At 40.1% G+C, this 54,831-nt stretch carries 69 protein-coding genes, 1 pseudogene and 2 riboswitches (1 of these 72 cut by a window edge); of the genes and pseudogenes, 24 read left to right on the top strand and 46 right to left on the bottom strand.

Going from position 1 to position 54,831, the window contains the following annotated elements; translation table 11 throughout:
- Positions 1 to 18: 18 nt before the first annotated feature.
- Together SCI76_RS22930 and SCI76_RS22925 are read left to right on the top strand one after the other, a co-directional pair.
- Positions 19 to 321, top strand: a complete 303-nt coding sequence (locus tag SCI76_RS22930; protein ID WP_048019436.1) for a hypothetical protein — start codon at positions 19 to 21, stop codon at positions 319 to 321.
- A 23-nt stretch (positions 322 to 344) separates the two neighbouring features.
- Positions 345 to 695 (top strand): hypothetical protein, encoded by a 351-nt coding sequence (locus SCI76_RS22925; RefSeq protein ID WP_407544438.1) that lies wholly within the window; start codon positions 345 to 347, stop codon positions 693 to 695.
- Between the two features lie 145 nt (positions 696 to 840).
- Here the strand turns inward: SCI76_RS22925 and SCI76_RS22920 are convergent, their stop codons facing one another.
- Positions 841 to 1,782 (bottom strand): magnesium transporter CorA family protein, encoded by a 942-nt coding sequence (locus SCI76_RS22920; RefSeq protein WP_048019434.1) that lies wholly within the window; start codon positions 1,780 to 1,782, stop codon positions 841 to 843.
- Positions 1,783 to 1,947: 165 nt separating this feature from the next.
- On the opposite strand from SCI76_RS22920, the gene SCI76_RS22915 reads away from it, so the two are divergent.
- On the top strand, positions 1,948 to 2,805 hold the full coding sequence (locus tag SCI76_RS22915; RefSeq protein WP_048019433.1) for an STAS domain-containing protein: 858 nt from the start codon (positions 1,948 to 1,950) through the stop codon (positions 2,803 to 2,805).
- Between the two features lie 42 nt (positions 2,806 to 2,847).
- Here the strand turns inward: SCI76_RS22915 and SCI76_RS22910 are convergent, their stop codons facing one another.
- Both SCI76_RS22910 and SCI76_RS22905 read right to left on the bottom strand, forming a co-directional pair.
- Positions 2,848 to 3,072 (bottom strand): hypothetical protein, encoded by a 225-nt coding sequence (locus SCI76_RS22910; protein ID WP_028414694.1) that lies wholly within the window; start codon positions 3,070 to 3,072, stop codon positions 2,848 to 2,850.
- 32 nt (positions 3,073 to 3,104) lie between these two features.
- Positions 3,105 to 3,974 (bottom strand): SDR family oxidoreductase, encoded by an 870-nt coding sequence (locus SCI76_RS22905; protein ID WP_047750323.1) that lies wholly within the window; start codon positions 3,972 to 3,974, stop codon positions 3,105 to 3,107.
- Positions 3,975 to 4,196: 222 nt separating this feature from the next.
- Between SCI76_RS22905 and SCI76_RS22900 the strand changes: the two genes are divergently transcribed.
- Positions 4,197 to 4,535 (top strand): general stress protein, encoded by a 339-nt coding sequence (locus SCI76_RS22900; RefSeq protein WP_063247478.1) that lies wholly within the window; start codon positions 4,197 to 4,199, stop codon positions 4,533 to 4,535.
- A gap of 81 nt (positions 4,536 to 4,616) precedes the next feature.
- A complete protein-coding gene (locus SCI76_RS22895; protein WP_141483553.1) occupies positions 4,617 to 4,772 on the top strand; it encodes an intracellular growth attenuator family protein in 156 nt (51 codons plus the stop codon).
- Positions 4,773 to 4,794: 22 nt separating this feature from the next.
- On the opposite strand, the gene SCI76_RS22890 is transcribed toward SCI76_RS22895, so the two are convergent.
- The 5 genes from SCI76_RS22890 to SCI76_RS22870 form a co-directional block, all read right to left on the bottom strand.
- A complete protein-coding gene (locus tag SCI76_RS22890; RefSeq protein WP_255902008.1) occupies positions 4,795 to 6,450 on the bottom strand; it encodes a M14 family metallopeptidase in 1,656 nt (551 codons plus the stop codon).
- A 580-nt stretch (positions 6,451 to 7,030) separates the two neighbouring features.
- Complete coding sequence (locus tag SCI76_RS22885) at positions 7,031 to 7,225, bottom strand: hypothetical protein (RefSeq protein WP_394532079.1); 195 nt, start codon at positions 7,223 to 7,225, stop codon at positions 7,031 to 7,033.
- Between the two features lie 43 nt (positions 7,226 to 7,268).
- Positions 7,269 to 8,348, bottom strand: coding sequence for a DNA alkylation repair protein (locus tag SCI76_RS22880; protein WP_221832358.1), 1,080 nt, complete (start codon positions 8,346 to 8,348; stop codon positions 7,269 to 7,271).
- A 2-nt stretch (positions 8,349 to 8,350) separates the two neighbouring features.
- A complete protein-coding gene (locus SCI76_RS22875) occupies positions 8,351 to 8,833 on the bottom strand; it encodes a GNAT family N-acetyltransferase (protein WP_063247481.1) in 483 nt (160 codons plus the stop codon).
- 81 nt (positions 8,834 to 8,914) lie between these two features.
- On the bottom strand, positions 8,915 to 9,400 hold the full coding sequence (locus tag SCI76_RS22870) for a DUF2306 domain-containing protein (protein WP_221832355.1): 486 nt from the start codon (positions 9,398 to 9,400) through the stop codon (positions 8,915 to 8,917).
- 160 nt (positions 9,401 to 9,560) lie between these two features.
- Here SCI76_RS22870 and SCI76_RS22865 point away from each other — a divergent pair.
- Both SCI76_RS22865 and SCI76_RS22860 read left to right on the top strand, forming a co-directional pair.
- Positions 9,561 to 10,690, top strand: a pseudogene (locus SCI76_RS22865) (GerAB/ArcD/ProY family transporter).
- Between the two features lie 74 nt (positions 10,691 to 10,764).
- Entirely contained in the window at positions 10,765 to 11,232 is a 468-nt protein-coding gene (locus SCI76_RS22860) for a hypothetical protein (RefSeq protein WP_407544433.1), read from the top strand.
- Between the two features lie 86 nt (positions 11,233 to 11,318).
- Here SCI76_RS22860 and SCI76_RS22855 read toward each other — a convergent pair whose 3' ends face one another.
- From SCI76_RS22855 to SCI76_RS22830, 6 genes are all read right to left on the bottom strand, one after another.
- A complete protein-coding gene (locus SCI76_RS22855) occupies positions 11,319 to 12,644 on the bottom strand; it encodes an MFS transporter (protein WP_407544431.1) in 1,326 nt (441 codons plus the stop codon).
- The gene (locus SCI76_RS22850; RefSeq protein WP_063247485.1) at positions 12,631 to 14,265 is read right to left on the bottom strand and encodes a PEP-utilizing enzyme; all 1,635 of its coding nucleotides are present in this window, start codon (positions 14,263 to 14,265) and stop codon (positions 12,631 to 12,633) included. The genes SCI76_RS22855 and SCI76_RS22850 overlap by 14 nt, the downstream gene beginning before the upstream one ends.
- A 22-nt stretch (positions 14,266 to 14,287) precedes the next feature.
- The gene (locus tag SCI76_RS22845; RefSeq protein WP_063247486.1) at positions 14,288 to 15,181 is read right to left on the bottom strand and encodes a PEP/pyruvate-binding domain-containing protein; all 894 of its coding nucleotides are present in this window, start codon (positions 15,179 to 15,181) and stop codon (positions 14,288 to 14,290) included.
- Between the two features lie 450 nt (positions 15,182 to 15,631).
- Positions 15,632 to 16,327, bottom strand: coding sequence for a FadR/GntR family transcriptional regulator (locus SCI76_RS22840; RefSeq protein WP_013058211.1), 696 nt, complete (start codon positions 16,325 to 16,327; stop codon positions 15,632 to 15,634).
- Positions 16,328 to 16,552: 225 nt separating this feature from the next.
- On the bottom strand, positions 16,553 to 17,182 hold the full coding sequence (locus tag SCI76_RS22835; protein ID WP_063247487.1) for a CPBP family intramembrane glutamic endopeptidase: 630 nt from the start codon (positions 17,180 to 17,182) through the stop codon (positions 16,553 to 16,555).
- 104 nt (positions 17,183 to 17,286) lie between these two features.
- On the bottom strand, positions 17,287 to 18,216 hold the full coding sequence (locus tag SCI76_RS22830) for a hypothetical protein (RefSeq protein WP_328179628.1): 930 nt from the start codon (positions 18,214 to 18,216) through the stop codon (positions 17,287 to 17,289).
- 125 nt (positions 18,217 to 18,341) lie between these two features.
- On the opposite strand from SCI76_RS22830, the gene SCI76_RS22825 reads away from it, so the two are divergent.
- Entirely contained in the window at positions 18,342 to 18,842 is a 501-nt protein-coding gene (locus SCI76_RS22825) for a GNAT family N-acetyltransferase (RefSeq protein WP_028414706.1), read from the top strand.
- Between the two features lie 73 nt (positions 18,843 to 18,915).
- Positions 18,916 to 19,605: a YoaK family protein gene (locus SCI76_RS22820; RefSeq protein ID WP_028414707.1), complete on the top strand. Its 690-nt coding sequence runs from the start codon at positions 18,916 to 18,918 to the stop codon at positions 19,603 to 19,605.
- Between the two features lie 36 nt (positions 19,606 to 19,641).
- Here SCI76_RS22820 and SCI76_RS22815 read toward each other — a convergent pair whose 3' ends face one another.
- On the bottom strand, positions 19,642 to 19,851 hold the full coding sequence (locus SCI76_RS22815) for a hypothetical protein (RefSeq protein WP_028414708.1): 210 nt from the start codon (positions 19,849 to 19,851) through the stop codon (positions 19,642 to 19,644).
- 53 nt (positions 19,852 to 19,904) lie between these two features.
- Entirely contained in the window at positions 19,905 to 20,663 is a 759-nt protein-coding gene (locus SCI76_RS22810) for a DeoR/GlpR family DNA-binding transcription regulator (RefSeq protein WP_014458988.1), read from the bottom strand.
- Positions 20,664 to 20,827: 164 nt separating this feature from the next.
- Here SCI76_RS22810 and SCI76_RS22805 point away from each other — a divergent pair, with 164 nt between their 5' ends.
- Positions 20,828 to 21,703: a Cof-type HAD-IIB family hydrolase gene (locus SCI76_RS22805; protein WP_063247489.1), complete on the top strand. Its 876-nt coding sequence runs from the start codon at positions 20,828 to 20,830 to the stop codon at positions 21,701 to 21,703.
- Positions 21,704 to 21,731: 28 nt separating this feature from the next.
- Here the strand turns inward: SCI76_RS22805 and SCI76_RS22800 are convergent, their stop codons facing one another.
- Together SCI76_RS22800 and SCI76_RS22795 are read right to left on the bottom strand one after the other, a co-directional pair.
- Positions 21,732 to 21,962: a DUF3953 domain-containing protein gene (locus SCI76_RS22800; RefSeq protein WP_049165787.1), complete on the bottom strand. Its 231-nt coding sequence runs from the start codon at positions 21,960 to 21,962 to the stop codon at positions 21,732 to 21,734.
- Between the two features lie 11 nt (positions 21,963 to 21,973).
- Positions 21,974 to 22,939 (bottom strand): 2-hydroxyacid dehydrogenase, encoded by a 966-nt coding sequence (locus SCI76_RS22795; protein WP_407544424.1) that lies wholly within the window; start codon positions 22,937 to 22,939, stop codon positions 21,974 to 21,976.
- 126 nt (positions 22,940 to 23,065) lie between these two features.
- On the opposite strand from SCI76_RS22795, the gene SCI76_RS22790 reads away from it, so the two are divergent.
- From SCI76_RS22790 to SCI76_RS22780, 3 genes are all read left to right on the top strand, one after another.
- Complete coding sequence (locus tag SCI76_RS22790) at positions 23,066 to 23,548, top strand: DUF2500 domain-containing protein (RefSeq protein ID WP_255902043.1); 483 nt, start codon at positions 23,066 to 23,068, stop codon at positions 23,546 to 23,548.
- A gap of 153 nt (positions 23,549 to 23,701) precedes the next feature.
- Positions 23,702 to 23,899 (top strand): hypothetical protein, encoded by a 198-nt coding sequence (locus SCI76_RS22785; RefSeq protein ID WP_047750298.1) that lies wholly within the window; start codon positions 23,702 to 23,704, stop codon positions 23,897 to 23,899.
- A gap of 77 nt (positions 23,900 to 23,976) precedes the next feature.
- Positions 23,977 to 24,417, top strand: coding sequence for a DUF5391 family protein (locus tag SCI76_RS22780; protein WP_275210954.1), 441 nt, complete (start codon positions 23,977 to 23,979; stop codon positions 24,415 to 24,417).
- Positions 24,418 to 24,489: 72 nt separating this feature from the next.
- Here the strand turns inward: SCI76_RS22780 and SCI76_RS22775 are convergent, their stop codons facing one another.
- Together SCI76_RS22775 and SCI76_RS22770 are read right to left on the bottom strand one after the other, a co-directional pair.
- Positions 24,490 to 24,624 carry a hypothetical protein gene (locus SCI76_RS22775; protein ID WP_255293408.1) on the bottom strand — a complete coding sequence of 45 codons (135 nt, stop codon included), beginning with the start codon at positions 24,622 to 24,624 and terminating at the stop codon, positions 24,490 to 24,492.
- A gap of 127 nt (positions 24,625 to 24,751) precedes the next feature.
- Positions 24,752 to 25,363, bottom strand: a complete 612-nt coding sequence (locus tag SCI76_RS22770; protein WP_328175094.1) for a transglutaminase-like domain-containing protein — start codon at positions 25,361 to 25,363, stop codon at positions 24,752 to 24,754.
- Between the two features lie 139 nt (positions 25,364 to 25,502).
- Between SCI76_RS22770 and SCI76_RS22765 the strand changes: the two genes are divergently transcribed.
- Both SCI76_RS22765 and SCI76_RS22760 read left to right on the top strand, forming a co-directional pair.
- Complete coding sequence (locus tag SCI76_RS22765; RefSeq protein WP_255906648.1) at positions 25,503 to 26,135, top strand: LysE family transporter; 633 nt, start codon at positions 25,503 to 25,505, stop codon at positions 26,133 to 26,135.
- Positions 26,136 to 26,301: 166 nt separating this feature from the next.
- Positions 26,302 to 26,442 (top strand): hypothetical protein, encoded by a 141-nt coding sequence (locus SCI76_RS22760; protein ID WP_013058226.1) that lies wholly within the window; start codon positions 26,302 to 26,304, stop codon positions 26,440 to 26,442.
- A gap of 81 nt (positions 26,443 to 26,523) precedes the next feature.
- On the opposite strand, the gene SCI76_RS22755 is transcribed toward SCI76_RS22760, so the two are convergent.
- The 3 genes from SCI76_RS22755 to SCI76_RS22745 form a co-directional block, all read right to left on the bottom strand.
- On the bottom strand, positions 26,524 to 26,937 hold the full coding sequence (locus SCI76_RS22755) for a DUF5301 domain-containing protein (RefSeq protein WP_255902054.1): 414 nt from the start codon (positions 26,935 to 26,937) through the stop codon (positions 26,524 to 26,526).
- A gap of 31 nt (positions 26,938 to 26,968) precedes the next feature.
- On the bottom strand, positions 26,969 to 27,133 hold the full coding sequence (locus SCI76_RS22750; RefSeq protein WP_255902057.1) for a hypothetical protein: 165 nt from the start codon (positions 27,131 to 27,133) through the stop codon (positions 26,969 to 26,971).
- 154 nt (positions 27,134 to 27,287) lie between these two features.
- Complete coding sequence (locus SCI76_RS22745) at positions 27,288 to 27,488, bottom strand: helix-turn-helix transcriptional regulator (protein ID WP_063247495.1); 201 nt, start codon at positions 27,486 to 27,488, stop codon at positions 27,288 to 27,290.
- 242 nt (positions 27,489 to 27,730) lie between these two features.
- Between SCI76_RS22745 and SCI76_RS22740 the strand changes: the two genes are divergently transcribed.
- On the top strand, positions 27,731 to 27,862 hold the full coding sequence (locus SCI76_RS22740; protein WP_255906674.1) for a hypothetical protein: 132 nt from the start codon (positions 27,731 to 27,733) through the stop codon (positions 27,860 to 27,862).
- Between the two features lie 22 nt (positions 27,863 to 27,884).
- On the opposite strand, the gene SCI76_RS22735 is transcribed toward SCI76_RS22740, so the two are convergent.
- The 11 genes from SCI76_RS22735 to SCI76_RS22685 all read right to left on the bottom strand — a co-directional run bounded on the left by SCI76_RS22735 (position 27,885) and on the right by SCI76_RS22685 (position 39,748).
- Entirely contained in the window at positions 27,885 to 28,385 is a 501-nt protein-coding gene (locus SCI76_RS22735) for a GNAT family N-acetyltransferase (RefSeq protein WP_033580157.1), read from the bottom strand.
- Between the two features lie 144 nt (positions 28,386 to 28,529).
- The gene (locus SCI76_RS22730; RefSeq protein ID WP_048019411.1) at positions 28,530 to 29,147 is read right to left on the bottom strand and encodes an acetate uptake transporter; all 618 of its coding nucleotides are present in this window, start codon (positions 29,145 to 29,147) and stop codon (positions 28,530 to 28,532) included.
- A 142-nt stretch (positions 29,148 to 29,289) separates the two neighbouring features.
- Entirely contained in the window at positions 29,290 to 31,584 is a 2,295-nt protein-coding gene (metE, locus tag SCI76_RS22725; RefSeq protein ID WP_407544418.1) for a 5-methyltetrahydropteroyltriglutamate--homocysteine S-methyltransferase, read from the bottom strand.
- Between the two features lie 149 nt (positions 31,585 to 31,733).
- A riboswitch (cobalamin riboswitch) is annotated at positions 31,734 to 31,923 on the bottom strand.
- Between the two features lie 79 nt (positions 31,924 to 32,002).
- Positions 32,003 to 32,113: riboswitch (SAM riboswitch) on the bottom strand.
- 80 nt (positions 32,114 to 32,193) lie between these two features.
- Positions 32,194 to 32,445, bottom strand: a complete 252-nt coding sequence (locus tag SCI76_RS22720) for a hypothetical protein (protein ID WP_028414722.1) — start codon at positions 32,443 to 32,445, stop codon at positions 32,194 to 32,196.
- Positions 32,446 to 32,703: 258 nt separating this feature from the next.
- Positions 32,704 to 32,874, bottom strand: a complete 171-nt coding sequence (locus tag SCI76_RS22715; protein WP_407544416.1) for a hypothetical protein — start codon at positions 32,872 to 32,874, stop codon at positions 32,704 to 32,706.
- Positions 32,875 to 33,031: 157 nt separating this feature from the next.
- A complete protein-coding gene (locus SCI76_RS22710; protein ID WP_223546690.1) occupies positions 33,032 to 33,907 on the bottom strand; it encodes a metallophosphoesterase in 876 nt (291 codons plus the stop codon).
- A 146-nt stretch (positions 33,908 to 34,053) separates the two neighbouring features.
- Positions 34,054 to 34,302, bottom strand: a complete 249-nt coding sequence (locus SCI76_RS22705; RefSeq protein ID WP_407544414.1) for a hypothetical protein — start codon at positions 34,300 to 34,302, stop codon at positions 34,054 to 34,056.
- A 143-nt stretch (positions 34,303 to 34,445) separates the two neighbouring features.
- A complete protein-coding gene (locus SCI76_RS22700) occupies positions 34,446 to 35,825 on the bottom strand; it encodes a sugar porter family MFS transporter (protein ID WP_407544412.1) in 1,380 nt (459 codons plus the stop codon).
- A gap of 145 nt (positions 35,826 to 35,970) precedes the next feature.
- Entirely contained in the window at positions 35,971 to 37,395 is a 1,425-nt protein-coding gene (gene araA, locus SCI76_RS22695; protein ID WP_407544410.1) for an L-arabinose isomerase, read from the bottom strand.
- Between the two features lie 29 nt (positions 37,396 to 37,424).
- Positions 37,425 to 38,123, bottom strand: coding sequence for an L-ribulose-5-phosphate 4-epimerase (locus tag SCI76_RS22690; RefSeq protein ID WP_098999159.1), 699 nt, complete (start codon positions 38,121 to 38,123; stop codon positions 37,425 to 37,427).
- Positions 38,117 to 39,748 carry a xylulokinase gene (locus SCI76_RS22685; protein WP_407544408.1) on the bottom strand — a complete coding sequence of 544 codons (1,632 nt, stop codon included), beginning with the start codon at positions 39,746 to 39,748 and terminating at the stop codon, positions 38,117 to 38,119. Before SCI76_RS22685 ends, SCI76_RS22690 begins: the two co-directional genes overlap by 7 nt.
- A gap of 338 nt (positions 39,749 to 40,086) precedes the next feature.
- On the opposite strand from SCI76_RS22685, the gene SCI76_RS22680 reads away from it, so the two are divergent.
- A complete protein-coding gene (locus tag SCI76_RS22680; protein ID WP_098627653.1) occupies positions 40,087 to 41,193 on the top strand; it encodes a GntR family transcriptional regulator in 1,107 nt (368 codons plus the stop codon).
- Positions 41,194 to 41,281: 88 nt separating this feature from the next.
- Here the strand turns inward: SCI76_RS22680 and SCI76_RS22675 are convergent, their stop codons facing one another.
- The gene (locus SCI76_RS22675) at positions 41,282 to 42,265 is read right to left on the bottom strand and encodes an HD domain-containing protein (protein WP_407544406.1); all 984 of its coding nucleotides are present in this window, start codon (positions 42,263 to 42,265) and stop codon (positions 41,282 to 41,284) included.
- A 230-nt stretch (positions 42,266 to 42,495) separates the two neighbouring features.
- On the opposite strand from SCI76_RS22675, the gene SCI76_RS22670 reads away from it, so the two are divergent.
- Entirely contained in the window at positions 42,496 to 42,876 is a 381-nt protein-coding gene (locus SCI76_RS22670) for a FixH family protein (protein WP_394553974.1), read from the top strand.
- Between the two features lie 45 nt (positions 42,877 to 42,921).
- Here the strand turns inward: SCI76_RS22670 and SCI76_RS22665 are convergent, their stop codons facing one another.
- The 4 genes from SCI76_RS22665 to SCI76_RS22650 form a co-directional block, all read right to left on the bottom strand.
- Positions 42,922 to 43,299 (bottom strand): hypothetical protein, encoded by a 378-nt coding sequence (locus SCI76_RS22665; RefSeq protein WP_154991898.1) that lies wholly within the window; start codon positions 43,297 to 43,299, stop codon positions 42,922 to 42,924.
- 196 nt (positions 43,300 to 43,495) lie between these two features.
- Positions 43,496 to 44,863: a nucleoside recognition domain-containing protein gene (locus tag SCI76_RS22660; protein ID WP_375166606.1), complete on the bottom strand. Its 1,368-nt coding sequence runs from the start codon at positions 44,861 to 44,863 to the stop codon at positions 43,496 to 43,498.
- Positions 44,864 to 44,876: 13 nt separating this feature from the next.
- Positions 44,877 to 45,608, bottom strand: a complete 732-nt coding sequence (locus SCI76_RS22655; RefSeq protein ID WP_034267073.1) for a FeoB small GTPase domain-containing protein — start codon at positions 45,606 to 45,608, stop codon at positions 44,877 to 44,879.
- The gene (locus tag SCI76_RS22650) at positions 45,601 to 45,858 is read right to left on the bottom strand and encodes a FeoA family protein (protein WP_108674805.1); all 258 of its coding nucleotides are present in this window, start codon (positions 45,856 to 45,858) and stop codon (positions 45,601 to 45,603) included. Before SCI76_RS22650 ends, SCI76_RS22655 begins: the two co-directional genes overlap by 8 nt.
- 424 nt (positions 45,859 to 46,282) lie before the next feature.
- Here SCI76_RS22650 and SCI76_RS22645 point away from each other — a divergent pair, with 424 nt between their 5' ends.
- Positions 46,283 to 47,212, top strand: a complete 930-nt coding sequence (locus tag SCI76_RS22645; RefSeq protein WP_043981075.1) for a DUF3298 and DUF4163 domain-containing protein — start codon at positions 46,283 to 46,285, stop codon at positions 47,210 to 47,212.
- Positions 47,213 to 47,444: 232 nt separating this feature from the next.
- Here SCI76_RS22645 and SCI76_RS22640 read toward each other — a convergent pair whose 3' ends face one another.
- A complete protein-coding gene (locus SCI76_RS22640) occupies positions 47,445 to 47,612 on the bottom strand; it encodes a hypothetical protein (RefSeq protein WP_165574840.1) in 168 nt (55 codons plus the stop codon).
- 331 nt (positions 47,613 to 47,943) lie between these two features.
- On the opposite strand from SCI76_RS22640, the gene SCI76_RS22635 reads away from it, so the two are divergent.
- A complete protein-coding gene (locus SCI76_RS22635; RefSeq protein WP_394553981.1) occupies positions 47,944 to 48,324 on the top strand; it encodes a VOC family protein in 381 nt (126 codons plus the stop codon).
- Positions 48,325 to 48,388: 64 nt separating this feature from the next.
- Here SCI76_RS22635 and SCI76_RS22630 read toward each other — a convergent pair whose 3' ends face one another.
- Both SCI76_RS22630 and SCI76_RS22625 read right to left on the bottom strand, forming a co-directional pair.
- Positions 48,389 to 48,772: a FixH family protein gene (locus SCI76_RS22630; RefSeq protein WP_154973942.1), complete on the bottom strand. Its 384-nt coding sequence runs from the start codon at positions 48,770 to 48,772 to the stop codon at positions 48,389 to 48,391.
- A 204-nt stretch (positions 48,773 to 48,976) separates the two neighbouring features.
- On the bottom strand, positions 48,977 to 49,324 hold the full coding sequence (locus SCI76_RS22625) for a DUF6054 family protein (RefSeq protein ID WP_028414741.1): 348 nt from the start codon (positions 49,322 to 49,324) through the stop codon (positions 48,977 to 48,979).
- Positions 49,325 to 49,467: 143 nt separating this feature from the next.
- Between SCI76_RS22625 and SCI76_RS22620 the strand changes: the two genes are divergently transcribed.
- Positions 49,468 to 49,887, top strand: coding sequence for a MarR family winged helix-turn-helix transcriptional regulator (locus SCI76_RS22620; RefSeq protein WP_071272263.1), 420 nt, complete (start codon positions 49,468 to 49,470; stop codon positions 49,885 to 49,887).
- A 46-nt stretch (positions 49,888 to 49,933) separates the two neighbouring features.
- Here SCI76_RS22620 and SCI76_RS22615 read toward each other — a convergent pair whose 3' ends face one another.
- Both SCI76_RS22615 and SCI76_RS22610 read right to left on the bottom strand, forming a co-directional pair.
- Entirely contained in the window at positions 49,934 to 51,097 is a 1,164-nt protein-coding gene (locus tag SCI76_RS22615) for a DUF4179 domain-containing protein (RefSeq protein ID WP_221832314.1), read from the bottom strand.
- Between the two features lie 19 nt (positions 51,098 to 51,116).
- On the bottom strand, positions 51,117 to 51,629 hold the full coding sequence (locus SCI76_RS22610) for a sigma-70 family RNA polymerase sigma factor (protein ID WP_115654559.1): 513 nt from the start codon (positions 51,627 to 51,629) through the stop codon (positions 51,117 to 51,119).
- A 148-nt stretch (positions 51,630 to 51,777) separates the two neighbouring features.
- Here SCI76_RS22610 and SCI76_RS22605 point away from each other — a divergent pair, with 148 nt between their 5' ends.
- Together SCI76_RS22605 and SCI76_RS22600 are read left to right on the top strand one after the other, a co-directional pair.
- Positions 51,778 to 52,791: a S66 peptidase family protein gene (locus SCI76_RS22605; RefSeq protein WP_115654560.1), complete on the top strand. Its 1,014-nt coding sequence runs from the start codon at positions 51,778 to 51,780 to the stop codon at positions 52,789 to 52,791.
- 146 nt (positions 52,792 to 52,937) lie between these two features.
- Positions 52,938 to 53,120, top strand: a complete 183-nt coding sequence (locus tag SCI76_RS22600; RefSeq protein WP_084595945.1) for a hypothetical protein — start codon at positions 52,938 to 52,940, stop codon at positions 53,118 to 53,120.
- Here SCI76_RS22600 and SCI76_RS22595 read toward each other — a convergent pair.
- On the bottom strand, positions 53,095 to 53,448 hold the full coding sequence (locus SCI76_RS22595; RefSeq protein WP_034267096.1) for a DUF4181 domain-containing protein: 354 nt from the start codon (positions 53,446 to 53,448) through the stop codon (positions 53,095 to 53,097). The genes SCI76_RS22600 and SCI76_RS22595 overlap by 26 nt on opposite strands.
- 192 nt (positions 53,449 to 53,640) lie before the next feature.
- Here SCI76_RS22595 and SCI76_RS22590 point away from each other — a divergent pair, with 192 nt between their 5' ends.
- Complete coding sequence (locus SCI76_RS22590; RefSeq protein ID WP_034267099.1) at positions 53,641 to 54,291, top strand: DUF975 family protein; 651 nt, start codon at positions 53,641 to 53,643, stop codon at positions 54,289 to 54,291.
- 47 nt (positions 54,292 to 54,338) lie between these two features.
- Here the strand turns inward: SCI76_RS22590 and SCI76_RS22585 are convergent, their stop codons facing one another.
- Positions 54,339 to 54,831: the 3' portion of a DMT family transporter gene (locus SCI76_RS22585; protein WP_221832310.1), read on the bottom strand. Its footprint extends 422 nt past the window's final position; only the last 493 of its 915 coding nucleotides appear in the window; the start codon falls outside the window, past its right edge; it ends in the stop codon at positions 54,339 to 54,341.

The following is a 54,831-nucleotide window of genomic DNA, read 5'->3' as shown; positions in this document are numbered from 1 at the left end:
ATGTAAGGAGTGAGGGCGATGTATTTTTACGCGTTAGCACAAGGAACAGATTCTGGAGATCCAGTAACACTGCATCATGAGAAAAAATTTTCAAAAAAAGAATTTTTAGAGATGTTTAATGAAGCGTTAGATGAGCTTGATACGCATCCAGCTCCAAGCGAGGTCGGCGAATACCTTTGCCGTGCATACGGATTTCAAGAAATTGAAATCGAGACGGGTGTTGTCTGCTACTGCGCTCCTTTTAGAAAGCTAGACGACTCGGATATTATAGAAGACCGCACGTACATGGACGCCACGACAGGAACATTAAAATACAACTAATCAAAAAGAAAGGTTGGATGCGTGTGAAGACCGTACAGAACATTTATCGAACGAGTGAAGCTGTACCAGAATCGGGCGCTTACATTTGTGCGGAAGGTGAAATTAAACTCTTTCAAAAAGATGATCTTTTTACACCTTGCCCGCACACACGTGAATCAACGACGTGGAAGCCCGTAGATGACGCCTTTTCAACCGGAGAAGTGGTTCCGCAAACTGGGCGCTATACCGACGAAAACGGCAATCAAGTAAAGCTAAAAGAAAACGATTTATTCCCAAGATGCCTTCGTTCAGGTGAGCCTACGACGTGGAGGCGAGGATACCAAACAACAAAGAGGCTGAGATTTAGCCCAAGTGAAAAACGAACCACTCATTAATATATTTGATGAGTGGTTCGTTTTTTTGTGATGGTGAATATAGTTTGATCTGTTTTGTTCCTTCTAGCAGTCCAGCTCATGTATCTCATTTGTTCGTCTTTAGGTTGGATTCATTTAGTTATGTCTCAACCTCTTTTATTAAAGCTTATTTAAAAAATGAGTTCTTTTTTCTTCCTTTTAAGAGATCGCCCGTCCACCCTTTCATTCGTAAATAGAGATAAATGGCAATGGTCGAAAGCACAATTAAAATGAGTGCATAGATATAGCCAAACTTCAAATCAAGCTCCGGCATCCCTTTAAAGTTCATTCCCCAAAGGGCTCCAAAAGCCGTTAAAGGCGTACTGATGGCTGTCAGCAGCGTTAAAGCTTTCATAATCTCATTTCCTCTGTGAGTAGACACAACTTCTTCTAATTTAATTAACGCGTCAAATTCTTTTTGATATTGTTCAATTAGCGTGAGGCCAATTTCTATTTTTTTACACATCCGCTGATATTGAATCGTTTGGTTAATTTTTTTATGAAACGCTTCTTCGATTCCCATGGTAACTTCTCGAACAGAACTGATTAAATTTGTCCATATAAGCAGGTCATAGCGCGCTTTATGAATGTCATCTAACACGTCGATGTTATTATTATGGCGCACTTCCCACAGAAGCTCTCTGAAATGACTTTCAAACTGATCAAACCCATTTAAGTGCTTTTTCATAATTTCACCTAAAAGAATAAAAAAACTTTCCGCCGTATTAGCAGACTGCTTCATGCGTTCAATCATTCGTTCATGGTTGGTTTGTTCGAGGATTTTCAAATCCAGTCCCGCGGTTATAATAAACTCCTCGGTAATATAAAAATGAAACGAATCGTAATCCCTTTGATCAAATGACTTCTTATGATAAATGAGTGAACCATAAATGAGCTCACTTTCTCCTATTACATCTACTTGAATATGATTAGAGTTTTTCTTTTGAAGCTGATGGCAAAACCATTCATCTCTTGGATACTGATAGTCTTTGATTATATCAGCTATTCCATCGGCTTCTTCTAAATCAAACTGATACCATTTCCACTGATCGCTCGTCACGGTATTCATACTTTCCCTCTTTCCCCTTTTATTAAAATTTTTCCCTATATACAATCACTTAAAACCTCACACGCAAAATAAACATACATTTCATATCCATCTTTATAAAAAAGATGCTATAATAAATACGTTGCGCACCTGCGCATGTTTTATCAGTTTGAGAGGAGAATAACAGTGAAGAAAGATATCGCTTTACGTTCTTATCTGCTAGAAAGCGCACCAACTATGACGGAAGAATGGTATGAATCTTTGGATAAAACATCTTCTGAAGGCGTATATACCTCTAATGACCCTGACGTCATTCAACGCTTAAAAGCGCAAAACTATGAATTTCATTTATATATTAGCAACGTCTTTATAGAAGATGAAAAAAGCTTTTTTGAATCTTTTAACACGTGGCTAAATAAAGTTGCCAAAGACCAACAGCATCTCAGAACCCCCATTCAAAGTATTATTAAAGAATTTATGAACGTCCGCAAACAATACTGCGAGTATATTCGCCGATTTGCAGAACTTCATGATGACATCACTCAGCAGCATATCGATATGTGGAATGAAAAAGTAGTACGGGTATTTGATATTATTATTTTGAAATTCATCACAGAAGCGCAGGAATATGCCTCAAACCGCCTTCGCTCTCAGCAGGAAATGATTCATGAATTAAGTTCACCTGTTATTGTGATTAAAAAAGACGTGGCTCTTTTACCATTAGTCGGCGATATTGATACGGCAAGAGCCAAAATGATCCTAGAAAGCACGTTAAAACAGTGTGCCGAGAAGCAAATCTCTCATTTGTATATTGATTTGTCAGGCGTGGTGATGATCGATACAATGGTCGCGCACGAGCTGTTTCAGCTGATAAATGCGCTTGATTTAATTGGCGTTAAATCGATTTTATCGGGCATTCGTCCTGAATTAGCTACTACTGCGATGCAGCTTGGTTTAAGTTTTGACCATATACGAATTAAATCGAATCTTGCTCAGGCATTAGAAGATGATTCAAAAATTGTCATTGCTTCTAATGCTCATTAATATAGAAACACAGATAAAAAAACAGCCCGAGAAGGCTGTTTTTTATTTTCGATGATGAATGTTTTCAGAACCCGATTCATCTTTTGTTTTCGTTTTATTTTTCTCTTCTTTTTGTTCAAGTCTTATATCTTCCATTGGCATAGGATCCACTGTTTCTTCTTCTTTAAAACGTTCAAACAACGTTTCGTCTTGATCTGTTACACGCTGCTCCGTTTCATCTCGTTTTTTTGGTGTATTTGAAATAGATCTTTTCTGGCGCTCTCCCATCGTTTTCTCCTCCTTTATAATAGGTGAAGCAATTATGTGTTCATGAAATCTCCGCCGTTGACATGAAGCGTTTGACCCGTCATATAAGATGAATCATTTGAAGCTAGCAGCACATAACAGCCCACGTGCTCCACAGGATGTCCAGGTCTGCCCATTGGTGTATCTGTACCGAATTCTCCTACTTTATCGCCTGAGAAAGTAGACGGAATAAGCGGTGTCCAGATTGGTCCCGGCGCTACGCCGTTCACGCGAATACCATCTTTGACAAGCGCTTGCGCCATACTACGCGTAAAGCCGTTGATTGCACCTTTTGTCGCCGTATAATCGATCAGCTGAGGATTCCCGCGGTAAGGATTAATGGACGTTGTATTAATGATGGCACTGCCTTTTCCTAAATAATCAAGCGCTTTTTTCGTAAAATAAAAGTATGAATAAAAGTTCGTTTTGAACGTTCGTTCAAGCTGTTCACTCGTAATTTCTTTGATGCTTTCTTTTGGATGCTGCTCTCCTGCATTGTTCACAAGGATATCAAGCTTTCCAAGCTCACTCACCGTTTTTTCTACCGCTTCGTTACAGAATGATTCGTCTCCTACGTCTCCTGCAATCAGCAAGCATCTTACACCTTCTTCTTCAATGCGGGCTTTTGTTTCCTCGGCGTCGCTATGTTCGTTTAAGTAAACGATGGCTACGTCCGCTCCTTCTTTCGCATAAGCAATGGATACAGCTCGTCCAATTCCGCTGTCTCCTCCGGTAACCAGCGCTACTTTTCCTTTTAATTTTCCTGTACCAATGTAATTGTCATCCTCATAAATAGGGAGAGGATTCATCTCACTTTCGATACCCGGCTGGCGGTCTTGCGTTTGCTCGGGCTGGCCTTGTGTTTGTTGATCTTGTAAATTCATTTTAATCTCCTCCTATTTTTGATGGAACTTTTTAGTATAGTCTAGGTTTAGCCTTCTGTTTTGAAGTTCAAACATCTTTTTTTGAAAATTTATGATGTTTCTATTCTCTTTTACTATCTGAGAAAATTCATAGAAAACAAGTTTAAAGTTGGAAACAAAGGCTACATGATGAGTAGAAGATGTATTTCGGAAATATCTTTTATCAGGAGGTTTGGTTCGTGTATGAAACACATTCAAGTAGCAGAAAACCAAGAGGAGGCAGTCTGCGTCATCCGTTCTTTTTTAAAGAAAGGATTTACAAGCAAAGAGATTTATCTGCTGGCCTACGATAAAGAATGGGCTCAGCATTTAACGGAGGCAACACATACAAAAAAGTACAGAATGGCAGAGCAAGGTATTTTTGAAACGGCGGTCAATATGCTTCTTTCAAGAGAAGATGAGCTTCTTTCAAAGATGGCTTCACTCGGCTTATCTAACAGGGAGGCAAACCGGTATATAGAAGAGATGAGACAAGGTCATGTCGTGGTTGTTGGCGCACAGAGTCAATTCATTCCCTACTAAAACAGCTGAAACGTTTTCTATTAGCTTATAAGGGTATTTAGTAAAATAAACCATTTTTTATCAAGAAAGGAAGTTATGATAATGTTAAACTACTTGGGCATTCAGATAGGCTCTCTTTACTTTCCTACTAGTATTCTTCTTATTACACTTCTTGTATTAGCCGGCTTTTTTATTTATTTCTTTTCTAGAAGAAGAAAAAACCGACAGCAGTCACGTGATCATAATGAAAAAGCGTGAAGCCAAGCTCCACGCTTTTTCATTATTTACGGGATTCTTTTTGCAAAGGCGATTTTTCAATGGAACGCGTAAACCGGTAAACATCAAGTTCTTGTCCTACTTCTGAAGGCAAATAACCAAACGTTGTGAAGCTGTCCACAGATTCTGGCTCAAGCGATAGAGACAATAAATTGTTTTGCGGCTGAGACGTTAAAAAGACGTAGCTTCCTTTTGGGAACGTCACCGTTTTTGACTTGACGATTGTTTGCACGTCCACATTTGGTTTATTTTCGTAGACTTCATTTTCAATGCGGCTGCTGACATTATACGCTTCTACTGAAAGAGCCGTTTCTTTCGTTAACTTGAAGCCTTTTACGCCTTGTCCCTTCAGTTTTTCTGCTAACTCTTCATGTCCCGGTTTTAAAAGGTAAGCAGTCGGACGTTCGCGGACAAGCGTCGGTGTTGCTTTCTTTGCACTGTAGTACGTCACAGGAATTTCTTTAACAGACGCGCTTTCTACATCGACCATTTCTAACGTAGAGTTTGGTATTTTTTTATTTTCACTGTTCACCACAATTGGATCATGATCATTTGCATTTTTTCCTTTTTTGACAAGCGCCGCTTTTTCTTTGGCAATCAGCGCTTTAATTTGTTTGGCGTGATTGGCTGTTTGTGTAATCAGCTTTTCTTGTGTAGCAATTTGCGCACTCACTCGCCGAGGAAAATCTTCTCGACCAATGCCGATTCCTCTGCTTTCGACTAAAAATGAAAACGATGGATACAAGCCTAGTGAGTTTCGCCCGATTCGCGGTTCAACTGAGCCTTCTTCTACTTCCAGCTGCCCTTGTTTATTCACTTGAGACGTATAGTATACTTCTCCTGAATATCCTTGCTTTTCAATGGCTGTAAGCGTACTGTTCACAAAAAGCTCATCCGACACGTCGCGAATGTTCTGCGGAATATTTAAGTTTCGACCGGACTGCAGTAAAATATCGTGATACTTCCACACGCCTTCTTTACCGATATTTTTAAATCCGCTGCTGTAAGGCGTATATTCATGAGCGTCGATGACGACTTCTGGTGAAAAACGGTTAAATTCAGCTCGTACGCTCTGTACTTCCGGGCTTTCAAGCTTTATGTAGTCGCGGTTTCCGTCTAAATTATTTGCTAGCTGACGTTTAAATGCATAAGATCCGTCAGGATTAATGCGCGGCACAATGACAATGTTGACTTTATTTAACACATCTTTTCCAAAGTCTTGTGTCAAACGCGTTGCAACGGCGAGTACGGATTCACCGCTTGCCGGTTCATTACCATGAATTTGACTTTGAAGCCAAATCGTTGGCTTTTTAGATGTCTTCCCATCGGCAAACTTCTTTTCCTTTGAAAAATATAGAGCCGGAATGTCTCGCCCTTGCTGTGATTTACCGATAATCTTTAGCTTTACGTACGGACTTTTACGAGCAAGCGTTTGAACATAGCTCATCATTTCTTCTTGAGTCGTAAATGCGTCTTGCCCTTTCAGAAATGCCGGCGTTGCTTCATCCACCTTTATTTCTGGATAAAGCGCTTTAATTTTTTCCGGCTGACTGTAGTCTTTTCCGTAGTAAGGCATCTCAGCTTGTACCGCAAGCGGCGACAACAATAATCCAATTGACAAAATCGCCGGCACGGCCGTTCGTTTTACAGTTTTTTTCATTCATTTACTCCTCCCCATCCCCTTGATTAGACATTTTAAATTTTTAAAATATTTAAAATGTTACATAAATAATTATACCGTTTAAGGAAATAACTTCAAGATAAGGGAGCTGAACCTTTTTGACTATTTTTAATGTATCAAATGAGTGCATTTATATAAAAAAAGGATTGAGACATAGCAGAATCAATTCAATCTGAAGACAAATAATCTGGATTAACAATTCGGACTTCTTGTTCAACCGCAGTTGATTTCCGTGCAAGGCTTCGCTTTCCGCGGGCGGCCGATGAGCCTCCTCGTCGCTTGCGCTCCTGCGGGGTCTCACCTGTCCCGCTTTTCCCGCAGGAGTCTTCACCTTACCCTCCAAGCAACAGCTAGAAGCAACTAAACAAATGAAATCTATGTTCACCCTAACAAAAAAACGAACCACTAATCAAACATGTTGATCAATGATTCATTTTTCCCTTCGGCTAAAATACATTTGGTCCAGCCTCTCTTTTATGTATGAACTGCTATAAACTTTAGCCCTTCATTGAGCCCCACTGTCCGTAATTTAGCTGCACATACTCCATGCAGCTATTGATCATCTCTTTACAGATTCTAACGTCTCTAAATCATATCGCCCAATTTCTTTGTTATTTCTTGTAATGACGAGCTTTCCATGCCTCGCCACCTTTTGGAGGTTTTTTAATTTCTGATCGGACGGAGCGAGAGGCATTTCTTTGTTTTTAACAGTCGCGCCCAGATCGTAGTGCACATCGACCTTTCCTTTTTTCATATAGTTAAACTCTTCAATAAAAACTCTCTCCATAAGGAAAGAGCTACTCTATCACAAAGTCCGCTTCTGCTTTTACTACTCCGTTTACAATAACAGAAAGCGTATGCGTACCGCTGTAATGTTTTCTTGTACTTAAATCTTTAAATGCATGCTTTTTTATGACGGTAAGCGTTTGGCCTGCTTTTGCTTGAACATTTTTTAGCATAAACACCTTTTGAGTGCGGTTTCCTTTTGCTTTTACGTAATGAATTCCATACTCTATGCGAAGCGGCATGGTTTTTTCCACGGATAGCTCAAATGAAAAGTCAATGCTATCACCGATTGTAATCGTATGTGGATGTAAGCCAAGACCTGTGACAATTACGCCTGGGTCATCTCCATAGCCAAAAAGAGACAGAGCTTCAGCATCTCCTTTTTTCAGCAGTGAACGGCACGCGTGTTTAACAATCCAGTCGGTTTTAGCGTCTTTTCCGTACCAGCTTTTCATCACATCAAGCATCCAATCTTTTTCTATGTACGAAATATCGTTTAAATGATTGGCTACGCTTTTGCGGACATAGAGCGATTCATCTCGTTTTAACTGCTCTAAAATCGGCAGCGTTTGTTTTGGATCCTGCTTTAACGCAGGTACTGATTGTCCCCACGGAAGTCTAGGTCGGCTCCCTTCGCTTGCTAATCTGCGAATATGATGGTTTTCATCTCCTGCCCACTCAATCATTTGTTCAAGCATTCGGTTTTTATCTTGAATTAAAAACGGACGCACCCCAAATTCTGATGTGGAAAACGGCGTAAAAAACGCGAGTGCTTTTATGGAAGCTTCCCAATCGTTTAATCCGTATAGTTCCACGTAATCTGGAAAAACCGTGCCTTGAAGCCCTCCTACCGTTGGAGCCGCTTTATATAAAATATGAAGCGCTTCTTCATAATCATCTGGCAGCACTTCATGCATGGAAAGCGTAATTCTTCTCATGCGCTCTTTCAGCGCTAAGTCTTCCCAGTCCTGTTGAAAAACCAGCTCATGAAACGCTTTTTGATCAAATGAGCTCATTTCACGTGAAAAAGTGTCGCTTAAGTGCGTAATCAACGCTTCATTAAATACGCTTTTACGTAACTCTTCAGCCATACCTATCCCTCTTTTCCAGGCAGTATTTTATCTTCCTTTGAATAAAGCGCCCGCTCGTACATGCCTTTTTTAAAAATTTGCATAAACAGCTGCTTGTTTTTGACTTCTTTGAATCCGTACTGACTGTACAAACCGTGAGCATCTTTTGTCGCTAGTAAAATTTTTCGTACGTGTTGAATCGGCTCATAGCGAATCATTTCTTGTACCAATGCTTTTCCAAGGCCGTTGCCTCGCGCGTGCGGAAGAATAAACACATCCGCCAAGTAAGCAAACGTCGCAAAATCTGAAATGATCCGTCCAAACCCTACTTGTTTATCGCACTCATCATAGACGCCAAAACAAACGGAATGTTCAATAGATGTTTGAACAAGATGAAGCGGAATTCCTTTTGCCCAGTATGATTCATGATGAAGGTACGAGTAGATAACATCTATATCAAGCTTTTCTTTATCTGTATGTATGGTAAACTGATGATTTTCTTTCATGCTGTATCCTCCTTGCTTCTCTATCATAGCACAAATGTTCGCCATAGAAAAAAGCCTTTTATAGAGAAAAGGCTTTTTTCGTTAGTATGATATTTTTTTAGAAACGGAAGGATTTTTTCGATAGCGTCTTCCCACTATGTAAATAAGCGGACTGCCAATAATCGTTGGCAAAAACCAATATGAAAGGGCCGGAAGTTTATTTAACAGCGGAATACTGTCTCCAATATTCACAAGCAGCGCGGTAAGCGCTCCGATATAAGACCCCAGCATCCCGCGAATATGATGCTGAAGCCAGCTCTTCCATTTTTGCTTGCGTGCTAAGTACCCGTATACCGCTAATCCGTATGAAAACACCGCAATATAAAATAAATAGGCAATTTCATTCCATTTCCAAATCGCTAACATGATAGCTGTAGCGGCTAGGGCTGCGTAAACACCGTGGTACACTTCTCCCCATTTGGTATGCCCTCCTTTTTTCTTAGCCGCTAGCATGGACACCGCTCCTGAAAGCAAACAAATCATTCCGAGTCCAATATGGATACTCAATATAACTTCAAATAAATCCAATACGCTCTCTCCTTTTACGTACTTCTCTCTTATATCTTCGGCTAGCGCACTTAGTTTTTAACAAAATATCCCTATTTCCTTTCCAACTCTTTACTTACATGATGCATATGCTTCACGTTAAAAAGCGCATACTAGCTGTAGAAAAGGAGGCGGATAGGCAGTGGAAAAAGCTCGAATTAGCGGATGGCAGCTGTTTGTGTTAATTACGCTCTTTGAGATTGGCAGCGCCTTTTTAGTCGGCTTAGCAATGGACTCTAAGCAAGATGCTTGGATTGCTATTTTAGTTGGTATGATCAGCAGCTATGCACTTATTTTTATGTATTCTCGCTTGCACCGCTATTATCCGGATTTAGCCCTGACGGAGTATATCGAAAAATTATTGGAAAAGTGCCGGGACGCATACTTGCTTTTCTTTACATATTATATTTTGCGAATGGAGCCGCGCGGGTGCTGCGCGATTTTGGCGCGATGCTTCTTACGTTCGTCTATCCCGATACGCCGCTTTTTATAGTGAACGCTTTACTGATGCTCGGAATTATCTATACCGTTCGCCAAGGAATTGAAGTAATGGCACGTTCGGCGGAACTGCTGTTTTTCTTCATTTACGTACTCGCCGTTGCTGGCTTTATTCTTATTTTTGTTTCCGGCCTCATTGATTTTACAAGCCTGCGGCCGATTCTTGAAAAAGGCATCGCTCCGGTGCTTCGCGTTGCTTACAGCCAAACGCTTTATTTTCCTTTTGGTGAAGTGATTGTATTTGCAATGATTTTCCCGTATACAAAAAATGTGAAAAAGACCGCTCTGATTGTATTCAGCGCAATCACGTTAAACGGTGTTAATCTTATGATCACAATGATTGTGAATATAGGTGTGCTGGGCGTTACCTTAACATCGAGGTCTGCTTTTCCGCTTTTAAGCACCGTTCAAAGCATTCAATTTGTAGGGTTTTTAGAGCGGCTTGATGTATTTTTTATGGTGGCTTTAATCACTGGCGGTTTCTTTAAAATCGGTCTGTTTTTCTACGCCACTGTGCTGGGCCTTTCCCACGTGTTTGAGCTTAAAAACCCGTCACCGCTTGTATTTCCAATCGGCTTGGTCATTTTGTTTTATTCATTGTCTCTTGCTCAAAACTATTTCGAACATGTCTATGAAGGTTTAAAAATTATTCCGTTCACTTTACATCTTCCGTTTCAAATTGTCATTCCTGCTTTTTTACTCGTGATCGCCTTTTTAAGAAATCGAAAACAAGTACAGTCCGTCACTGTGAAAAAGACCGCAGAAAATTCGTAGTATGTCCATTTCTCTATTGGATTTAATCTCCTAAAATTATACAATATAGTCAAGAAGCCAAAAGGAGAACCAATATGATTGGATTAATTCTTTCTATTTTAGTATTTAACGTTCTTGCTTTTAAAACAAACAAGCGCTTCACAGCAAATCAAGTTGTACACATTTGGATGTTCACCATTGCTGCTCAGCACATCTTTGACGTCTTTATTAATTTCAAATTTCACGGCTACTGGTATTTTACACAAGAGACGGACTGGCAAGGTATTTTTGCTTATACTGTTCTCATTCCGCCTGTAAACATGCTTTTTCTTACCTACTATCCCCTTGCCGGGAACCTCACAAAAAAAGCCACCTATATTTTATTTTGGTCGGTTGCTGTTTTACTTTATGAAGTAGTGGCTCTTCTCCCTGCTCCTTGGGGTTATTTTCACTACGGATGGTGGACGTGGTGGTATTCGCTCCTCTTAAATCCGCTGTTGTTTTGGATGGTGGTGCAGTATTACCGGTGGGTGTGTAAAATTGAAAAAAGAGCGATCACTTAAAAATAGAATAGCCTTTGGATCAGCACATCATCATTTTCAGGACCTGCAATAAAATGAGTGTCTGCTTCTCCGCTGGCTATTCTTTTTTATTTAAAAACGTCTTTAGACAAGGAAACTTGCTTTTCTTTTTCTTTTCCAACTAACGACACAAGGAATCCTGCTATTCCGGCTATACATAGAACCACTAATAGACCAGTAGTGCCTACTAACAAGCTCACCGCAGCAGACGCTAACATCCCTCCAATATAGCGAAAAGTAGAATAAATGCCCGATGCAGTGCCTGATTGCTCTTTTTTGACGGATTGGATATTCATAGCCTGCATAGATGAAACACCGATTCCTGCTCCCACTCCTCCTACTAATAAAGATACAATGGTATAAGAAATGGAGGCACTTGCTAAGTGGAAATAAAGCATCGCCGCAAGCAGTGAAATAAGAAATGATAACCGTATCGGATGTTCTTTCCCTACCTTTTCCGCTAACAATCCTCCTAGCCAAGAAGAAATAGACATGGCTAATGAAAAAAAGAAAAGAAGCAAACCAATTAAACGAATATCATACTGCTTCTCTAGCAAAAGAGGAACAAACAAAATAGTACTATACATCATAAAATTGCTGCATAGAATAGAAAGATTTGAAGAAAAAAAGGGACGAACCTTAAAAAGCTTAAAATCAATCAGCGGCTCTTGGACTTTGCGTTCTTGCACAATGAAAAGAACGATAGACGCTATGCATATAAAAATAGTCCACGCATTAAACAAATCACGGTGCGTCAGCATTAGCGTAAAGCTCGTCATGCTCACTCCAAGCAATAAAGCGCCCCCTATATCCAGCATTTTTGCTTTTTGTTTTACGTTAGACGGCACGTATATAAATGAACAAATCAGCGATAGAACAGCAAAAGGAACGTTAAACCAAAAAATCGACGTCCATCCAAGATACTTAATTAAAAAAGCACCTAATACAGGCCCTACAGCTGCTCCTAGCCCCATTGATAATCCAAATAACCCAAGCGTTCTTCCAAGCTTTTCTTTTGGTAAACTGTGTCTCATAATCGCTGTTGCATTAGGAGTAGCCAGTGCACCTCCTAATGCTTGCAGCGTTCGAAAAACGGTGAGCGAAAGTAAGTTATATGAAAACACACAGGCGGCAGATCCCACTAGAAAAATAATCATTCCAGCTACGAACATCGTTTTATTTCCATATAAATCCCCAAGTTTCCCCGCAATGGGCTGAGCAACTGCCATCACAATTAAATAAATAGTTACCACTACTGATACATGTACGATGGAAAGATGAAGCGCTTTTGCAATAGACGGTAAGCCTACCGCAATCATAGTGGAATTAACGGGAATTAAAAAAGTTCCCGTTAAAATAGAAAAGATAATCAAAGACGGCTTACTGCTGTTCAATCGTCACCACTCCGTTAGTTCCGTCTACGGTAACAACATCTTCGTCTTTTAGTAGATCCACGGCTACTTTTGTGCCAAGAACCGCTGGAAGTTTATATTCACGAGCCACTGTTCCTGCATGAGATAAAATTCCTCCTGCATTGGTTACAATCGCGCCAGCAAGCGAAAATAACGTGGTCCAAGCAGGTGCTGTTGTTTCACACACAAGAACATCTCCTTGTTTAAGCTTAGAAAATTGACTTGGATCTGAAATGATTTTTACCACTCCCGTATAAACACCTCTTGAAGCGGCACTTCCTTTAAAGATTTTTTGCGTTTCATCTACTTCTGGAGGCCCCATTTTCCCGAATACCCGCTCTAATAAAGGATCTTCTCCTGTTTGAGGAGGCGTTCCATAAGCAGGCGGCGTTTTTTTATGACGATTTTCTTTAAACTCCTGCTTTCTATTGGCGATAAGTTCATGAGATGCCACGGGTTTTTTTAATACCTCCAGCAATTCATCGTAATAAAAATGAAAAATATCTTGAGGCTGATGAATCACTTGGTGATCAGCTAAAAGAGTTCCTACATTCAGCAGAAAAAGTCTTGCTGTAGCAGGCAGCATCGCATCGATATAAAAATGATGATCTTCATCCAACCCCCATGCGTCCAAAGCCCATCCATAAAACAGCTTAAACTGCTCTTTTTCTTCGCACTCCGGCATGTTTGCGAGTACATCACGGTAGCTTTCTTCTCTCTTTTTTACGACGTCTTCATAATTTTTCTTGAAGTCGTAATCTTTACGCACATAGCCAGCAATAATCGATAGCGCATGTAAAGGATTTTCTACCCACGTCTCATCAATAAACTCGTGCGAATTTGCAGAACGATAGCCATACTCATTTAAAAAGCTTTGCAGATTCTTTAAAAATTCTCTGCCTTCAGCTGTGCCTAATAGATTTGCTTCTATTTCTTCTGACCTTTGTTCCGTAAAAGCTTGTTTTAACGGGCCGGAACGCTTTACCGTGTCAGTTAGTTCCCACAGTGCTTGATCCGTTTCAAGTGACTTGTTCATCACGCCTTCCAGCAGATCATATACGTAGGCGGTATTCGCGTCTCCCGTCAAGTTTCCATATAGCTCTTCTAAAATCATTCCTAAATCACTTCTTGGCATGACAATTTCAAAGTGGAGCTGCCAAGCTTTTTTATAAAAATTATGCAGCTCTTTTACTTTTTTCCCTGCTTCTTTTAAAGATAAAGGACGTTCCGCATTTCTTTTGACTTTCGTATAAAAAGGTAAAAACACCTCATTAACGTACTCGTATAATCTAGGTTTAAGTCGAGGCAACAGCGGCTTCACTGCTTTTTGGTGCTCCTTTAAGCGATCATTTACGTCACCGGGAAACGGGATATTTTGCTGATACATTTTTCCATCAGCTAATTTCACTACAAATTGAGCAATAGGCAGTTTTAACGTTTCAAAACCTTGCTTTGTCCCATACGTCATTGCCGGAAGCTGAAAAGAAGCGTATAAAGGGCTTAGTGCATGTGCGATATGTAAATTATCTTGTACCCAAAACCCCGTTTGTTTTTCTTCCTCACTTAAAAATAGGTCGTTTTGAAATGCAGATAATACGTTCATTTGATTTCCCCTTTCCTTTTCATTATGTAGTAACCGGTCTTACTTGAAGCAGATAAATATCTTCATCTTTTATGGCAAATTCAATGTCTACAGCGTACTGGCAATACTCCTCTACTTGATTCGTTAGACGAAGCAGCTGTAGTGCTGTTTCATCTGATATAGAAAATTCATTTTTTTCTTTATTCGTTGTCATCGCTTTTGTTATTCCTGTAAAACCTGACACTAGCTTATATTCTTTTAATCCTAGTTCTTTCATTATATTCCTTGTCTGTTTATGAATAATAAATAAATCCGGCGTAACACCACCTGATACGATTCCTTCTCCTAAGCCGTACGCCACGTTAATGACCACTTCATCTTCACTTTCTGTAATAGGATTTACGCTAAAAATTACTCCCGATACATCGGCTTCAACCATTCCTTGTACAAGGACACCCATCTGGGGATTAGAAAGCGAAATTTCCTTATCTTCGGCATACGCTTGAACCATGGATGAAAAGTAAGAAGCCCAGCATCTTTTTATACTTGCCAAAAGTTCTTCGCTGTTTCTTACATTTAATATCGTTTCATACTGTCCGGCAAAAGACGCATTTTCCAAATCTTCAAGTGCGGAAGAAGATCTTACGGCTACGGCTTTTATACCAGCACCTTGAACGTTAGCATACGAAGAAACAATTTCTTTTTGCAGAGCTGCAGAAAACGTACCGCTTTGAATCTTCTTTTCTATGACGCTGCTATCTTCTGTTTTTATTTCTATTTGGTTAAATGTTAAAAAGGAAAGTAATGCGTGAGATGTCAAAACAAATCCTTTAGGGATATGAGAAACGTGCTGAATCATTTTTGAAAGATTGTAAGCTTTTGAACCTACTGCTTGAAGTTCTGCATAACATGCTTTTTCTAAAGAGACGATATGCAATTACTTCACCTCCTTTCATTTACGTCAAAAGATCATCAAATACAGCGATAAAATTCCACTTAAATCCATGGTGGAGTTTTATAAAATTAACCTAATTTTAAATATCTTTACAAAAAAATCACAAACCACATTCACTAGAATATGATTTGTGATCTTTTTTATAACTAACACATTTGAAATTCGTATTGTTTTGACAAATTAAACTGTATCTCTATCCTTCTTCTCCCTCACGAACTCCACCACAGGCCCGACAATAATACAAATCCCTGCGATAATCAGCCAGCCAAACGCCAAAAGAGTATAATTAGATATTTTCTCCTTTCACACACAAAAAAGCCGGCACATTTGCACCGGCTTAAGCATAAATTTTCGTTTTCATCGTGTGCTATTTCCTCACATGAATGGTCTGAGTAATAAAAAACGACAGCCACTCGGGCTGTCGTTTTTTTATTATTGAGATACCATTACTTTTTGGCGAACGTGCTCTAAGTGATCACGGACCGCTTCTGCTGCTTCTTCTGGCTCTCCATTTTTAATCGCTTCAAAAATGCGTTCATGGTCAGCATCCGTTTGCTTGCGATTTTCTTTTTGGCTTTTATTTAATGAATAAGCAAGCGCTTTTCGATATAAATGCCCTAAATCTTCTACAGCATGAAGAAGGAATGAATTATGAGCTGCTTTCACGATATCATGGTGAAAACGATAGTCTGCTTCATGTCCAATCTCTTCACTGTTATGAACCGTCTTTTTAAATGCTTCTAACGATTCTTTAATTTCAATCAGTTCTTCATCTGTGCGGCGCAGCGCGGCTAAGCTTGCTGCCTGCGACTCAATGATAATACGCATTTCAATTAATTCAAGAACCTGATCTGCTTCAACCATTTCAAACGTCATTGGATCAAGCATGCCCACTAAGTTTACACGCTTTACGTAGCTTCCTCCGCCTTGTCTTGATTCAATCAATCCACTGGCAGAAAGAACGCTTAGCGCTTCACGAATCGGTGCGCGGCTCACTCCAAACATTTTTGACAGTTCATGTTCCGACGGTAAACGAGACTCTGGCGGGAACGTTTTCTCTTTAATCATCTTCTTTAATTGATCAAGCACTTGACTAGATACTTTTTTACGCTCAATAGGTACAAACATACTTCTATTCCTCCTCCAAGTAATTATCTCTCTCTCTTTTTTTAGTGTTCATCGGACCCAGATTAACTATGTGTATTCCGATTTATGTAAACGCTTCAATCTTTGTATTACAAGTATACATTATTTCAATTCAAATGTGTTGATAAAATTTTACTATTATTGTTATTATACCATGAAAACAAGTTATAAATGAATAACGATTCATGGTTTTTTGATATAATACCACTATCTTACATATAATCCGTATACAATCATAATCGCCGCATCCGCTAGCGCATGACTGATGATGGCCCCTTTGATACCATATCGCTCTCTTATATACGCCCACATCATACCTGCTGAAAAGACGCCTATTACCGAGATCATATTAAACGGAAATACGAAAACAGGAAGGATAATGAATACGTGATAAAGCGTATAAAAGCTTGATGTAACAGTGCTCGAAGCAAGTACAGAAACATGCTTTTTCACTTTATTTTGTATATACACCCGCCAATACATTTCTTCTAAAACAGGATTAATAAAAATCAAAACGACGGCTAAAACGGCAACTTTCCACCCGCTAAATCCCCATATTTGCAAAACCGCTTGCATATCTTTCACATGAAAGATTTTACCAGAAAAAAGCAGGCTGCTTCCAATTATCGCAGCAGCACATAGAATTCCGCTGAGAGTTCCCACATACAGAGATTTCTTTGTAAGCGCTACCTTAAAGTTAATTTTATTATTCGCATATAAAATCATAAACATCCAGCCGTAAAAGCAAACAAATGTTACCAACACATTTTGGATAAGCCACAAACCGAAAAAAACAAAGATTGTAGGCATGAACAGCAAAAACAAAAATTTTATCACGTTTATGGCGCACCTTCTTTAAAAGCCGCTTTTCTTTTACCAAGTAAACCTTTCGTCTTCAAAAGGTTTACTATCTTTTATCTTATAAAAGTCCAGTGTTATTTTCAATTATTTTTTAATTCTTGCTCCAGCTCGCGAAGACTTTCTGCCAGCTTTTTCTTTTCTTCTTCAAAGTGAGCATCGTCTTTAAAAGCTGAAGCTAAAGGCGCTGCCTCTTCATTTTCTCTTAGCCAATCCGGCGTCAATTCTTTGCGAACTACACGCTTTTTATTGACGTAGGAAATCGGCTTTTCAGTCTGGTGACTCGCTAGCGTACGCTGTGATGTTACATAATGCTTATGAAAAAGATGCTGTTTGATATAAGCAAACGCTCGAATCGTATCACCGCTGTATTTAGGCTCGTAGTGATCGAATGCTTCATGCAGTCCTGATAGCGCCGTTTCTAGTGGTATTTCGCTTTTTGCGACTTCGTACATATGCTTCAAGTCATTCGCTGAAGGATACATCCCTCGGTTTCTTCTAGCAATAAAAGCGACTTCCAACGTTTGGGCGTAAGCGTCATGCGCGTCTTCTTCTCTTTTTATTTGATTTGTATTTTCTGCTGTAGTCTCTGTTAATGACGCTTTCACTGTGACCGGCTCCGCTGCTTCAATTTGACTAGCCCTTTCTGTCAAATTGACATCTTCGAGCTCTTCAAATTCATCGCTTGGCATAAGCTTTTCTAATTGCTCATAATCAATTCGGTACCAAACCGTGTTGTTAAATTTAGAGCGGTTGTATTTTCCTTTTATAATTAACCCTTCTTTTTCAAGCTTTGAAATGATGCGTTGAATCGTTGAAAGCGACCAAAACGGAAACTGCTGCAGCCACTGCTGATTGGTATTGTATACCCACGTATATCCGTCCTGCACGTTCACGCTTTTTTCAAGCCAGTAGTGAAGCTGCTGAAGAAACAGCGCTCCGTTCACTCCTACTTTGACTGCAAGCGCCGGCAGTACAAGTAACGGCTGATCTTTTAATAATAATTTACTCATTACGTCATCTCCTTTGTTATGTAAAATAGCTACTATATATATACAAAGAAAACGGAAAAACGGGGATATCACCTTTAAATTTATGTTAAAATATAGAAAAAAAAAAAAAAAAACGAGGTGAGAAGATGATACGTCAAGGGAGAATTGGTGACGAAGCGGGCATTGCCCACGTACACGTAGAAAGCTGGAAATCGACTTATAAAGGACTTGTTCCGGATTCTTTTTTACATTCGTTGAACGCTGAAAAGCGAAAAGCCGTCTGGAAAAAGCAGCTGGAATCAAATTCTGTTTTCGTTGCAGAAGAAAACGGTCAAATCGTAGGCTTTGCTTCTTATGGTAAAGAAAGAACCAACAAGCATCCTTCCTATACCGGAGAACTGTATGCCATGTATTTACTCACAGAGCATCAGCGAAAAGGAATTGGCAAAGCGCTTATGCATAAAATAGCGCAAGAGCTTGTAGACCGTGATATACATACGATGCTCACATGGGCTTTTGAACAAAACGGCGCCTGTCAATTTTATGAAGCGCTTGGCGGAAAAAGAATCGATCGCGCCGACGTTATCATTGATGGTACATCTCTATCTGAAGTGGCTTTTGGGTGGGACACACTTGAAAATTTGTAGGACAACTCTCTGGACAGATTTTTTTCTTCACGGTAAACTGTTTAGTTGGTATAAAAAGAAAGGATGACTTACCGTGACGAATTCTACTTATCGAAACATTATTTTGCTCGTTCTTTGCGTAACAGCAGGTATCGTCGATGTAATTGGCTACTTAAGCCTTGGCCATATCTTTACTGCAAATATGACGGGAAACATCGTGCTGCTTGGGTTAGCAATCGGAAACTCGCTTGAAACAACTGTTTTTCATTCCCTCACAGCTTTAGGAGGTTTTATTGTAGGAGTTGTAGGAGCTGCAATCCTAGTTGGAAACAAAGAAAAAACGTTTTGGCCTAAAGCCGTAACGATTGCCCTTGGAATAGAAGGATTGATTTTACTTGTTTTTGCACTTTTATCTTCGTTTTCTCCTTCTTTACACTTAACTTACTTATTTATTTTCTTATTAAGCTCAGCAATGGGTCTTCAAACAACGGCTGCTCGAAAGCTTGGCGTAGCCGGAATTTCTACAACTGTATTAACAGGGACGCTTGCTAACTTCTTTGAAGACGTAACGGCACGTTTTCGCAGCCCTCGCTACCGCAAAACGTTTAACACCGATGCGATTCTTCGCGCGCTGTCTCTTGTGCTTTACTGCTTTGGCGCTGTTATCGCCGCACTTGCAGAGCCAGCTTATAAATTTGAAATTATTTGGCTGCCAATTGTGATTCTATTAGCCATTATCATTTTTGTCAGCACGAAGTTTCGTTCTGATTCAGAAAACAAATAATAATAAAAAACCCGTTTCAATAAAGAAACGGGTCTTTTATTTTCCGGATAGTGCCCCTAACACGCCAAAAATAATGGCGACCACAGGTCCTACAATAAATAGTCCAATTAAAATTGATCGTATAGCTTCCCATAGAAACCATAAAGGGCCTTGCCTGGACTCTGCTTTTTCCACTCTTTCCTCTAGGTGTTCGACTCTTTGCTGAAGCTTCGCTAATTCCTGCGTAACATCTATTTGTTCGCTCATCGCTCAAGCTCCTTTTTTACTCTACATTACCATATACTTCCTTACCAAAACTACTATTTATTTGTGATCACTTCAATGCCGATTTCGCGATAAGCATTTAACACGGTTTCGTTCACATGTTCTTCTGTAATGAGCCAATCTAGGGAGTTGGCTGAGCTGAACGTGTACGTTGAAGACGTATTGAGTTTTTTAGCTGTTACAATAGCCGCTACTTCACTCGCACTTTTTATCATTTGACTTTTGATGTGCATTTCTTCAAGCAAAGGAATGCTCATACCGATTTTAGGATCGATTGCGTATACGCCTAAAAAACAAAGATCCGCTCGAATTTGCTTAAGCGTATCAACCACGCTTTGTCCTACTGTGACCATCGATTCTTTTCGAAACGTTCCTCCAAGAGAAACAACTTCTACAAAGTCATGTTCCGCTAGTGCAACGGTAATTAACGGACTGTTTGTAATAACCGTAACGTTTAAATTCTTTGGAAAAGCTTTGACGAGCTGAATATTTGTTGTACTTCCGTCCATCAAGAGCACCTGCCCGTCTTTAATTAACGGAAGCGCCGCAACGGCAAGTGAATGCTTAACATCCATCAATTCACGTTTACGCTCTTTGTAATCAACCGCAGACGTGGAACGCGGAAGCGCTCCTCCGTGTACGCGCTGCAGCAGACCAAGCGCGTCCATTTCCCGCAGATCTCTGCGGATTGTATCTTCTGAAACGTTCAGCGTTTGGCTAAGCGTCGTAGCTACAATGCGCCCTTCTTTTTCAAGCAAATTCATAATTTGTTTGCGTCTTTCTTGTTTTAACATTGCTTGTTCACCTGTTTTCTTTCTGCTTTTTACTTTATTATACTTGTTTCTTTTGTAAAAACAATGTAAAAACGCTTGATTATCAGTGTTTTTTCGTTTATTGTAGAATAAACAAGATAAAACATGCAAAAACAAGTAATAATAGTCAAAGGGAGAGATAGTTTATGAAGATGATTTTTACAGACTTAGATGGAACTCTTTTAAATAGCAGCAGTGAAATTAGCACAATTAATGCAGAAGCAATTAAAAAAGCGCAAAAACACGGAGTTGAAGTCGTGGTTGCTACGGGGCGCGCTTATTTCGACGTGCAGGAAATTTTAAAAAAAGCTGAGCTTTCCAACCTTTGGGTGATTGCCGCAAACGGAGCGACTATTCATGACCCGGACGGACAGCTCAGACATTCTGTTCCAATTGATGCCCATCACGTAAAAGAAGCGCTTCAGTGGCTGGATGCAAACGAATTTTATTATGAAGTGTTTGCTGAACATGCCATTTATACGCCAAACTCAGGCCGTGAGCTGCTGGCCATTGAAATTGACCGAGTAAAAAGCGCCAATAAAAACGTGGACGAAGAAATACTTCATCACGCTGCCGCTAAGCAGTACAGCCAAACGGGATTTGCCTTTGTTGCATCGTATGAAGATATTTTAAATACAAACGCTGAGCTTTATAACGTATTGGCTTTTTCATTTGATGATGAAAAACGAAAAAAAGGCTGGGATCACTTTAGCAAGCAGCACGACATGACCCTTGTCTCTTCCGCTGATCATAACTTTGAACTCGAACACAAAGATGCGTCAAAAGGAAACGCATTAAACTACGTTGTAAAAGAGGTTGGCGCTTCTCTTCACGATACCATTGCCATTGGAGACAGCTTTAACGACGTATCGATGCTGCAAAGAGCTGGAAAAGGAATCGCTATGGCAAATGCGCATGCAGAAATTAAAGCACTAGCTGATGACGTTACATTAACAAACGATGAAAACGGAGTAGCTTCCGTTATTGAAAACGTGTTAGAAACGCAGCTAAAAGCACATTAAAAAAACGCTTGGCGTATGCCAAGCGTTTTTAAATGGTCATGCGATAAAGACCGACAAACCAGCTGAATAGCGCAACGAAAAACAGCAGCCACGCGCTGGTTTTCTTTCTTTTTTGCCATTCAATTGCTCCTAAAACTAGCATCGTTAAGCCTAGAAGTATATTTAAAAGCGAAAGGAACTGGTCATTGTGAGTGAGCATCATATAAAGAGCCAGTCCAACGGTAATAATTGAAAAAATAAGCTGTAATGCTTTTAACAAAAAATCTCTCCTTACTTGTAGTTCACTTCTTCATTCACGCACGTCACTAAAGGCTTTTTCTCAAGACCTAAAAGCAGGTTCTGTACGGCTAGATCTGCCATACGATTGCGCGTCTCGTACGTAGCGCTTCCAATATGCGGCGTTACTAGCACATTTGAAAGCTGCAGCAGCTTGTGATCTGCCGGAAGCGGCTCTGGGTCTGTTACGTCCAGTGCGGCATACGCAATTTCTTCATTTTTCAGCGCTTCGTACAGTGCTTCCGTGTCCACTAATCCTCCGCGCGCTGCGTTTACAAAATACGCGCTGTTTTTCATAGCTTTAAATTCCGCTTCTCCAAACATGCCTTTGCTTTGATCTGAAAGCGGTACTAAGCATACGATACAGTCAGCTGTGTGAAGCAGTTCTTCAAACGAAAGATATACGGCATCAAGCTCTTTTTCGGCTTCATGCTTGCGGCTTCGGTTGTGGTAAACGATGTTCATCCCCGATGCCTTTGCTCGTCTGGCAACGGCGCTTCCGATATCGCCCATTCCAACAATACCAAGCGTTTTTCCAAATAAATCAACGCCAAATACCGTTTCCCAGTTTCCTTGTTTCACTTTTTCATAGCCTTCATGAATGCGGCGAGCTGCTGACAATAAGAGACCAAACGTTAAGTCTGCCGTTGCTTCTACTAGCACTCCTGGCGTATTGCTAAACGGCACGCCTTTTTTGGTACACGCTTCGACATCTACACTGTCATACCCGACACCCGATTGAGAAATAACGCGCAGATTCGGTGCTGCTTCTAACAATTCTTCATCTACTGTAATGTGGCCGATATTAAAAAAGCCGTCAGCATTACGAAGCCAGTCGCGCAGCGTTTCTTGTGGAATCTTCCCTTCTCCTTCCCACATTTGAATATCGCAGTGTTCCGCTAGCTTTTCGTAAGCGTTTGGCCACGTCTTTCCAGACATAACAACTTTGTATTTCGCCATGTTGATCTCTCCTTTTCCTTGTTCACTCATATGTATGAATAGTAACTAGCTATCCTATCATAAGACTACTATAAAGATGAAACTTTTTCCATTCAGGAACCGTATTTATAGTAAGGGGGAATACGAATGTTTGAAGATGAAATGATATTTGAAGATGACCCGTCCGGAGATGACATTGTTTTTGAAGGTGATGCTGACCTAAGCGGAGGCGCTTTTTTTCCAGACGATGCGTTATTTAACGGAATGCCTACGTTTGTTATGCTATTTTTTTTTATTGTTATTGGTATTTTCTTATTTTCTATTTTTAAAGGAATCAGCACGTGGAGCAAAAATGAGCAGTCTCCCCGTCTATCTGTAAAAGCAAAAATTACGGGCAAACGGACAAACGTCCAGCACCACAACAGTCACGCTCACGAACATCACCACTCTCATACGTCTACAACTTACTACGTAACCTTTCAATTTGAAAGCACCGACCGCTCTGAATTTACTGTTTCAGGCAGCCAGTACGGCAAGCTTGCAGAAGGAGACGAAGGAATACTGACGTTTCAAGGAACTCGTTTTTTGGATTTTCAAAGAAATCTCAGTGAAGAACATACAGATGCTTAGCTTATGACCTCGTGCTTTTAGAGGTCTTTTTTACTGGAGTGAGGCATTTATACAGCAAACGACCTATTTGTGCCCTTTTTACACTGTAGAAGAACGTTAATCCGTATAAAAACATACCGTGTAACACATTCATTTAAGCAGGCAGGTGATTTTATGTATTCTCCTTATTCAGGAAGCGGCATCTACTACGGACATTACGGAGAGGCCCCTCATTCGCACCCTATTCAAACAATACTGACGCAATACTGGCACGAAACCCACTATCCAGGCCCACACAAAAAATATGTTCACGTGTATTATCTCAACCCATCTTCTCTTCATTATTATCCAGCCTATCGAACATTTTTGTAAAAAATTGGTTATTTTCAGACTTTTATATTGTAAAATTAATCCATATACTTTTTATTTGGAAAGGAGGTTAAAAAACAGTGCATAATTCGACAGCAAAAAATAGTGTGGCAATCACCACTTTGCTTTCTGCACTATTTTTCTGCTCTATCATAGTTCTTGCTTCGCTTTCACCTCTAGCAGATTCAGGTCCAAACGTTAATACGTTCGGTTCAGTAGGAATGTGGTTATCTCTTGGCATGATTCTATTTTTATATTTGCTGCCTTTAGCTTTTTATATGATAGGAATCAACTTCTTAAAATTTGTGATGGCCGCTTTTTGTAGTATTGGACTTTTAATCGCTGCTAGTACTCTATTACTGATGCCGGCTCTGTTTTTATTTGGACTGGAAGATTTCTCAGGAAACTTAGCTTCCATCATAGGTGTAATGATTTCTTGTTTGGGCTTACTGATTACGAATATTGTATGGTTAGTTGCTGCGTTTAAAAGACCGTCAACCACCGTGCAGGAAAGCGTTTAAAATGGTGAAGAGATGGCATACTAATTTTTCAGTTAAAGACGAATAAAATGGAGAGATGAGCTGAACCGCTTGTTACACCGCTGTTGATTTCCGTGCAAGACTTCGCTTTCCGCGGGCGGCCGGTGAGCCTCCTCGTAGCTTACGCTCCTGTGGGGTCTCACCTGTTCCGCTTTCCCCGCAGGAGTCTTCGTCTTGCCCTCCAATCACCAGCTAGAAGCAGCCACATACATGAAACTATCAATAAAAAATCCGAACGAATTTCATTCTCTATTAAGGTTCTCCATTCATCGTTCGGATCTTCCTTCAACTAAAATACGTTTATCCCAGCCGCTTTTTATAGCTCGGTAGGCAAGTAGTGCAAATACATATCCAAGCAGTCTTCGTGCTGAGACAACACGTCCATTGTTTCTTTGCGGGATTTTGTATAAATAGTCGCATAGTCTACTTCACCCTGTGCAGGATTTACTGGAAAAGCCAGTTTTTCTTTTTTTAGCGAAAAGTCGGCTTGCACTTCTTCTTTATTTCCTCTCGCGTCTAATCGAATCCATTTCTTTTCACTTTTGATGTAGACAGCATTTAACGCATGAATACAGTAGCCTGTGTCTATCGTATCCCCAAGGATTAATCTTTGATAACAAAAGCCTGTCGGAATCCCTTCTGCACGCAGCAAAGCGGCTAGTAGATTAGATTTGCTGTAACAAATTCCTTCCTTTTCTTTTAAAGCCTCTGAAGCCGTTTTCGTGATGATTCTGCTTTGAATATCCCATGAATGAGAAACTTTATCTCTCACAAACTCGTACGCTTTTTTTATGTACGCTATTGGAGAATAAGGCGAGCCGCTTTTGAGTTCACGTACCTTTTGTTGAATCAAAGAATGTGTAAAATTCACTTCAGGAAGTTCTTGCGTGTAGTCTTCTTTTTCCAACGATTCACAAATTAACTTCATTTACTTTTTTCCTCCTCTTATCTTCACTGTATGTTTTTTTATTCATAATATTGAATTTTATTACATATTTTTGTATAATGAAAGACCACTTAAACGGAAAACGATAGTAGATACGAGATTGAAAGAGGTTTTGTTTTTGGTGACGTTATTTTTAACAAATGTGCTGCTCGGTCTTTCGATTGCCCTTCCCGTTGGTACGGTAACGATTGAAATGACGAAGCAAGGTTTAAAAAATGGTTTTCTTCACGGCTGGGTTGTGGGACTTGGAGGCATGACGGTTGATTTGTTGCTAATTGTGCTTCTTTACTCTGGACTGGCTTCTTTTTTGTCTGCTCCTTTTATCCAGCTTGTTATGTGGCTTGTAGGGGCACTTTTTTTACTTTATATTGGCTATAACAGCATTAGACACGCGGATCATGATATAACGGCTCCTGGAGAACACGTAAAAAAGTCGTTTGCCTCTTCTTATGTGAACGGAATCTTTGTTGCGATTTCTCCGAGCAATCTCATTTTTTGGCTGAGCGTATTTGGAACGGTGCTGACAAATTCGCTTCAAGCCTCTCACTCGTTTCATTTCCTAGTGATTGCTGCCGGAATATTAACGGGAATTTTAATTCATGACCTGGGCTTAATGACAATTGTCTCTGGAACTAGAAAAGTGCTGAATCAGCTTTATATCAAATGGGTTTCTATTGCGGCTGGATGTATCTTAATTGGCTTTTCATGCTATTTTCTCTACCAGTTTATTGGGAATCTGGGCATGTACTTTTAATGTTTCTACATATTTTATGACTTACTATATCCCCTCTTTATCTAGTATAAAGAGGGAATTTTTATAATCTATCAGGGACTATCAGACAAAAAGTTCACAATTTCGTCACATTTCTATTGATTTTTTTCTCTTTTTATACGAAAATATAAAAAAGGGAGGAAATATCATGAAAATCAAAAAAGCACTTCGCATCTTCATTGGATCAAACGTCCTTGTATTATTAACATTTGGCCTTCTTCCAGCACTGTTAGTTAACCCTGATATTGACCTAATTCAATCATTTATTAATTATATAGGCAAGGATTAATTCCACTTGAAATAGTCAAAATTTTCAATCTGTTATTTTTATAAAAAAAGACAGCGCAGGCTGTCTTTTTTAGTAGGTTTTTTATTTAGTTGAAAACAGCTTTTTCACATCTACTTTTTGATCTTTAACAATCGTATACGTGGCCTGCTTTTTATCTTTAAAATTAAATGCTTTTATGTAGTCATTATCGTAAATCGTTAAGCCGTACGCATCTTTTCCGTTTTCAACGATTTTTACCCAGTAAGACTGGTCAAACTTTGGATCGAGTTCCTTGCTTTTTTTCACTTCTACTTTTGCCAAAGAATGTACGATTTGCTTTATCTCTTTTTTATCATCTACTACACGTTTTCCTTCATCCGTATCTATTTCAATACGCGTAACGTTTGCTTCATCTACTTTTATGACGTCTTTTAACTGATAGGCTTTCCCGGTATATGTAAAATAAAATACGATGATAAATAAAAGTGCAGCTATAATAATCGTTCTTTTTTTCAAAAGGAACCTCCTTTTCTACATCACGCTGCATTCAGGTGATACACCTTTTTATTCCTCCTGTTCCGCATCCTTTTAGTACAATGCTGCTTCCTACAAGTAAACTATAGATTAATCCCGGAACAGGAAGTATTAACGTTATCATCAACAGTAACATGCCCGTACTTGTAAGAGCTACTCCTGCAGCTCGATTTTTCATTCATTTCACCGCCATCTCTTGGTGAATTTTTTATATGAAGCAATAGAAATAGTATTAATCTTCTACCTACTTATGTATTGTTCGCTTATAGGTCAGAATCGTCAACACGCCTACTAGGAAGATCGTTGCTTCACATTACCTTTTTTTAACTAACTTATGATTTATGAAATAAAAACAGCTCATCTACTGTTGCTCCCAGTTCTTGGGCCAGCTGGAAAGCCAGCGCTAAGCTTGGATCATACTTATTGTTTTCAATTGCGTTAATCGTTTGTCTCGATACGCCGCATACTTTCGCCAATTCATCTTGAGACATCCGCTTGACTTTACGCAGTTCTTTAATTCGGTTTTCCACCATTCATCACTCATCTCTAAAATGTAAAAAACTTTTTACACCCATATCTTATATTATCTTCCTTGTTACTGTCAAATATGTTTGACAAAGTAGCGTCTTTTACATAACTGAAATAGAGATTGAAACAAAAGTAGGTTAGTTGAAGGACAAGGCGAACGAGTTTGGTTAAGAATTCACCTCTTGCTAATTTTTTTATGCGTATGATGAACGTAGGTTTCGTGTATGTAGGTGCTTCTAGCTGATGATTGGAGGGCAAGGCGAAGACTCCTGCGGGAAAAAGCGGAACAGGTGAGACCCCGCAGGAGCGCAAGCGACGAGGAGGCTCAGCGGCCGCCCGCGGAAAGCGAAGCCTTGCACCGAAATCATTAGCGGTGTAACAAGCAATTCATAGTAGTAACATTAAAGCTCCTTACTCATATTAAACCACTGCACGCCTGCATGCTGGGACTGCGCAACTCCTTGATTCACATATCCATTTTTTTCGTAAAACGGAATCAATTCTTCTTTACACGTTAAAGTCACCGTTACGCGCTGTTTGTTCCGCGCTTGTTTTTCAAACTCTTTTAGCAGCATACTGGCAATTCCTTTGTGATGATGCTTGGGATTTACAACGATACCCAAAATACTTTGATAACCGCCTGTCTCAGGGTTCGAAATCGTTTTTTCAAACAAATCATCCGTAATAAACGGAGCTGAAATAACGGGTCCGTTCACATATCCGATTATTTCTTCATTTTCTTCGGCGATGATAAACGTATCAGGAATGGTTTTAATTCGCGTGATAAATGCATCTTTTGAGGCAGCTTCTTCAGGTGTAAACCCTTTGTTTTCTAATGTAATTAATTGGTTTAAATCTTTTTCATCCACTTGTCTTATAATCATTGAAACGATTCCTTTCATTATGTATTTCTCTTTTTTCTCTAAAAGCTTCTATTATATATAACTATCTCTTTCTACTATATATAAAAATGCCCAAACAAAAAAGGATTGACCTCTGCATCATACAGAATTCAACCCTACTTCGCTTTTTAATGAACGTCTTGATTATTTGATAAATGCCCCAAACGGCTTGCCCACTGGAAGCACAACTCGACCGTAGTGAGTATTTAATACAGCCGCTGCAGATCCATAGAATGAAAACAGAGCAATTAATAGCTCTGACACTGCTGCTAGTAAGTGCGTGTATTCATATGCCACACCAAATGTACTTAGCGATAATCCAATAAATAAGAAATCAATTAATACAAAAATAATAAATAATACTTTATGAGTGCCCATTGCTCCAATCGTCATAAAAACGCTGAAAATTAAGTAGCCGACAAAAGCAAATGCGAGCTGCTTCGGATCCGCTTCTTTTGCGAGCGCTTCTCCAAATGCGCCAAGCTGAATAAGCCATGTCATCGCTACACCTAGCCAAAATAAACCGAAGGCACCAAAAGCCGTTGCGCCGAAGGTATTATTATGTTTGAAATCTTGCATAGACGCAATTAGCTGCCCTATTCCGCCTAAAAAAATTGCCCATGGCAATACCAATGAAACACCATCGGTTACCCCAAGCTTTTGAAACGATGCAACAAGTGTCACCATGGCAAGTCCGAATAGGCCTAGCGCTGATGGATCCGCTGTTACAATTTTAACGTGCTGCGTGCTGTTGTTACTCATGTTGTACCTCCCTGATTTTAAAAACACCTTTAAAAAGATACAAAAATCTACGGGAAGTGTCAATGGATATTTTTGGCCTTTAAAAAACCCATAAGACCAAGCAGTGTAGCGTTTACACTGCTTGGTCTTGACTTTCTTGTTATTAAGCGTTTTGTAATAAATTTTTTCTTGTTTGTTTTGCAGACTCAACCATCACTTTTAAAGCTTCCACCGTCTCGCTGATTCCTCTTGTTTTAAGACCGCAGTCGGGATTAATCCAAAACAATGCAGGATCAAGCACTTTTAGAGCGCGGTCAATGTTTCGTGTCAGCTCTTCAAGCTTCGGTACGCGCGGACTGTGGATATCATATACGCCAAGTCCAATTCCCTGGTTATACGTATGTTTTTCAAACGCATAAATTAATTCACCGTGGCTTTTGGACGTTTCAATGGAAATGACGTCGGCATCAAGCGCTTTGATCGCATCAATAATCTCTTCGAACTCTGAATAGCACATATGCGTGTGAATTTGCGTCTCGTTTTGCACCGATACCGTGGCTAATTTGAACGCATACACCGCGGCGTTCAAGTAGCTTTCCCAGTTTTCTCGTTTTAACGGCAGTCCTTCACGCAGCGCCGGTTCATCTACTTGAATCATTGAGATGCCCTGACTTTCAAGTGCTTCCACTTCTTTTCTAAGAGCAAGCGCAATTTGATTTGCCACGTCGTAGCGCGGGATATCATCACGCACAAATGACCAGTTTAAAATTGTAATTGGCCCCGTCAGCATTCCTTTAACAGGCTTATTGGTTAGAGACTGTGCGTAGACCGTTTCTTTGATCGTCATCGCCTGCTCGTACGAGACATCTCCGTAAATAAGCGGCGGCTTCACGCAGCGAGAACCGTATGATTGCACCCAGCCAAACTTTGTAAATTGAAAACCTCCTAATTTTTCACCGAAGTATTCAACCATGTCCGTGCGCTCAAACTCTCCGTGCACAAGGACATCTAAGCCGATGTTTTCTTGAATTTCAATCCATTTTTTGATTTCAGCGTTAATGTACGCTTCATACGCTTTGTCGCTTAACTCTCCTTTACGCCACTTCAGACGCTCTTTTCGCACTTCTTTTGTTTGCGGAAAGCTTCCAATTGTTGTCGTTGGAAGAAGCGGCAGTTGAAATGCTTCTTGCTGAACGCGTTGACGTACGTCAAACGGCGCTTGGCGCTCTGCTTTATAGCTGTCCAGCTGCTTCAGCTCTTTTTGCACGTCTTGATGATTTCGAAAAGATGATCCATTTAATGCTTGAATCGCTTTTTTGCTTACACTTATTTCTTTTTCTATTGCTTCTTTTCCTTGCTGCACCGCTTTTGTTAAAAGCGTGATTTCCTTTAGCTTTTCATCTGCAAAAGACAGCGCGTTTTTTAGAATTGGCTCAATGGTTTTTTCGCTTTTCACCGTGACAGGAACATGTAATAAACTTGATGAAGGCTGCAGAATCAAACGGTCTTTTGATACAGCTTCTTCAATTTCACTGATTGTTAAAAGCTGTTCGTCCAAGTTTTCACGCCAAATGTTTCGTCCGTCAATCACTCCTGCTGCCAGCACTTTATCAGTCGGAAACCCATATTTATTAAGCGCCGTGAGATTTTCTCCTCGGTCATGTACAAAATCCAATCCAATTCCGTGAACAGGAAGAGACACAACTTCTTTGTAGTAATCAACGCTGTCAAAATACGTTTGCAAAATGACTTTTACATTCGGTGCCGCTTTTTTCAAAGCTTCATAGACTTCTTTATACAGTGCCAGGTCTTCTTTTGATAGCGTTGTAGCTAAAACCGGCTCATCTATTTGTACCCACTCTACTCCTTCTGCCTGAAGCTCAGCTAAAATAGTCGCATAAAGAGGAACAAATTGTTCAACTACTTTTTTAAACTCACTTTTTTTATATCCTTTTGACAGCTTCACAAATGTTACTGGACCTAAAATAACGGGTTTGCCTTTGATATTCAGCTTTTGTTTTGCTTCTTTGTAAAATTGAAGCGGGCGATTTTCTACAAGTGCCGGCGTACATTCCTCAAGCTCGGGTACGATGTAGTGATAATTTGTGTTAAACCATTTTGTCATCGTAGAAGCTACCGCACCTTTTGTTCCTCGCGCGATGTCAAAATACGTTTCAAGCGATACCGGGCCTCCGCTATATTCAAAGCGCTTTGGCACCAAACCAAACATAGCCGCTGTATCTAACACGTGATCGTATAAGCTAAAATCGCCGACTGGAATTAATTCAATTCCTGCGTCACGCTGTTTTTTCAGATGTCCTAGACGAAGAGCTTCAATTTCCTGAAGAAAGATATCTTTCTCTAGCTTTCCTGCCCAAAACTGCTCAAGCGCTTTTTTCCATTCTCGTTTTTCACCAATTCTTGGATAACCTACATTTGAACTTTTTACACTGCTCATTTTTTCCACTCCCTGTATATTTTTTTATCGCTAAACTAAAAAATCTCCCTTTTCGAAATGAAAAGAGAGATGATACGCATACTTAACTAAAGTTGAGATAGCCTGTTTTTCTCAACACGTATTCCTCACTCCTCTCTATATCCCGTAGAGCTTAAGTGCATACAACAGGCAGGTCTCCTGACTTAGGTTCATCGCTTCCTATCCCTTCCCATTTCAACATGAAACAGTGGTTAATAAGTTGCTCCCCATTACAGTGGCGGGACCGCGCCGGCTTTTCACCGGTCTTCCCTTTTAAGCTGCGTACATTCGTTACACAGCACCTGATGCATTTCTATGAAATTGTTCATTCAAAACACCTTTACATAAAATAAAAAGCCTCTCTATTATGAATAGAGAGGCATAGTATCTATGAAATCCTCTCTTATTTTTCAAAGCTGTACGCTTTGCAGGATGTAGCACCTTTTTAACAAGATTGTTAAATGGTTGCCGGGCTTCACAGGGCCAGTCCCTCCGCCTCTCTCAATAAGAGTTTTAATTGTTTATAATATTTTGAATGTAGAGTCATCTTAACACCTTACATTTATGTTGTCAAAAGAAATTTCAAAAAAATTAGTTTTCAGGAGGCGTTGACGCTAATTTTTGCCTTAATAATTTGTAATCATCTTTTCGATGTGTTTCGATCAAGTCTTTTGCTCCTTGATGATACCCTGAAGAATAAATGTACTCTACCGCCGTTTCGATAAGCATTCTCTTTTCTTCCGCACATTCTCGGTCCATTAGGGGGAACAGTCTACCTAAAAGGTCATTTAAATCTTCCTTAATAAAACGATTGAGTCCTTCTTGCATCTTTTCGTTTGCCATGATAGCTCCTCCATTTGCTGTGTATGTTTTAAGCCTCTATAAACACGCATTTCACTGTGAATGTTAAGATAAAGTTAAGTCATTAAACAGTATATCAAGTGAATGTTTTTCTTCAATTACATATGTAATACAAATATATGACAAATATAGAGAATATATCATCATTCACTATCTATTATAACGCTTGGCTTAGCCTTCTGCTACAAGGTTTCGTACGGTTTTCCAAAAGAGGTTGAGACATAACGAAGTGAATCCAATCTAAAGGCAAATGGGATTCATGAGCTGAATCGCTTGTGACACCGCAGTTGATTTCCGTACAAGACTTCGCTTTCCGCGGGCGGTCGCTGAGCCTCCTCGTCGCATAAGCTCCTGTGGGGTCTCACCTGTTCCGCTTTTCCCGCAGGAGTCTTCGTCTTGTGCTCCAATCACCTGCTAGAAAGACCTATACACATGAAATCTACGTTTACCCTAATAAAAAAATGAACCACTAATCAAGCATCTTGATCAATGGTTCATTTTTCATTTCGCCTAAAACCCTTTTTTCCCAGCCTCTTTTTTTTGAACCTTGCTTTCTACTTTCTTGTTTTTACAAACAACTTCTTCGAGGTCGTCCAAAATCCTTCCAAAGAAGAGGTCCTAAAATGTCGTACCGGCTAACAAAAAACTCCGTAAAATTATAATTATTTAAAATTAAAGGCGGTTCAAAGTCAAGGGGAGCACCCGCGCCTCCTGATAATACAAAATCAGTACCTCTTCCAAGCGTAAACGACCCGTTTCTGTTTTTTCTAATAAACTGCTCGTCATACGCATGCACGTGGCTGACTAACACTTTTTTCACGCGATGTTCTTGAATTAAATCAAAAAATTCTTGACTTTGAGGAGTCGTTACAGGAAAACCTCCCAGGTCTGACCACCGGCCAATATTTGGCTGCGCATGCATGGCTACAACGGTATTACGAGGAGCATCCTCTAGCTGCTGCTCTAAATAATTCAGCTCTCTATCTGTAAATCCATATATTTTATTCTTGGGACTGATGATATTATTTAATGCGATGCACCGGAAGTTAAAGACAGGAATATCAATGACCCAGTGCACTTTTCCGATAGTGGCTCTGAAGTTTTCGAGGTTGCTTTCTTCAAGGTTTAATTCATCATGATTCCCTACGCATACAAACACGGGAATGTTTGGTGCTATTTTTTCGACAACCTTAACAAAGTGCTCCAAATACCTCTTTTCTCCTGTATACACGGTGTCTCCCCCATGAATAATAAACAGCGGATTCAATTCCACCGCCTTTTTTAACACAAGCTCAAATTCACCGCTCATCGTGTAACAATTATCGTTTGGTCCGTCACCTCTGCTGTCGCCCATAAAAACAAAGTTGAATGGATCTCTCGGATTTAATTGTTTAATTCTTTGCTTTAATAACTTTTCAGAACGTTCATGAAGCGTCAAATTCATCAACTAGTTAATCCTCCTATTACTAAATAAAATTGGTTAAAAGTAAACAAGCTTACTTATTTATATGGAAATTTGCTGATGAAGGTCACTATCTTCTTGTAAGAAGAACGCACATTTAAATGAGTTTCCATAGCCTACCTATTCTTTCATTTTGTTAAGCACGGATAGGACAACATAAAAGCTAGAATCTCAGTATCTATTAATAAGAGCTGGAGCATAATCCAAAGACGAGCAAAGGCCGACATGAGCTGAACCGCTTGTTGCCCCGCAGTTGATCTCCGTGCAAGGCTTCGCTTTCCGCGGGCGGCCGATGAGCCTCCTCGTCGCTTGTGCGACTGCGGGGTCTCATCTGTTCCGCTTTTCCCGCAGGAGTCTTCGCCTTGCTCTCCAATCAACTGCTAGAAGAAATGAAACAGCTGAAACCTGCGTTCACCATAAAAAACGAACCACTAATCAAACACTTTGATTAGTGGTTCGTTTTTCACTTCAGCTAACATATTTTTATCTCAGCACCTTACATTTGAAACATTTACGACAATTAAACATATTTATTACGCTCAACTGGACTTAACGAATTTCTTTCAGAACGAGCTGCCATGTCTGTTTCAATTTGCTCTAGGCTGCGCCCTTTAGTTTCGACAACTACAAAGCGTATGAAGAATAATCCGAGAATACAAATGATCCCAAACGTTGAAAAGATCACACCTAAGCTAAACTGATCGGCTAAAATAGGAAACACAAGCCCTACTGCAAGCGATCCTGTCCAGTTAAAGGCAGATGAAATACCAGCACCGATTCCGCGTACAGAAAGCGGGAAAATTTCTCCTACAATGATCCACGTAAGCGGCGCCCAAGAAAACGCATAGCACAGGATAAAGCAGCAAAGTGCAATTAACGTAACCCAGTTCACGACGGATTCATTAACGCCTACTGCTCCAAGAATAGCCGGGGTAAAAAAGGAAAGAGCCATTCCCGCTCCGCCAACCGTAAGAATAGTACGGCGATTAAATTTATCAACAAACTGCAGAAAAATAAGTGTTGTCACAACGAAGATTACCCCAACAATAACCGTAAAACCAGCAGCTACCTGCGGCGCTAAACCAACTTGACGGGCAATGCTTGTTGCATAATAAACAATCGAGTTTGAGCCTTGAATTTGCTGAAAAGTTGCCATTCCGACACCGATAATTAATGCTAAACGAAACTTTTTATGAAACAGCTGTTTAATGCCTGATTGTTCATGCACAGCTACGCTTTGAATTTCAGATACTTCAGCTTCGACTTCCGCTGCTGAGGAACGAAGCGTGCGCAGCACTTCACGCGCTTTATCTGCCATTCCGTTTTTAATTAAGTAGCGAGGTGACTCCGGAAGCTTGATCATCCCGATGCATAAAACGATCGCAAAAATACCGGCGCTGCCAAGCATTAATCGCCAGCTGTTTGGAACCGGCTCAAAAATAAAGGCTACGATATAGCTTAATAATAATCCAATTACAATCATTAGCTGATTTAAACCTGAAAGCTTCCCGCGAATATGAGCGGGTGCGATTTCTGACATATAGGCAGGAACTAAAGAAGAAGCCGTTCCCACTGCTGTACCTAAAAAGATGCGCGCAATCGTTAACGTAATTTCCTCTGGTGCAATCGCTGAACCGATGGAGCCTAACAGAAAAATGATAGAGGAAATTAAAATTAACTTTCTTCGTCCATACTTATCACCTAATAATCCGCTTAAAATAGAACCGATAATGGCTCCGCCCATTAGCGATGAAACCACAATCCCCAGCCAGAGCGGACTTAAATGAAACGCTTCACGGATATGACCTTCTGCACCAGCAATAATCCCAATATCATAACCGAATAAAATACCGGCAAATGAGCCGAAGAAGAAGATAAACTTACTTGATACTTTACTCATGATTATATCCCCTTTGTATTGTCTTAGTTTTTCTTCCTGCCACACTTATTTAAAACGCTTTCATTTATTTCTAAAAACGGCGTTCTTTTACTGACGCTATATTTTCACTTCCAAGGAAGCAGCGCTCCCTTGGAAGTAATGATGCTTACTTAATAATGACGTACTCTAAATTCACAAGCTTTGCATAGCTCACAATTTGATCCGTCGTTAAATTTAATGAAAGAACTGTATGATGGCCTCCTCCGTTTTCAATCCACGCCTTAACGCCGTCTTGGAAGTTCGGCTTAATGTTCCAAAGCACGCGTGCCACAGGAAGATGTGGAGCTGGAACTTCCGGCTCAAATGCCGATACTTCGTTAATTAACAGCTTGTAATGCGTGCCGAAGTCAGCCATAGAAACGACTACGCCTTCTCCTTGTTTACCGTCAAACACTAAGCGGGCCGGATCTTCGCGGTTACCGATACCTAGCGGAGAAACGATTAGTTTTGGCTTGTTTACTGCTAGCGTCGGGTCTACTTCAAGCATGTGTGATTGAAGCACTGACTCACGTCCGGGAGCCAATTCATACGTGTAGTCTTCCATAAAGCCCGTTGACTGATTATGGCTCATCACTTTAAGCAGGCGGTCAAGCGCCGCTGTTTTCCAGTCTCCTTCACCAGCAAAGCCGTATCCCTGTGCCATCAGGCGCTGTACCGCTAGACCAGGAAGCTGTTTCATGCCGTATAGATCTTCAAAGTTAGTCGTAAAAGCGCTGTAGCCGCCTTCGTCTAGAAAACGTTTAATCGCAATTTCATAGCTTGCCTGTACTTTTACGCTAGATTCCCAGTCTTCTGCAGAATAATCCCCGTAAACAAATTCATACGCGTCGGCATATTCAGCAAATAAATTATTGATTTCTTCTTCCGTAACGGCATTGACATATTGAACAAGGTCACCGATTCCAAAGTAGTCAACCGTCCATCCAAATTGAATTTGCGCTTCGATTTTATCTCCTTCTGTCACTCCCACGTTGCGCATATTGTCACCGAAACGCGCAACTTTAATGTTGAAGCTTTCGTTATAAGCAGCGGCTACGTCCATCCACTGTGCAATTTGCTGCTGTACTTCGGGGCGCTCCCAGTAGCCTACTACGATTTTATTTTTCTTGTTCAAACGCGCGTTGATAAAGCCGTATTCACGATCACCGTGAGCGGACTGATTCAAGTTCATAAAATCCATATCAATTGTTTCCCAAGGAATGCTTTCGTTAAATTGTGTTGCCAAATGAAGCAGCGGTTTTTGCAGTAACTTGGTACCGCGAATCCACATTTTTGCAGGCGAGAACGTATGCATCCATGTGATCACCCCGGCAACTTCATCTCGGTAATTCACTTCTTTCATCATGCTTGTAATCGTATCAGCACTCACAGCTAAATCTTGCAGCACAAGCGGATAAGGTAAGATACCGCTTTCATTTAAAGCATCAGTCATACTTTGCGCGTGTGCTTTTACTTCTGCTAGCGCTTCTTTTCCGTAAAGATGCTGTGAACCAACAATAAACCAAAATTCTTTTTGAGTCGTTTTTAACATGATAATCCCCTTTTCTGTATGTAAGTCTTTTAATTCCCTTGCCCGTAATACGCATTTTGTCCGTGTTTTCGTAAATAATGTTTGTCTAATATACGCTGCGGCAGCTCTTCAGCCAGCCCGTTTAATTTTTGTGTAAAGAAGTTCATCTTGGATACTTCGTCTAATACGACGCTGTTCATTACCGCCGTTTTGGCATCTTTTCCCCACGTAAACGGCCCGTGTCCTTGAAGTAAAATACCAGGAACCGCTAGCACATCTAAACCGCGCTTTTCAAACGTTTCAATGATTACCTTGCCCGTTTCCACTTCATATCCGTCATTCACTTCTTTTTCTGTCAAAAAGCGCGCGCACGGTACGGAACCATAAAAGGTATCGGCATGAGTCGTTCCCATTGCCTGCACATCAAGCCCTGCTTGAGCCCAAATGGTCGCCCACGTTGAATGCGTATGAGCAATACCGCCAATTTCGGGATAGTGTTTATATAGTACAGCATGTGTCAGCGTATCAGACGACGGGTTAAGCTCACCTTCTACCACGCGGCCATCTAAATCGACGACGACCATGTCTTGTGCCGTCATTTTTTCATACGTCACCCCGCTTGGTTTAATCACAAACAAACCGCTGTCTCGATCAACTGCACTTACATTTCCCCACGTGTACTTGACCAGTCCGTGTTTTGGCAAATCGAGGTTTGCTTGAAATACTTCTTCTTTTAATTTATCTAGCACAGTAACTCCTCCCGTTCTTCGCTGTGATGCTCGGCAGCTGTTTTTTCAATCACTAGCCCTTTTTTATATCTTTTAATAAATGCTTCAAACCCTTTTACATCGAGCTCGTCAGGGTAGATTTCCTGTGCGGTCACTTCTTTAAAGACTTTATCATCCAAGAAATCTTCTAAACTTTCATTCTCACTTTTATTGAGCATGTAAGAAGAAAGAATAGCCATGCCCCACGCGCCGCCTTCTCCCGCTGTGTCCATGACGGAAACCGGGGTATTAATTGCCGCTGCCATCATTTTTTGACCCACTACCGGCGTTTTAAATAATCCTCCGTGCGCTAAAATACTGTGAATCTTTACGTTTTCTTCTTTGACTAAAAGATCCATTCCTATTTTTAAAGCGCCAAAAGCTGTAAAAAGATGTGTACGCATAAAGTTTGCTAGATTAAACTTGCTTTTTGCTGAACGGACAAATAGCGGACGTCCACTTTCTACTCCGGTAATATTTTCACCTGAGAAATAGCCGTAGCTAAGCAAGCCCCCTCCATCAGGATCAGCATCTAACGCTTTATTTAACATCACTTGGAATAATTTATCCGACTCTACTTTTTGCCCCATCGCCTCCGAAAATTCACGAAACAATCCGAGCCAAGCGTTTAAGTCGCTTGAGCAGTTATTCGCATGAACCATGGCAACTGGACTGCCGTTTGGCGTGGTAACCAAATCAATTTCCGGATAGACTTTTGAAAGCTTTTTATCTAGTACAATCATCGCAAAAACGGACGTGCCTACTGAAACATTTCCCGTGCGTTTTCTTACGCTGTTTGTCGCCACCATTCCCGTTCCTGCATCTCCTTCTGGAGGACAAAACGGAATGCCCGGCTGCAAATTTTTTGATTGATCTAAAATGCTAGCTCCTATCGCTGTTAATATGCCTGCTTGCTCGCCTGAAGTATGAACTGCAGGCAGAATATCTGTTAGTTGCCACGGATATCCTTTGTAAGAAATAAGCTCATCAAACTGCTTCATCATCGCTTCGCTGTAATTTTTTGTGCGTTCATCAATCGGAAACATCCCTGAAGCATCTCCAATGCCAAGCGCCTTACTGCCTGTCAGCAGCCATTGAATATAGCCGGCTAGCGTTGTTATGTAATGGATGCGCGGCAGGTGTTTTTCTTGATTGATAATGGCCTGATACAGATGCGCAATGCTCCATCGTTCAGGAATATTAAAGTTAAAATGTTCAGTTAATTCTTTTGCTGCTTCGCTTGTTGTTGCATTACGCCACGTTCGAAACGGAACAAGCAGCTCACCCGTTTTATCAAACGCCATATATCCGTGCATCATAGCTGAAACACCGATAGAGCCAACTGTTCGAATGGTGATTCCGTAGCTTCGTTCCACTTCTTGCTTCATTTCACGGTAAGCACTTTGCAAACCTGTAATAATATCAAGTAAGTTGTACGTCCAAAAACCGTCTTCCAAGAGATTTTCCCATTCATAACTGCCTGATGCGATCGTTTCAAAATTTTCGTCAATCAGCACCGCTTTAATACGAGTAGATCCAAGTTCAATTCCAAGGGACGTTTTTCCTTTAGCAATTGCTTGTTTTATGGTTTCTTGAGTTGTTTTCACGTTTAATCTCCTTTCTGATAGCTATAAAGATACCTATAGCAGCAAGGAAGCGCTTTCCGTTTTGTGTAACGCTGTTTGAATTTGTTAACAACTTAAGTATATTTATTTGTACGTACATTTGTCAATAATAAAATTATATATGCACACAAATACTCAAAACACCCTACTATTCTCTTCTTAAACTTTTAAAAAATCGGTATTCAACCCTTAAATCATTTTCCTTTTGATTAAAAATTACGGAAATCTTTTCATTTATTCACGTTCATGATAAAATATGTCCATACAAATTTTTCACATAAAAAAAGTTGAATGTATACAACTACGAAAGAAGTGAAAACATGAAACCAAAATATCAGGTGATTATTGAGGATATAAAAAGCAAAATTCTTTCAGGCGATTACAGCATTGGCGAGCAAATCCCGACTGAATCGGTCATGCAAGAAACGTATGGTGTCAGCAGACATACGGTTCGAAAAGCGATTTTAGAGCTGTCGAATGAAGGATTTTTAAGAAGCGAAAAAGGGTCTGGCACCTATGTAAGCAATCAGTATCAATCCAAAGCGAGCGGGGCTTCTGCCAACAAAACGATCGGCGTTATTACCACGTATATTTCCGACTATATTTTCCCTTCGATCATTCGTGGAATTGAAAGCAGATTAAATAAAGATAATTATTCGCTGCTGCTGGCTAGCACGAATAATGATGTGGAACAAGAAAAAAAAGCGCTGGAAATGATGCTTTCCTACGGAGTAGACGGCTTAATTGTTGAGCCTACAAAAAGTAATTTGTACAATCCAAACATCTCGTATTATTTATCATTCAAAGAACAAGACGTTCCATTTACGATGATTAACGCCTACTACGAAGAATTAGAGGTTCCGTTTTTTTGTTTAGATGACGTTCAGTCAAGCTACCTTGCCACAAATGAATTAATTTCAAAAGGACATACACAAATTGGACTCATTGCCAAAATGGATGACTTGCAAGGAAAATACCGAATGAAAGGCTACATAAAAGCGCTCGGTGATGCAAAACTCCGCTTTCAGCCTGAGCATATTTTGTCTTTTAACACCGAAACAAAGCTCGATTTGTACGCTAATTTAAAAGAGTTTCTTACTGAAAATCAAGACGAAATGACCGCTCTTGTCTGCTATAACGATGAAGTAGGGTTAGAAGTCGTAAATGTATGCAGACAGCTTGGCATTTCCATTCCGGACAAGTTGTCAATTATTGGTCAAGACAATTCGTACATCGCTAAAAATGCGACGATTAATTTAACAACGTTAACCCATCCGCAGGAACAAATGGGACGCGATGCGGCGGATTGGATCATTAAAAAGCTGCAGGGCAAAAAAGAGTTACCAAACGAAACTTACTATCAGCCTGTGTTAGTTGAAGGCGAAACGATTAAAGAACTAACTGCAAAGCGTGATGAAGTTCGTTAAGAGAAGGCTTCTTTAGAGGTCTATAAAACTTCTTATAAGATAAGGGGATGCACATTATTGCATCCCCTTCTTTATGTAACGATTCATTTTATAACGGAGCCTGAACGATGATATATACTCCTTTTTCTATCCTTTGTTTCGCTTGCTCTATTGCTCTTTTAGCGGTAAGTGATAGCTGAGATACAGGAGCCGCCCCATCTGAACCAATAACAAGAGGATCAACCCAGCGCATTTTTGTCGTTTGGTAAACATCATAACAAGACGCAGTTCCTGTTTCTACTTTGCTGTCAAAAAGAGCAGATAACATCCCTTCAATGCTGCTATCTCCAGCGTTTTTCAGCAACCTAATCACATCGTCATCCTGCTTTAAAAAATCTTCCATAGACACTATATCTTTCTGCAAAGCAAGCTTGATAATTTCCGTCAGCTGATAATTCCCAAACATATTGAGCGGATTCATAAAAAAGCCAATGACTTCTTTGTAGTAAGCATCCACAAACCACTCTGCCGCTGATAAATTACTGCACGCCATTTGTCCATTAAATCCGACAAGCTGATCCAAAAACGCATGCACTTCTTGTAAAGTAATCTCGCCGCATACGTACAAATCCCTCAGTGTATAATCCACGCGGTCAGCGCATAAGCGCGGAGCGTTCTGTTCAAGCAGCGTCCACTCGCTTTCATCAAGTAAGATATCTCGCCAGTTTAAACCGGCGCTCGTTAAAATAGAAGGAATAGACGACCCGGTCACAATTTGTTCGTAAATCATTTCATGATAATTTTCTTCTTTTTGTTCCAAAACATAGTCAATTACATGAGAAAATGCCGTATGTGAAACGTCATGTAATAAAGCCGCTATTTGCTCTTCCAAAGAGCCTCCTAGCCTATGTACAAGCATCATCGCACCAATGGAATGATCATATCGAGTAGTATTCCATTTTTCATTTACGAACCGGCTCGCTCCGCCTTGGTAAATTCCTTTTAAACGCTGTACGGGGTCACTTTGAATCAGTTCTAAAAGAACGCCTTCTGCTTCAAAATTGCCGTACAGTTCATCATAAAGTGTAAGCATATCCTTCTCTCCCTTTCCTAGCTTATTATGTTTAATCCTAAGGTCAAGACACAATGCTGTAAAGCCGCATTGTGATAGTAACCTATTTTTTGTAACAAAATGTTCAATTTTCTTGCCGTCACACTCATAAAAAATCACTCATTGGGATGATTTTATTTTATAACTTAAGTGATAAAGTTTTATGGAGAAATTTATTTACTAGTAGAAAGTAAGATAAAAAGGAGATATTTATGAAAAAGCTTAGTATGCTGCTGCTCATTTTAGTCATTGCCGTAGTCGGCTGTTCAAAAGGAAACGAGCAAAAATCACAGGAAGTTAAAGGAACAATTGAAGTCCCTCAAACCATTAAAGCAAATGAAAAAACAGCTATTAACGTGCTCGTTACACAAGGAGACAAAAAGATAGAAAATGCAGATGCCGTACAAATCCAAGTCGAAAAAGAAGGCTATATTAATCAAGAAATGATCGATGCAAAACATCAGGATAACGGCGCATACAGCACCGACTATACGTTTAAAGACGACGGCGAATATACGATTACCGCTCATGTGACGATAAAAGGCGACATGAAAATGTTTACGAAAAAAGTGACGGTTGGCGAGAAAGAATAAATAGCCTATCAAAAAGCGACCTCTGCTTGTCAAAGGTCGCTTTTATTATTTCTTTGATTCTTTAATACGGTCAAGATACTGCTTCGCATGAAGCAGACCAAGATTTTTTTCTTTTCGTATGTATTTAATAGCCTGAACGTCACTTCGGCCATTCATCATCATCAAATTGACTCTGTTTTCAAAAGCCTCGTCTTTCTCTATTTCTAGCTGCTTCCACTCTTTCTCTAAATCACGTTTAGGTGTTTTGAGCAGGAATACGACTAGTATAACAAGAACGCTACTTGTGGTGATATAAAGCCACAGCCACTCGAGAAACCAGCTGTTAATCACATTGATTATGATGAGAACAGTGAAGCAAGAATACAGCCTTGTTTGATACTTACTCCTCTTGTTTGAATCTATTTTATTAAAAAATATCCCCACCGTCAGCCTCCTTTTAGCATTTCATTGGCGCTTTTTTCTATTAATCTCTTTTGTGCATTAAGCAAATCTATATCATACAAATTACCATTTAACCTAACAAATAGCAATCAAGTTCACCCTATCATACTCTTTATCTCATTGACTACTCATAAAAAATACAGGACTTTTCGCAAAGCCCTGCACATTTATTTCATATTTAAATAAGGTTAAACATTTTTACGACTTGAGCAACCGCAAACGTAACACCAATCGCAATCGCCGTTGGAATCGCAAAAGCAAGAAACGTCCACTTAACATTTTTGGTTTCTTTATAAATGTTCACAAGCGTTGTTCCGCACGGAAAATGCAGAAGCGAAAACAGCATCATGTTAAGAGCCGTTAGCCACGTCCAGTGGTGATCAAGGAAAATTTGTTTGAGTCTTGTTGCATCTTCAATTTCAATTAATGATCCTGTTGATAAATACGCCATTAGTAAAACTGGTACAACAATTTCATTAGCCGGCAAGCCAATAATAAAAGCAGCTAGTATATACCCGTCTAACCCTAGCGTCTTGGCAAACGGATCAAGAAACTGAACGAAGTGCATTAAAATACTCGTATCGCCAATATAGATATTAGCCAATACCCACGTTAACACCGCTGCGGGTGCTGCAACAATAATCGCGCGTTTTAACACAAACAGCGATTTATCCAGCGTCGCGCGCACAATTGTATCTACAAATTTTGGCTTTCGGTAAGGCGGGAGCTCTAGCGTATAGTGTGTTGGTACTCCGCGCAGCGCCGTTTTAGACAGGGCCCATGATACAAACAGCGTCACAACAATTCCAAATAACACCGTTCCCACTACAACAAGCGCTGTTACGAAAGTTTTAGCACTCCCTGTAAAGCCTGTTGCCATAAATAAAGAAGCTAATAAAATCAGCGTAGGCCATCTGCCGTTACATGGAACAAAGTTATTCGTTAAAATCGCCATCATACGTTCACGCGGCGATTCAATAATACGCGTTGACATAATCGCTGCGGCGTTACATCCAAACCCCATTGCCATCGTCAGGGACTGCTTGCCGTGTGCACCTGCTCGTTTGAACAAACGATCCATATTAAACGCGACGCGAGGCAAGTAGCCGTAGTTTTCTAAAAGGGCAAACACCGGGAAAAAGATGGCCATCGGAGGCAGCATCACGCTAATGACCCATCCCGTACCGCGAAACAGTCCTAATACAAGAATTCCGTGCAGCCATTCTGGTGCATGCATCGCTTGAAAGAAAGCAGTTAAATATCCTTCCGCCCAGCCAAAACCTTGTGCAATTAATCCGGAAGGAACGTTTGCTCCGGCTATGGTGATATAAAAGATCACCGATAAAATACCAAGCATAATCGGAAAGCCCCAAATTGGCGAAGTGAAGACTTTATCCAATTTCTCCGTGCGCTGAAGCTTTGAGCGGTCTTCGTATACAACGGCTTTTTTACATATTTGCTGTGACGACTGATAAATGCTTGCCACCATATTTGAACGATGATCTTTTTCTTTTGCCTGCTGCGCATAGCGCGTTAGCTGTTCCATCGCTAATGAGTTTTCAGGAGTTAACGGATTTCCCATATGCGCTGTTCCTCCTTTCTGTGTGGCTGATATCTTGCTGCTGATGCTGCTGAATCGTTTCTAAAAACGACGTATCTCCATCAAGAACTCGTAAAGCAATCCAGCGGAGAGGAAATTGATTTCCCACAATAGAAGCAACTTGAGGTTCTAGCTCCTTTAGCGAAGCTTCAATTTCTTTTGTGTACTGCACCTGATAAGGAGTAAGCTTTACTTCCCCGCGTACGACTCCTTCAATCGCATCCAGTAAATTCGTAATTCCTTTTTTATTGCGAGCTGATATAGGCACAACCGGTACGCCTAGCGATTCAGCCAGCTTTTTTTCGTTAATCACAATTCCTTTTTTCTTTGCTTCATCCATTAAGTTCACACAAATCACGACGTTTTCCGTCATTTCCATTACCTGCAGGGCTAGATTAAGATTTCGTTCCATCGCAGTTGCATCGACCACCACAACCGTCACGTCAGGTCTTTCAAATAAAATATAATCGCGCGCTACTTCTTCGTCCGCCGAGTTTGAATAAAGTGAATACGTTCCAGGCAGATCGACGATTGTGTAGAGCTGCTCGTGATGTTCAAACGTCCCTTCTGCTTTGGCCACGGTTTTTCCCGTCCAGTTTCCCGTGTGCTGCTTAAGACCGGTTAATCCGTTAAATAACGTGCTTTTTCCTGTGTTCGGATTTCCTGCTAATGCAATGCGATACTCACTCAACGTCGTCACCTACTTTTTTCACATAAATTTTTGAACTTTCTTCTTTTCTGAGACCAATCGTTGTATGACTGACTTGATAAGCAACAGGATCACCTAACGGGCTTTTTTGAAGCACTTTGATGATGGCTCCTGGAATAAACCCTAAATCTAACAAGCGGCGCTTTAAGGCACCTTCGATTTCAATTCGCTCTAGCTGCACCGTTTCACCTGTCGTAAATGTAGACAGCGGAGAATTTTTTACACTAGCCATCTATTTTTCACCCCTTCTTGTTTTTTATACAAGGTTATATTTTTTTCATTAGACCAACTTTTAAGGTAAAAAAATATACTCGTTGATTTGTAATAGGCTATTCTGCTTAAGCAGAAAAGTGAACCTGTCTGCATCAATTATTTAAAAATTTTAGTTTTCACTTATAATAATACCGAAAGTTTACCACAGGAAACTTTTTTAGTCCAGGGTAAATAACTGACTTTTTTCTTCTTTTTACTGAAGGCATAAAGTGGTAAGTGCTGGTCTATTTTTTCTAATAAAAGTAAGTCGAAAAATAATTACGTAAAAAGGAATTATTAAAAGTAAAAAAATGTAAAGTTGTGCTATACTGGTGAATGAGCTTTTTTGGAAAATAAAGTATGTATTAGTTTTAAAACCTACAAAATCACTTTAGGGGGCTTTTATGAAAAAGTTCAAAAGAGTTAGCGCAGTTGTTTTAGGTTTGGCTTTGTTATTCTCACCGCTTGCTCCGCAAACAGTTGCAGAAGCAAAAGTCGTGTGGGGGAATCAGGAACTGGTTAAAGGGCAAATAGGACGCGTTACCGTTTTAAAGAACACGAATCTTTACAACATTAAAAACAACAAGTTAGTAGCGGCTAGAAAAGTGACAAAAGGGCAAGTATTCCGCGTGTATTCTGAGTCCAGCAAATTTGGTGGTCTGTATGGGGTATCAAAGGGTACCTATGCTCAGAAGTCATCAAGTATTAAGTATGAAAAAGCACCTAGTGACAAAATTCAAGCATTAGGAGTAACGGTTACGAAGAAATCTTTAGCAAGCAACATTAGCTATCCGCAGGTGTCCGGCCTTATCAATAAACCATTTGAAGCTAGCTATAATCGAAAATTTTTAAACATTGCGAAAGAAGCACAAAAAGAACACAACGAGCTAAAAGAACAGGAAAAGGAAGACCGTAAAAACGGCTGGGCACCAGGTCCTTATTCTCGTAATATGACATACTCTGTACCTTACAACCAAGATAATATTTTAAGTGTTGCTATTACGAATGATGCGTACGCTGGCGGCGCTCACGGCAACGCTTGGATTGATACTTATAATTACGATTTGTTGAAAGCTCGACAAATTAGCTTAAAAGATATTATTAACAACAACACTAAGTTGAATAAAGTTAATAACTATATTCGCAATGAAATGATTGCTCGCAATAAAAAAGGTGCTCAGTTCTGGGTTAATGAATTTAAGTCTGTAAACTTAAAAGAAGATCAGTTTTACTACACAAGTAGCGGCATTGCCATTATATTTGGTGAGTATGAGTACGGCCCTTATTCTAACGGCATTCATACGTTTAAAATCCCGTCCAGCGTTTATAAGTAAGATAATCGTATAAAACAAAAAAGAAGCTTACGAATCATCAGTTCATAAGCTTCTTTTTCTTTTTTTCTGCAAAATAAGCAGAGCAAAAAAGAAAGGTTATTCCTAATCCCCTTCCCTTTTACCATCATTTTTTCGGATATTGCAGAAAATCAAATTATACAGCCATGGAAGAACTCAGGGCTGCCTACATTACGCTGCTGATAGCCGAGGAAAACTGCTTTTCGAGGTATTTTTATAGGGTTTGAAAAAGTGAAATGGTCAGAACTAACGTCAGCAAGGAGCCTGCGGATGTTAACATCATTATTTTTCGGTTACTCTGATTCTTTTCAGGTTTTAAAAACTCTTGAATGGCTGCAAACCAGATAACAAAAGTGATTAAAGAAAGTATCCCCATAGACATACGAGCATCTCCATCCTTATATGTATTTAAATTTTTTAACATATTTAATCAACAAACTTTCCCGACCGAGTTGCGAAAATAAATGTTACTCTCTACTTAATATTAACATAAAATTCCATAATTTTTTAATGTGTGATGTAAAAACCGCAGCATTTTAGAAAATAAGCTATTTATAAAACGCTCATTTGAACTAAAAATGAACATAAAGCTGTCTCTGGCTATTCTCCACTTTACAAATGATATACTTATTTATAGAAAAACCTCTCAGATCTCACCCAGTACTTACCCTACCCTCAGAGGAAGAAAGTGTACATTGTTAGGAGGAAACGAAATGATTAAGAAACTAGACCATTTTGTACTAACGGTAAAAGACGTTGAAAGAACCATTCACTTTTATACGGTTATCTTAGGCATGCAAAAAGAAACGTTCGGAGAAGGAAGAATAGCGCTTCGGTTTGGCGAACAAAAAATAAACTTACATCAAGCGGGCCATGAATTTGAGCCTAAAGCAAATCACCCTCTTCCAGGTTCCGCTGATTTATGTTTTATTACAGAAGAAAAGATCGAAAGCATAATCCATCATTTACAAAAACATAATGTAGAAATTGAAGAAGGACCGGTCAAACGAACAGGTGCTTTAGGTCCGATCGTTTCTGTCTACATAAGAGATCCTGATTACAATTTGATTGAGGTGTCGAACTACGTAGATTAAAGTGTTCTTATGAAAAAAAAGAGAATGCACAAGGCATTCTCTTTTTAAATGGCTATATAAGGTACTACTCTTTAGACTTGCCTACCTCTACTTTTTTCGTAAACATTTTCATGTCACCATCTACCGTAACATGAGCGGTAATCATATATTCGCCGTCTTCTTTAAACGTATAGTCCGTGCTGTAGACGCCTTTTCCTTCGTGCGGTGCTTTTGTCATTTCTTGATTGATGTAGCCTTCTTTTTCAACTTGGAACTGTACGTCGTCCGCGTTTTCTACTTTTTTATCTCCTTGTGTCACAAGGACTTTAAGCTTGACTTGTTCATTTGCTTGAATGGATTCCGGTACTTCAATCGTTCCTTTTACTTCTTTTGAACGTGAATCATTTCCTTTTGAACATCCTACTATAGCTATCATTAAAACAAATAATACGATGGTGAGTTTTTTCATTATGTTGTTCTCCTTTGTTATGTAAATGTGACGTCTTCCTGCAATTTCATATTATACTCATTTATCCGGTAAAAAGAGAAAAATTGCTTATTGTCCACATAAAGTTCTTATTTCTACAGTAGCTTTTACATCTTTTCATTTCTCTAATCGTCATTTCCTTCACAAAAAAGCTGAAGAAGCGTATTGCCTTCTCCAGCTTTACCTTTATCTCTGCGGTTCTTCTAGGGTATAAGCAGACAGTGCGTTTTCGACCCATCGTACAAAATCTTTGCTTGCTCCCCAGTCAATATTTAATACTCCTTCTGCGCTTCCTGAAGGAATACACTTAACTTTGTTTGGACCCGACACATTTTCTAGAATAATGGTTAGTGATCCTCTGCCGCCGGTGCGGAAAAAATAGCGTTCAAACACAAGTGTGCACAGCTGCTTGCCGTCTCCAAGGTCATAATATTCTTTGTATAATAAGTCACTTTCCGAATTATTTGCGTTCACAAGCTTTTTTGCTCCATCAAAAGGAAGCAGCGTCGTTTTAAATTCAATTACCTTTCCCATCACTCAAGCCCCTTTCTATCGCAACAGATACCTACTACTTCTCTTTTTCCCTCTAAAAAACCTGCCGCTTCTCTTTATGTACAATATGGTACAATAGAAAAGAAAAAGAATTGTTTGAACGGAAAAAGGAGCACACAACCTCAATGAATACACGAGATGAACTTATCCAAGATGTGGTTTCAACGATGCGAAACCAAACGAAAAAAATGCAGCTGTCGGTTATTCCCACTTTAAAATCATATATTCCTTTAAATGAATTTTTAGCGCTTCACATGCTGTATAAAGAAGGCAATCATATCGTTTCTGAGATTGCCGAGCATATGCACATTTCAAACAGCAGCATGACGTGCATCAGCGACCGTCTGATGGAAAGAGAATTTGTCACGCGCGTACGCAGTCAAAAAGACCGCCGCGTTGTCTACTTATCCATTACGGATAAAGGAAAAGCGTTTGCAGAAGAAATGGAAAAAGTGCTCACTAAAGAATACGGTGAAAAGCTTAGTCATTTTACGGATGAAGAATTACAAACGTTTCTTCGCTTGTTAAATAAAATGGATATTTAATAAAAAACCAGAGGCCCGCTAAGCAGGCCTCTGGTTTTTATTTGTGTTAGTTGTTGTTTACCTTCAAATTAAAGGCGTCCGAGGTTAAATCTTTTGAACTGTCGTTTTCGTAATCACTTACATACGGAACAAATCGAAGCATAACTACTCCCTTGTCGTTTCTGTACTCATCGTCCCTCTCTAGCACTGTGTCTGTTCCTCCTCCACTGCCGCTTTCAGAAAGATCTCTTCCATTTTGGTCTTTTATTTTTACACCAATGTCCGTTCCGCCTCGGATGCTTCCGTTTGATGATGTAAACGTATAGTGCATTTTAATCGAAACAGGCGATACGCGAACTTCTTTAATAGACAGTACGCCTTCTATTCCCTTTTCGCTAATCGGAATTTCCTTGTTTAACGGATACACTTTAGTATCAGCAATAATTTTTGAGCCGTTTACGCTGGTGTGTACGGTCCAATTCCCTTTAATTTCTCCGTACGAATCCCGGTAGTTCCCGCTTTTCGTCTGACCAGGATTCTTTTCAAATTCGAGGCTTGTGAACTGCGCGCTGATTTGATAGTTTTTATTCGGATCAATATGATCTAGCACGCTGTAGCCTTTCACATCGATTTTCCCGTCTCCGTTCGTGTCCGCTTGCGTTAATTTTAAAGTGTACAGATAGTCCCAGCTTCCGTCTTTGTTTTTGATTGGTTCCTCTCTAATACTTGAAGCAGAATCAAAAAACGACATATTACCAATTTTCACGCGCAGCTCTCCCGGTCGAATTGGGGTGTTTCGGTTAAGACCTAGTGCCGTTCTTCTAAATTCATCTGCGCTAATGGTTAACCCAAGCAGCACCTGTCCGTCATCAAGCATCATTTCATTTACTTTTACTTGAATGCCTTGGTCCGTTGCCGTTTCATTTACCGCTTTTTTATAGCTGCTCAAACTGCCTTCAGGCTTGTTCATAAGCAGCTCAATTTGCTGACCGAGTTGCTGACTGATTCGCACAGCCGATGCCCATACCGTTTCGTTTTTCATCATCACAGGCGTCACAGCAAGCAGCAGCACTGCAGCGGCAATCAGCGGACGCACTTTTTTCCGCACCGGCTTTATTTCACGTTTTAAACGTTTTTTCATTCGTTTTTTCTCTCTTTCCGTTAGCTCGATTTCTTCATATTCATCAACATCTATAGACGATCCGTTTAATAAGTCGTACTGATTTTTCATCTTTGTCCCTCCTTATTTCTTATTTAAAAATGGCTTTTAATTTTTTTCGTCCGCGCGACAGCCGGTTGTATAAATTGCTGATGGTGGTCTCTTGTTTTTTCGCAATTTGCTTCAGCTCGATTTCCTGTAAGTAATACGCTTTAAACAGCTCGCGGTCTCCTTCACTTAAGTGACCTAAAAGTTCTTCCAAGTCGTCCCCTCGAACGTTATGAACTCCTGATGTTTCACCAAATTCCGCTTCATTAAGCGATTCGTGCTGCGTTTTTATGTATTTGCGCTGATAGTCAATGGCTTTGTACTTTGCAACAGCTGCAACCCAGTTTTTAAACGTATTTTTCTCCGAATCAAAGCGGTGAATATGATGCCATACCGCTAATAATACGTCGTTTATACACTCTTCTTCATAGCTTTTTAACGTGCCTAAATGCTTGCGGACGATGGCCGTAATTAATCCTCCGTACTGATCAATTAACAGCTCCAGCCCTTTTTCTTTTTTACGCATTATACATGCAACAATCCAGTCATCTTCCATGACATTGCTCCTTTCTCCTTGCTTTTACATCTATTAATACGCATTCTTTTTACAAAACCTATCAATCTTCCTAAATTAAATAAAAAATAAGCTTGTTCAGCATTTCTCTCGCTGGTAAAATAAGCTAAAACCTTTGAAGGAGGCCGCTATGATTATCTATCCTTTTCTTACATCCAACCCAACCATCGGCGTAACCGCACCGTCTTCTGGTGTACCGAAGCCTCTTCATGGCATGTTTTCTTTATCGTGTGAACGAATGAAAGAAAAAGGTTTTTCTGTTATACCCGGAGAAACCGTGTGGACGCAGCACAAAGCAAAATCTGCTTCTCCTAAAAAACGTGCGAATGAGCTTCAAGGCATGATTGCTGATAAAAACATTGATATCATTATCCCGCCTTGGGGAGGCGAGCTGCTGATTGAAATTCTTGAATACCTCGACTTTACAAAATGGAAAACAAAATGGGTGCTTGGCTATTCTGACACCAGCGTTCTTTTGCTGGCTATTACACTTAATACGGGAATCGCAACGGCTCATGGAACGAACTTTGTGGATTTACGCGGAGAGTACTGGGATCCAACGACTGCGATGTGGCAGCAGGTATTAACGACCAAAGAAGGCGAAAGCGTAGCTCAAGTTTCTTCTGATTCCTATCAAACAGAATGGCAGCACGATAGCCCGTCACCATGCGTGTTTCATTTAACGGAACAAACGGCTTGGAAACATACAGAGTCACGTGACGTTCACCTCGAAGGGCGCTTGCTTGGAGGATGTATCGACGTGATCAGACACTTAGCGGGCACTCCTTTTGGAGATGTAAAAGCTTTTCGAGAAAAACATATTCCTTTAGAACCGGTCATTTGGTACTTTGACAACTGTGAACTGGCGACAGCTGACCTTCGCCGTTCGCTTCTTCAGCTTAAGCTAGCGGGCTGGTTTGATAACTGCTCGGGCATTTTATTTGGCAGAAGCATCGCTAATGAGCCCGTTGATTCCTACACGGCTGAAGACGTGTATCATGACCTCGCCTCTGACTTACATATTCCAGTTATCTATGACATCGACTGCGGCCACCTTCCTCCTCAGCTCACGCTTATTAACGGCGCGTATGCGAGTGTTAACGTAGAGAAGAATAAAGGCACAGTTGTTCAATACTTTACGTAAAAAAAGAGGCTTGTATATAAGTAGTTTATTTAATTGAAGAAAAATTCGAACGAACTTGATTCCTGATGGAGAATCCAATTCTTTCGGATTTTTTTATGAGTATGGTGCACGTAGGTTTGTTTCATATATATAGGTGCTTCTAATGGTTGATTGGAGGGCAAGACGAAGACTCCTGCGGGAAAAGCGGAACAAGTGAGACCCCGCAGGAGCGTTCGCGACGAGGAGGCTCACCGGCCGCCCGCGGAAAGCGAAGTCTTGCACGGAAATCAACCGCGGTTCATTTCGTCGTTTCACAATTTTGTTTTACATATCTGTCATCAGTAATATAAACGTCCCAAACAAGAAAAAAGTTGCACCAAACCACGAGTGATAGTGCTCTTTTTGTTTTCTTTCAAACTTCCATTCTTCAAATCCTCGAATTACGTACAGGAAAAAAAAGAAAAGAAACATAAAAACGGAGGTATAGGCTGGAGGTATAACAAAGATCAGCACTAAAAACGCAGCAATCATTACCATTTCAAGTGTGATAAACAGCGGACGCCTTCCCTTAAAGCTTCTCCAATAGCTTTTTTTCATCTTTGTATTCAGCTTCTTTCGCATGGCAAGATCTAGAAAGATATAAACGACTGCCAGAATCAGCAAATACACAAGCGTCATTTCCGTCCCTCCTTCCGACTTAAAATATCCTTATACTTCCATTTTAAAGGACTTTCCATAAATTTCAAGTCTCTAAAAAACTTTATCCAACTTATTAGTGCAAGCATTCATATATTTAAAAATCGCTAATATATTGACTAATGTACAGGTTAAATTCTCTGTATAAACTCACCTAGAGGGGGACATCAAGTTATGAGAATAAAAGAAGTGAAGCAAGGTGCACTCACAGCGCTGAAAAACCGCTGGGGATTCGCCGTACTGCTTACGTTCGTTACGTATCTAATTGCTGCCGGTATTCCAGGACTTATTGACTTTCTTGTTAACGGATTTCCAAGCGGGTCTGAAACCGAATACTCTCAGTCTACCTTAGCTAATATTGTATCCCTGCTGCTCGTACCGCTCTTTTTCTCTTACTACTGGGTACTATTGCGCCTGGTGCGAGGAGAAAGTGTACGTGTAGGAAACGTGTTTGATTCATTTTCATCTGCAGGATTATACTTTAGAACCCTCGGACTTTACTTGCTAACGATTATTTATACCGTGCTGTGGAGTATTTTACTAATCATTCCCGGCATCATCAAAAGCCTTGCCTATTCACAGGCTTACTACGTATTCCGCGATAACCCAGATTATTCAGTGAACCAGTCTATTACTGAAAGCAGAAGGTTAATGAACGGCTACAAGTGGACCTACTTTTTACTCGTTTTAAGCTTTATCGGCTGGGGAATTTTAAGCTTGATCACGCTTGGTATCGGGTTATTATGGCTTGTTCCGTACGTAACGACTTCGCTTGGCGTCTTTTATGAAAAGCTAAAAGCAAATGAGACAGAAGTTGCTGAATAGAAGAAAAACCGTATTCGAGTTGCGAATACGGTTTTTTATGGATAGCTTTACGCTGCCTGATCTCCTCCATCAGAGGGCTTTAACTTTTGAGTCTTCGCTTTTTTATTCACTAAATAAATACTGATAATAATAAGCACTAGCCCTACAAGAAGTGACGACGTAAACGGTTCGTCCAAAAAGAGCGTACCAATGACAATTGAAATAATGGGCACAAGAAAATTAAAGGATGCCACTTTGCTGGCCTCGCCTTTACTGATTAAATAAAAATAAATGAGCCACGCAACAGCAACAGAAAACAGTGCTAAAAATAAAAGCAGCAGCATAAATGATGAATTCCACACCATATGAGACCATCCTTCCACTCCGCTGCCGGTCGCTGTCATAACCACTCCGCCGACAAGACTTTGAATGGTAATAAGCCAAATGCCATCTACGCTGTCACTAATACGTTTGATATAGACAGTTCCAATCGCCCAGCTCAGTGCCGTAAGCACAGCAAGAATAATTCCAACGGCTGAAGCATTAGCAGATAATTCTCCC

Origin of the sequence: Priestia sp. HNGD-A6 (genome assembly GCF_045784335.1) — a bacterium.
Lineage (GTDB): Bacteria > Bacillota > Bacilli > Bacillales > Bacillaceae_H > Priestia > Priestia zanthoxyli.
This window is presented reverse-complemented; position numbering and strand designations above follow the sequence as displayed.

What these genes read in the sequence shown, in the direction of transcription:
- SCI76_RS22930 (WP_048019436.1), top strand. Translation starts at nt 19, where the DNA reads ATGTATTTTTACGCGTTAGCACAAGGAACAGATTCTGGAGATCCAGTA.
- SCI76_RS22920 (WP_048019434.1), bottom strand. Translation starts at nt 1,782, where the DNA reads ATGAATACCGTGACGAGCGATCAGTGGAAATGGTATCAGTTTGATTTA.
- SCI76_RS22910 (WP_028414694.1), bottom strand. Translation starts at nt 3,072, where the DNA reads ATGGGAGAGCGCCAGAAAAGATCTATTTCAAATACACCAAAAAAACGA.
- SCI76_RS22905 (WP_047750323.1), bottom strand. Translation starts at nt 3,974, where the DNA reads ATGAATTTACAAGATCAACAAACACAAGGCCAGCCCGAGCAAACGCAA.
- SCI76_RS22900 (WP_063247478.1), top strand. Translation starts at nt 4,197, where the DNA reads ATGAAACACATTCAAGTAGCAGAAAACCAAGAGGAGGCAGTCTGCGTC.
- SCI76_RS22895 (WP_141483553.1), top strand. Translation starts at nt 4,617, where the DNA reads ATGTTAAACTACTTGGGCATTCAGATAGGCTCTCTTTACTTTCCTACT.
- SCI76_RS22890 (WP_255902008.1), bottom strand. Translation starts at nt 6,450, where the DNA reads ATGAAAAAAACTGTAAAACGAACGGCCGTGCCGGCGATTTTGTCAATT.
- SCI76_RS22885 (WP_394532079.1), bottom strand. Translation starts at nt 7,225, where the DNA reads ATGAAAAAAGGAAAGGTCGATGTGCACTACGATCTGGGCGCGACTGTT.
- SCI76_RS22880 (WP_221832358.1), bottom strand. Translation starts at nt 8,348, where the DNA reads ATGGCTGAAGAGTTACGTAAAAGCGTATTTAATGAAGCGTTGATTACG.
- SCI76_RS22875 (WP_063247481.1), bottom strand. Translation starts at nt 8,833, where the DNA reads ATGAAAGAAAATCATCAGTTTACCATACATACAGATAAAGAAAAGCTT.
- SCI76_RS22860 (WP_407544433.1), top strand. Translation starts at nt 10,765, where the DNA reads ATGATTGGATTAATTCTTTCTATTTTAGTATTTAACGTTCTTGCTTTT.
- SCI76_RS22850 (WP_063247485.1), bottom strand. Translation starts at nt 14,265, where the DNA reads ATGAACGTATTATCTGCATTTCAAAACGACCTATTTTTAAGTGAGGAA.
- SCI76_RS22840 (WP_013058211.1), bottom strand. Translation starts at nt 16,327, where the DNA reads ATGTTTGTACCTATTGAGCGTAAAAAAGTATCTAGTCAAGTGCTTGAT.
- SCI76_RS22830 (WP_328179628.1), bottom strand. Translation starts at nt 18,216, where the DNA reads ATGAGTAAATTATTATTAAAAGATCAGCCGTTACTTGTACTGCCGGCG.
- SCI76_RS22825 (WP_028414706.1), top strand. Translation starts at nt 18,342, where the DNA reads ATGATACGTCAAGGGAGAATTGGTGACGAAGCGGGCATTGCCCACGTA.
- SCI76_RS22815 (WP_028414708.1), bottom strand. Translation starts at nt 19,851, where the DNA reads ATGAGCGAACAAATAGATGTTACGCAGGAATTAGCGAAGCTTCAGCAA.
- SCI76_RS22810 (WP_014458988.1), bottom strand. Translation starts at nt 20,663, where the DNA reads ATGTTAAAACAAGAAAGACGCAAACAAATTATGAATTTGCTTGAAAAA.
- SCI76_RS22805 (WP_063247489.1), top strand. Translation starts at nt 20,828, where the DNA reads ATGAAGATGATTTTTACAGACTTAGATGGAACTCTTTTAAATAGCAGC.
- SCI76_RS22795 (WP_407544424.1), bottom strand. Translation starts at nt 22,939, where the DNA reads ATGGCGAAATACAAAGTTGTTATGTCTGGAAAGACGTGGCCAAACGCT.
- SCI76_RS22790 (WP_255902043.1), top strand. Translation starts at nt 23,066, where the DNA reads ATGTTTGAAGATGAAATGATATTTGAAGATGACCCGTCCGGAGATGAC.
- SCI76_RS22785 (WP_047750298.1), top strand. Translation starts at nt 23,702, where the DNA reads ATGTATTCTCCTTATTCAGGAAGCGGCATCTACTACGGACATTACGGA.
- SCI76_RS22770 (WP_328175094.1), bottom strand. Translation starts at nt 25,363, where the DNA reads ATGAAGTTAATTTGTGAATCGTTGGAAAAAGAAGACTACACGCAAGAA.
- SCI76_RS22760 (WP_013058226.1), top strand. Translation starts at nt 26,302, where the DNA reads ATGAAAATCAAAAAAGCACTTCGCATCTTCATTGGATCAAACGTCCTT.
- SCI76_RS22750 (WP_255902057.1), bottom strand. Translation starts at nt 27,133, where the DNA reads ATGAAAAATCGAGCTGCAGGAGTAGCTCTTACAAGTACGGGCATGTTA.
- SCI76_RS22745 (WP_063247495.1), bottom strand. Translation starts at nt 27,488, where the DNA reads ATGGTGGAAAACCGAATTAAAGAACTGCGTAAAGTCAAGCGGATGTCT.
- SCI76_RS22735 (WP_033580157.1), bottom strand. Translation starts at nt 28,385, where the DNA reads ATGAAAGGAATCGTTTCAATGATTATAAGACAAGTGGATGAAAAAGAT.
- SCI76_RS22730 (WP_048019411.1), bottom strand. Translation starts at nt 29,147, where the DNA reads ATGAGTAACAACAGCACGCAGCACGTTAAAATTGTAACAGCGGATCCA.
- metE (WP_407544418.1), bottom strand. Translation starts at nt 31,584, where the DNA reads ATGAGCAGTGTAAAAAGTTCAAATGTAGGTTATCCAAGAATTGGTGAA.
- SCI76_RS22720 (WP_028414722.1), bottom strand. Translation starts at nt 32,445, where the DNA reads ATGGCAAACGAAAAGATGCAAGAAGGACTCAATCGTTTTATTAAGGAA.
- SCI76_RS22710 (WP_223546690.1), bottom strand. Translation starts at nt 33,907, where the DNA reads ATGAATTTGACGCTTCATGAACGTTCTGAAAAGTTATTAAAGCAAAGA.
- SCI76_RS22700 (WP_407544412.1), bottom strand. Translation starts at nt 35,825, where the DNA reads ATGAGTAAAGTATCAAGTAAGTTTATCTTCTTCTTCGGCTCATTTGCC.
- araA (WP_407544410.1), bottom strand. Translation starts at nt 37,395, where the DNA reads ATGTTAAAAACGACTCAAAAAGAATTTTGGTTTATTGTTGGTTCACAG.
- SCI76_RS22680 (WP_098627653.1), top strand. Translation starts at nt 40,087, where the DNA reads ATGAAACCAAAATATCAGGTGATTATTGAGGATATAAAAAGCAAAATT.
- SCI76_RS22675 (WP_407544406.1), bottom strand. Translation starts at nt 42,265, where the DNA reads ATGCTTACACTTTATGATGAACTGTACGGCAATTTTGAAGCAGAAGGC.
- SCI76_RS22670 (WP_394553974.1), top strand. Translation starts at nt 42,496, where the DNA reads ATGAAAAAGCTTAGTATGCTGCTGCTCATTTTAGTCATTGCCGTAGTC.
- SCI76_RS22660 (WP_375166606.1), bottom strand. Translation starts at nt 44,863, where the DNA reads ATGGAACAGCTAACGCGCTATGCGCAGCAGGCAAAAGAAAAAGATCAT.
- SCI76_RS22650 (WP_108674805.1), bottom strand. Translation starts at nt 45,858, where the DNA reads ATGGCTAGTGTAAAAAATTCTCCGCTGTCTACATTTACGACAGGTGAA.
- SCI76_RS22645 (WP_043981075.1), top strand. Translation starts at nt 46,283, where the DNA reads ATGAAAAAGTTCAAAAGAGTTAGCGCAGTTGTTTTAGGTTTGGCTTTG.
- SCI76_RS22640 (WP_165574840.1), bottom strand. Translation starts at nt 47,612, where the DNA reads ATGTCTATGGGGATACTTTCTTTAATCACTTTTGTTATCTGGTTTGCA.
- SCI76_RS22635 (WP_394553981.1), top strand. Translation starts at nt 47,944, where the DNA reads ATGATTAAGAAACTAGACCATTTTGTACTAACGGTAAAAGACGTTGAA.
- SCI76_RS22630 (WP_154973942.1), bottom strand. Translation starts at nt 48,772, where the DNA reads ATGAAAAAACTCACCATCGTATTATTTGTTTTAATGATAGCTATAGTA.
- SCI76_RS22625 (WP_028414741.1), bottom strand. Translation starts at nt 49,324, where the DNA reads ATGGGAAAGGTAATTGAATTTAAAACGACGCTGCTTCCTTTTGATGGA.
- SCI76_RS22620 (WP_071272263.1), top strand. Translation starts at nt 49,468, where the DNA reads ATGAATACACGAGATGAACTTATCCAAGATGTGGTTTCAACGATGCGA.
- SCI76_RS22615 (WP_221832314.1), bottom strand. Translation starts at nt 51,097, where the DNA reads ATGAAAAATCAGTACGACTTATTAAACGGATCGTCTATAGATGTTGAT.
- SCI76_RS22610 (WP_115654559.1), bottom strand. Translation starts at nt 51,629, where the DNA reads ATGGAAGATGACTGGATTGTTGCATGTATAATGCGTAAAAAAGAAAAA.
- SCI76_RS22605 (WP_115654560.1), top strand. Translation starts at nt 51,778, where the DNA reads ATGATTATCTATCCTTTTCTTACATCCAACCCAACCATCGGCGTAACC.
- SCI76_RS22595 (WP_034267096.1), bottom strand. Translation starts at nt 53,448, where the DNA reads ATGACGCTTGTGTATTTGCTGATTCTGGCAGTCGTTTATATCTTTCTA.
- SCI76_RS22590 (WP_034267099.1), top strand. Translation starts at nt 53,641, where the DNA reads ATGAGAATAAAAGAAGTGAAGCAAGGTGCACTCACAGCGCTGAAAAAC.